The sequence below is a fragment of the Bradyrhizobium macuxiense genome (assembly GCF_007993935.1).
Lineage (GTDB): Bacteria > Pseudomonadota > Alphaproteobacteria > Rhizobiales > Xanthobacteraceae > Bradyrhizobium > Bradyrhizobium macuxiense_A.
Genome location: NZ_VITY01000012.1, coordinates 57672 through 113583, shown reverse-complemented (window position 1 = coordinate 113583; position 55912 = coordinate 57672). Strand labels below are relative to the sequence as shown.

The following is a 55912-nucleotide window of genomic DNA, read 5'->3' as shown; positions in this document are numbered from 1 at the left end:
GTGTGGCCGCCCGCTGCGCGACATGGTGGCAGGAATCGTCGTGACGGCCGTCATCGCCGGTCTCTATCTCGCCTGGGATGCGCTTGCACCGTCATCGGTGCCGTCGTCGCAAACGCTGATGCTGATCGGCTTCTTCCTCACTTTGTTCGGCGGACTGCCGATCGGCTTTGCCCTGGCGCTCGCGGCATTGATCTTCATCTGGGTCGAGGGCACGCTGCCCGGCGTGATCTTCGCGCAGCAGATGGCGCGCGGCATCGACAATTTCGTGCTGCTGGCGATCCCGTTTTTCATCCTGGTCGGCTACCTGATGGAAGCCAACGGCATGTCGGTGCGGCTGATCGAGCTGTTGCAGCGCGCGGTCGGGCGGATGCGCGGCGGGCTCAACGTCGTGATGGTGATGTCGATGGTGCTGTTCTCCGGCATCTCCGGCTCCAAGATGGCCGACGTCGCAGCGGTCGGCTCGGTGCTGATCCCGGCGGCGCGCCGCTCGCGGCAGAATCCAGGCGGCGCCGTGGCGCTGCTCGCCGCCTCTGCTGTCATGGCGGAAACCATTCCGCCCTGCATCAACCTGATCATTCTCGGCTTCGTCGCCAATCTGTCGATCGGCGGCCTGTTCGTCGCCGGAATGCTGCCGGCTGCGCTGATGGCGCTGGCGCTGATCGCGGTGTCGATCATCTTCGGCAAGCGCCCGGCCGCGAACGTGGAAGCCGAGCCGCGCGCCGCGGTCTCGGGCCTGTGGACCGGCGCGATCGCCTCGTTCGGGTTGATCTTCATGATCTTCTTCGGCTTCAAGAGCGGCTTCGCCACCGCAACCGAGATCTCGGCCTTTGCCGCGGTGTACGCGATTGCCGTCGGCAGCCTCTTGTTTCGCGAGCTCGGCGTGAAGAGCCTCGCGCACTGCTTCGTGCAATCGGCGGTTCGCTCGGGGCTGGTGCTGTTCATCGTCGCCGCCGCGCAATCGCTGGCCTTCATCCTGACGCTGCAGCAGGTGCCGCACGCGGTCGGCGAGCTCATGCTGGCGATCTCGGGCAGCCACGGCGTCTGGCTGTTCATGCTGCTGTCGATCCTGGTGCTGGTGGTGATGGGCTCGGTGCTGGAAGGTGCCGCGGCGCTGATCATCTTCGGCCCGTTGCTGCTGCCGGTCGCGGTCAAGCTCGGCATCGATCCCCTGCATTTCGGTGTTGTGCTGGTCATCGCGATGGGGCTCGGTCTCTTTGCACCACCGCTTGGTCTTGGGCTCTACGGCGCCTGCCTGATCGGCAATGTGCCGATCGAGCAGACCATCAAGCCGATCGCGGGGTATCTCGGCCTGCTGTTGTTGTGCCTGCTGGTGATCGCCTTCGTGCCGGCGATCAGCACGGCGCTGCCGCATGCGCTCGGCTATTAGGGGAGGCGATCGTGAAGGTGCTGCTCGCTCATACGCCGCAGATGCGCCGGGACTATTATGGCGAGCGCAGCCTGAACGGCCTGCGCGCGGTCGCCGACGTCAGGCTGCATGAAGGTGACGAGGCGCTCGACGCCTCGTCATTGATCGAGGCCGCGGCCGATGTCGACATCATCGTCGCCGATCGCATGACCCAAGGACCCGGCGAGATTTTTCCGCGGTTACCCAGGCTGCGTGCCTTCGTGCGCTGTGCGGTCGATATCCGCAATATCGACGTTGCGGCGGCATCTGCAGCCGGCGTGCTGGTGACGCAGGCGAGCGCCGGCTTCATTCAGTCGGTCGCCGAGCTCGCGCTCGGCTTCATGGTCGACCTGTCGCGCGGCGTCTCCCGCGCGACAGCCGACTATCACGCGGGCAGGGCGCCCGAGGTCGTGATGGGCCGGCAGCTTGCGGGCAGCACGATCGGCATCATCGGTTATGGCAGCATCGGGCGCTATCTGGCCGGCATCGCCAAGGCGCTCGGCATGAACGTGCTGGTCGCCGATCCCTTCGCAGCGATCGATGACGCGGCGATCGCGCATCTTTCGCTCGACGACCTGCTGGCGCGCGCCGATTACGTCGTCTGCCTCGCGATCGCCAACGCGCAGACCGAGAACCTGATCGGGCGGGCCGCATTGGCGCGGATGCAGAAGCATGCGTTCTTCATCAACCTGTCGCGTGGCAATCTCGTCGACGAGGCGGCGCTGGCGGAGGCGCTGCGTGACGGCCGCATCGCGGGGGCGGCGATGGATGTCGGCCGGGCGCCCGACCAGATGCCGACGCCGGAGCTTGCGAAGCTGCACAATGTGATCGCAACGCCGCACGTCGGCGGCCTGACGCCGCAGGCGATCGAGCATCAGTCCTCGGAGACCGTGCGCCAGGTGGCGAAGATCGTCGCCGGCGAGGTGCCTGTCGGCGCCGTCAATGCCGAGCACTGGACGCGGCGGCCGCGGCTATGAAAGTTCGACAAGGCGCAATGCCGTCCGCGGGGCTGGACAAGAGCTTCGCATGCAGCCCAAACTCGATTTTGCAAACCGCGGCCGCTGAGCGCGCGGTCAAGTAATCAACGGACGTCGCGCAACAAACGACGGGCGCCGAGAGGGAAACAGGGAGTGCATCACATGGCCATGTCTCGCCGTGACGTATTATTGGGCAGCGCCGGCGCACTGGGCGCCGCATCTTTCTCCTTCCCGGCCCCTGCGATCGCACAATCGGAACCGATCAAGATCGGCTGCCTCGCGGCGATCACCGGCCCGAGCTCGGCGCCGACCGTCGGCTTCAACCGCGGCGTCAACTTTGCCGTCGATGCCATCAACGGCGCCGGAGGGGGCAAGGGCCGCAAGATCGAGCTGGTCATGCGCGACACCCAGGGCGATCCGACCAAGGCGGTCAACGCCACCCAGGAGCTGATCAGCCAGGCCAAGGTTCACGCGATCTGGGGGCCGCTCAATTCGGGCGAGGCGCTGGCGACGACGCCGATCATGGCGCGTGCCAAGATGCCGGACCTGCACCCCTGCGTGGTCGAGACCCTGATCGATCCGGTGAAGTACCCCAACGCGTTCCGCATCGCGCCGTCGAACAACCAATGGGACGATGCGGTGCGCAATTATTGCCTCAAGATCCTCAAGGTGAAGAAGGTCGCGGTGATCGGCGACACCACCGGCTATGGCGTCACCGCGGTCGGCGCCTCGGTCGCGGCATTCAAGAAGGACGGCGCCGAGGTGGTCTATCAGGCCAATATCGACGCCACGCAGCCCGACATGACGCCGGACATGCTGCGCGCCAAGAACGCCGGCGCCGAGGCGATCGTGGTGTGGAGCGTCTCGACCGGCATGGAGGCGCGGATGTTCAACACCCGCGCCACGATGAACTGGGACGTTCCCTTCGTCGGCCACCCCTCGATGGCGTCGGGCGAGCTCGCAAGCCTGGTCGCCAAGCCGGAGAACTGGAAGAAGGTCTATGCGATCGGCTACAAGAGCTGCAGCTATGACAGCGCCGGCAAGCTGCCGCCGAAGAGCGAGGATCTGGTCGCGCGACTGACCAAGGCCAATGTCGCGCTGAACGATACGCTGCTGTGGTGGGTCGCGGGCGGCATCGATTGCATCGAGCTGATCGCCAAGGCGGTCGCGGAAAGCGGCTCGACCGACGGCGCCGGGATCATCAAGTACTGGAATTCGTTGTCGACCTATCCCGGCTATTTCGGCAATTACCGCTTCTCACCGACCGAGCATAACGGCTATCTGACCGAAGAGATCGTGATGTCGGAATCCTCGACCGCCAAGAACGGCACCTTCGCGCTGGCGCCGGGCTACACATAGCAGGGCGAGGGCGCAGCCGATGCTGGCCTCGATCCTTGCATCCGGTCTCGCGGCGGGCGCGATCTACGCGCTGGTCGGCGTCACCTACAACACGATGTTCTCGACCTCGCGGGTGATGAGCTTCACCGCCGGCCAGCTTGCGATGCTCGGCGGCGTGTTCGGCTCGATGTTTACGCTGAAGCTCGGCTTGCCGATCGCTGTCGGCTTCGTGCTGACGCTGCTCTGTTGCGCGGTGATCGGCATCATCACCGAATTCGTCGCGGTGCGGCCCGTGCTCAAAAGCCTCGACCAGCATCTCTACGTGCTCTCGACCTTGGCGGTCGCGTTGATGATCCAGCAAATCACGGCGATCAAATGGGGCACCGAGCCGCAGCCGTTCCCGCGCATCGCAGGATTCGGCGAGGGCGTGCTCGATGAGAAATTCTGGCTGCCGGTGGTGGCCTGCGCCATCACCATCATTGGCCTCGAATATCTCTACCGCCGCACCCTGGTCGGCCGCGCGTTCCTCGCGATCGCGGAGGACAATTTCGCGGCACGGGCGCTCGGCCTGCCGGAGCGCAATCTGCGCGTCGCGAGCTACGCGCTCGCCGGAATGGTCGGCGGCATCGCCGGATTTTCCGGCGGGCAGTTGCTGCTGGCCTTTTTCGCCAACGGCGCGTTGCTGAATTTCTACGGCTTCGTGCCGGTCGCGCTCGGCGGGCTCGGCAACAACCGGGGCGCGATCATCGGCGGGCTGGCGCTCGGCCTGTTCCAGCAGGCGGCGAACTTCCTGGTCGGCGGCATCTTCTCCTCGGTCGCGGTGTTCACGCTGTTCATCGTGGTGCTGCTCGCAGCTCCCCAGGGGCTGTTCGGCGCCTCGACCGCGCGGAGGGTGTGATGACCTCGGTCGCAGCCGCACCGCCCCGAACCGATAGCGGTGCATGGCGCACCGCGCTGCCGCACATCCTGCCGTTCCTCGGCATTCTCGTGCTGGCGGTGCTCTTGCCCTTCGTCAGCAATGATTACTGGGTGCTGATCTGCACTCGGATGGCGATCTACTGGGTGCTGGTGTCGGGTCTCAACCTTGTGGTCGGCTTTGCCGGTCACCTTGCGATCGGCTATGTCGCGCTGTTGACGCTCGGCGCCTACACGACCAGCGTGCTGGTCGCCGGCAATGTGATGCCGGCCATTCCGGTGTTTGCCGCTCTGCCGGTCGCAGGCCTGATCGGCGCGATTTTCGGCGTGATCGTCGGTCTGCCGGCCTTGCGCCTGCGCACCTTCTATTTCGCGATGTCGACCTTGGGCTTTGCGACCATCGTGACCCAGATCGCGCTGGCCTGGCAGAGCGTGACCGGCGGCGGCATCGGTATCGCCGGTCCGGAATTCCCGGCGCCGTTCAACACGCCGTGGGGCTTCTACGTCCTTTGCATCGCGTTTGCCGCGTTCACGACCTGGATGAGCGCCAATGTCGCGCGCAGCCGCTTCGGCCGCGCTTTGATCGCGGTGCGCGACGCCGAGGTCGCCGCTGAGGCCAGCGGCATCTCGAAGCCGAACATGCTGATCGCGATCTTCCTGTTTGCCGGTGCGCTGGCGGCGATCGCCGGCGGGTTGTTCGCGACGCTGCAGACCTACATCACGCCCGACGCCTTCACCTTCGATCTCTCGGTGCTGTTCTTCATCGCGATCCTGATCGGCGGCCGCGGTTCGATCCTCGGGCCGATGCTCGGCACCATCATCCTGACCATCCTGCCCGAGATCGCGGCGCCGCTGGCGGCGTGGTCGACCTTCCTCTACGCGGTGCTGCTGCTCCTGATCGTGCTGGTGATGCCCGGCGGCATCGCGGCGCTGCTCGATTTCCGCAACCGCCGTCCGCTCGCCAGCAACCGCGCCATCGTGCCGCGCCCGGCCGCGCTTGCCGACATCGTGCGCCGGCGCGACGGCGGCAAGACGCTGCAGCTGCGCGGCATCGCGCTCAGCTTCGGCAATGTGAAGGCGATCGACGGCCTCGACCTCGATGTCGCTCCAGGCCAGATCCACGGCCTGATCGGGCCGAACGGCAGCGGCAAGACCACCACGCTCAACGTGATCTCGGGCTATTACGCCGCCAAGGCCGGCTCCATGACCCTCGGCGACGAGATGTTGCCCGCGGGCCAGCCGGTCAAGCGCGCAGCCAGCGGCATCGCGCGCACCTTCCAGACGCCGCGCGTGATCGGCGAAGCCTCGGTGCTGGAGAATGTCATGATCGGCGGCTCGATCGAGGGCCGGGCCAACTTCGTCGAGGCAATGCTCGCGCTGCCGCGTAACGGTGCCGACGAGCGTATGTTGGCCGAGAAGGCTCGCGCGCTGCTCGGCGTCGTTGGCCTCGAGGCGCTCGCCGATGTGCGCGCCGACCGTCTGCAGCACAGCGAGCTGCGCTTCATCGAGATCGCACGCGCGCTGATGCTCGATCCGGATTTCCTGCTGCTCGACGAACCCGCGGCCGGTCTCTCCAATGATGAGATCGAGCGGCTCGCCACCCTGATCAAGGCGGTCTGCGGCCGCGGCACCGGCGTGCTGCTGGTCGAGCATCATGCCGATCTGATCTTCGACATCTGCCACCAGGTTACCGTGCTCAATCTCGGCCGCACGCTGGCGGCGGGGACGCCGGCGGAGATCCGCGTCCACAAGGAGGTCGTCAGTGCTTACCTCGGCGGCTGAACCTCTGCTCAAAGTGGGCGCGCTGGAGTCCGGCTACGGCAAGATCCGCGTGCTGCACGGCATCGACATCACGATCGCTGCCGGCGAGGTCGTCGCGCTGCTCGGTCCCAATGGGGCCGGCAAGACCACGCTGCTGCGCGCGATGTCGGGTCTGCTGCCGGTCAATGCCGGGCAGGTCCGGTTCGGCGGCCGCGAGATGACCAACGCCACGCCGCGCGATGCCGCGCGGGCCGGGCTCGTTCACGTGATCGAGGGCCATCGCGTGTTCACGCAGATCTCCGTGACCGACAATTTGCTGCTCGCCGGCTACGACCTGCCACGCGCGGAGCGCGCCGTGCGCGTCGAGGAGGCATTGTCATTCTTTCCCGAGATCGCCGAGAAGCGGCATGAGCGCGGCGGCGCGCTGTCGGGCGGGCAACAGCAAATGCTGACGGTGGCGCAGGGGCTGGTCCGCCGTCCGCGGCTGTTGATGCTCGACGAGCCCTCCGCGGGGCTGTCGCCGGTGCTGGTCGATCGCGTCCTCAACGTCATCGGACGGTTGCGCGAGCAGGGCACCTCGGTGCTGCTGGTCGAACAGCTGCTCGAGAAGGCGCTGGCGTGTGCGGATCGGGTCTACGCGCTGGTGCAGGGCGCGATCGCGCTGGAGGCTGTGACCGGCGAAAGCGATCTCGCCCACCGGCTCGAGCGCGCCTATTTCGGCCATGAAAGCCACGCGCTGAGCGGCTGATGGAAATCGCGGGCATCGACAGTTCAATTCAGGTCTGACACAAGGTGGTCATGCGGCTTCCCTTCTTCTACGGCTGGACCATCGTCGCGGTGACGTTCGTCACCATGGCGATCGGCGTCAACGCACGGACGGCATTCTCGCTGTTCTATCCGCCGATCATCTCGGAATTCGGCTGGGAGCGCGGCATCACCGCGGGCGCATTCTCGTTCGGGTTTGTCGCTTCCGCGATCGCAAGCCCGCTGATCGGCCGGCTGATGGACCGCGGCGGGCCGCGCGCGGTGATGGAGCTCGGTGTCCTGCTGATGAGCTCGGGCCTGCTGCTGGCGCCGCTGACCACGCAGCCCTGGCATCTCTATCTCACCATCGGCGTGCTGGTCGGCGCCGGCAGCGTCTGCCTCGGCTATTCCGGGCAATCGCTGTTCGTGCCGAACTGGTTCATCCGCCGCCGCGGGCTGGCGATCGGGCTCGCGTTTGCAGGCGTCGGGATCGGCTCGGTGACGCTGCTGCCATGGGTGCAGCACATGATCGAGCACACCGGCTGGCGCACCGCCTGCACCGCGATGGGGATCATGGTGCTGGTCGTGCTCGCGCCGATCAATCTGTTGCTGCACAAGCGGCCGGAGGACATCGGCCTGCAGCCGGACGGCGATGCCGCGCCGACCGCCACATCAGCGAAACCGGCATCGAACATCGTCGATCCGGTATGGGCCGGTACCGATTGGACACTGTCGCGCGCGTTGCGCACCGCGCGGTTCTGGTGGATCGCGATTGGTTACTTCTGCGGCCTGTACATCTGGTATGCGGTGCAGGTGCACCAGACCAAATTCCTGCTCGATATCGGCTTCAGCTCCAGTGTCGGCGTCTGGGCGCTCGGCGTCGTCAGCCTGCTCGGCATTCCCGGCCAGATCTGGCTCGGGCATTTGTCCGATCGCATCGGCCGCGAATGGGTGTGGGCGATCTCCTGCTTCGGCTTCGTGATCTGCTTTGCCGCGCTCGCCGCGCTGAAATACTGGCCGAGCATGGCGCTGATCTATCTCATGGTCTTCACGCAGGGCGCGCTCGGTTATGGCCTGACATCCGTGATGGGACCGGTGGTGCTCGAGATCTTCCAGGGCAAGCATTACGGCAGCATCTTCGGCACCGTGATGCTGGCCGCGCTCGCCGGCGGTGCCGCAGGCCCATGGATCACGGGACAGCTCTATGATCTCTCGGGCAGCTATACCAGCGCGTTCGTGCTCGGCATCGCCGTCAGCCTGCTGTCGGCGCTGGCGATCTGGCAGGCTTCGCCCCGCAAGGTCCGCGCCGTCGCCGGACAGATGCACAAGGTCGCAAGCGCGGCCTAAAGCATGATCCGGAAAAGTGCGAAGCGGTTTTCCGAAAAGATCATGCTTAGACAACGAGCTAAAGCGCGATGATGATCAATCCAATCTCATCGCGCTTTAAGAGATCAGGCGGATGAAACGCCGATCGCCCGCTGCAGGTCGGTGATCGCGCGCAGGCAACTGTCGGCGGGCGTGGTGTCCGGATCGATCAGGCGGTGCAGGCGGAAGCCATCTTCCAGCGCCAGCACGATCGCGCCGGTCCAGTCCGGATTGAGTCTGGCGTTCCTGCCGCTGTTCTTCTGCGCGGTCTCGACGATGTCGGCGATCAGCTTGCGCCGCGCGCGCAGCCGCTTGGCGAGTTCAGGGCGGCGCTTCTCGGCGCGCGCCACGAACAGGATCATCTCCATATGCAGGAGAGGCGAGCGCCCGAGCGGATCCTGCCGGCTGCGATCCACTGTGCGCAGTGCCTCCAGGAAGTCGGCGAGGTCGCTGTGCTTGGCGAGCAGATCGAGATTGCGCCGGATCGATTGCTCGACGTGATCCTCGAGCATCGCGAAGATCAACTCGTCCTTGCTCTTGAAGTTCGAATAGAAGGCGCCGCGGGTAAAGCCCGCCGCGGCCGCGATCGCCTCGATGCTGGCGCCGCCGATGCCCTGTTCCTCGAACACCCGCGCCGCTGCCTCGAACAGCTTCTCGCAGGTGTCGTCCCGTGTCGGTCTGGTTCGAACCCTTGACATCGGCGCATTTTAGGGCAGAATGCAACTCGATACAAGAGTGTATTGAATTGCAGAACCAGAACAGCCGCACATTTGTGGTGCGGTCTTGAGGATGACACCAAGGCGCACCACGCTACAGGCACTGGTGCAGCGAGCGAACGAGGTCACCATGAACGAGCAAGTTCAGCCGGCCAGCGGCGATCCGCTTTTCGATCCACTGGCACCCGAATTCATTCGCAATCCCTATCCGTATTATGAGCGGCTGCGCCGCCTCGATCCGATGCATGTCAACGCGCACGGCGCGTTCGTCGCCAGCCGCCACGCGGAGGCGAGCCTCGTGCTGCGCGACAAGCGGTTCGGCAAGGATTACGTCGAGCGCTCGATCCGTCGCTACGGTCCCAAGATCATGGACGAGCCGGTCATCCGCAGCATGAGCCACTGGATGCTGCAGCAGGATCCGCCGGATCACACCCGGCTGCGCGGCCTCGTCGTGAAAGCGTTCACTGCGCGCCGGGTCGAGGACATGCGCCCGCGCATCCAGCACGTTGTCGACGAGACGCTCGATCGCATCATTCCGCAGGGGAAGATGGACCTGATCGAGGATTTCGCGTTCCGCCTGCCGGTGACCATCATCTGCGACATGCTCGGCATCCCGGAGGAGCATCGCGAGGCCTTCTACAACGGCTCGCGCGACGGCGGACGCCTGCTCGAGCCGGTGCCGCTCTCGGCGGAGGAGATCAAGCAGGGCAACGCCGGCAATGCGATGGCCGCGATGTATTTCCATCAGCTGTTCGAGCTGCGCCGCAAGCAGCCCGGTGACGACCTCACCACCCAGCTGGTGCAGGCCGAGGAGAACGGCCAGAAGCTGACCAACGAGGAACTGACCGCCAACATCATCCTGCTGTTCGGCGCCGGCCACGAGACGACCGTGAACCTGATCGGCAACGGCCTGCTCGCGTTGTTCCGCAACCCGGACCAGCTCGCGCTGCTGAAGGCCAATCCGGGCCTGATCACCAACGCGATCGAGGAGTTCCTGCGCTACGATTCCTCGGTGCAGTTGACCGGCCGCGTCGCGCTGGAAGACATCGAGGATCTCGGCGGCAAGCGCATCCCGAAGGGGGAAAGCGTGCTGTGCCTGCTGGGCTCGGCCAATCACGACGAGGCGGTCTATCCCGACCATCCCGAAAAGCTCGACATCCAGCGGCCGAACGTGAAGCCGCTGTCGTTCGGCGGCGGCATCCATTTCTGCCTCGGCGCCCAGTTGGCGCGGATCGAGGCCGAGATCGCGATCTCGACGCTGCTGCGCCGGATCCCCGACCTGCGGCTCGATGACGCGGAAAATCCGGAGTGGCGGCCGACCTTCGTGCTGCGCGGGCTGAAGCGGCTCCCGGCGAGCTGGTGACATTCCGGATCGGCGGCAGGGCGGCGTTCCTGCCGCGACGGCCGGAGCGCACGCACGCTTGAACGGAAATCCACATTCCACCCGGCGTCACAGCGGTAAAGCCGCTGTGACTTCGCCATACTTGTCTCTATATTTGGGTTGCTCCGGCCAAGGGTTGGCAAAGGGTTCAGCATAAGGAGGCTGCCGCGGAGCGGGCTCAAAGGGAGACACCGTGCAGACGACGCTGCTCGGCCTGGCAATCGCCTTCATTCTGGCACTGGTCGCTGCGCTGGTCGGTCCGTATTTCGTAGACTGGAACCAGTTCAGGCCGCAGTTCGAGGCGGAGGCGTCCAAGATCATCGGCGCGCCGGTTCGCGTCGCCGGCAATCTGGACGCGCGTCTGCTGCCCGCTCCCTCGCTGCGGTTGAAAACCGTCACCGTCGGCGGCGCCAACGACATCGGCAAGGTCCGGGCCGCCAATCTCGACGTCGAGTTCAGCCTGAGCTCCCTGATGCGCGGCGAAGTGCGCGCGAACGAGCTCACCATCAACGGCCTGTCGCTCGATCTCGGGCTCGACCCGAAGGGGCGGATCGACTGGTCGCCCTCGAGCGGGACCTTCAATCTGGCGTCGCTGGCGATCGACCGTCTCAATCTGACCGGCCGCGTCGCGCTGCACGATGCCGCGAGCCGCAGCACGCTCGAGCTGAACGACATTGCCTTCAGCGGCGATGTCCGCTCGCTGGCCGGCGCGATCCGCGGCGACGGCAATTTCATGTTCGACGGCAACCGCTACCCGTTTCGGATCTCCTCGGGGCAAAGCGCTGATGGCAGCGGCACCCGCCTGCATTTCAACATCGATCCCGGTCAGCGGCCGGTGTCGGCCGACCTCGACGGCATCCTGACCTTCGACGCCCGCGCGCCGCGGTTCGAGGGCACCGTGACGCTGGCAGGCACGCCGGGCCAGCGCGGCGGCAGCGACATGCCGTCCTGGCGGATCGCAGCCAAGGTCAAGTCGGACTATTCGGCGGCGCGTCTCGACCAGGTCGAGGTGAGCTATGGCGCCGAGGACCGTGCGCTGAAGCTCGCGGGCAATGGCGATCTGCGGTTCGGCACATCGCCGCTGCTGCGTGCCTCGCTCTCGGCGCGGCAGCTCGATGGCGACAGGTTCTCCGCCAAAGATAACGCCAAGGACGGCGGCAACGGCAATGTCGAGCCGGTGCGCGTGCTGCCGGCCATGCGCGCGGTGTTGTCGGGTCTTCCGCAAAGCCCGATACCGGCGCAGGTCGAGTTCACGTCCGAGCAGGTCATGCTGGGCGGCCGCCCGTTGCAGGACATCTCGGCCGAGCTGCAATCGGATGCGAAATCATGGACGGTGCGCCGGCTGGAGTTTCGCGCGCCGGGCTCCACGCGGGTCTCGATGAGCGGCGCGAGCGCGCAAGCCGGGGTCGCGAACAGCTTCAAGACCGCGCTCAACATCGAATCGTCCGATCCCGATACGCTGATGACCTGGCTGCAGGGGCGGGGCGACATCGCCTATCGCAGCCAGAAGCCGCTCCGCTTGCGCGGCGACGTCACGGTGTCGCCATCGGGCTTTTCGATCGACGCCATGAAGGCGGAGATCGAGGGCGGCGCGCTCGAGGGCCGCATCGCGGTCGCGCATCGCGAGGCGACGAGCGGATCGAAGGTCGAGGCACAGTTGAAGGCGGAACGGCTCGATCTCGATGCGACCGCGACCTTCATCCGCTCGCTGGCCGGTCCGCAAGCCGAATGGCCTGACGAGGCGCAGCTCTCGCTCGACGTCGGTCGCGCAATCTCCTCGGGGCAGGAATTGCGACCGCTGCTGGCAAAGATCGCCTACAGCCCGAAGAGCATCGTGCTCGAGCGCGTGAAGATAGGTCAGCCCGACAATGTCACGCTGGACGGCAGCGGCAATTTCGACCGCGCCAATTCGACCGGCAGGCTCGCGGTTGACGCGACCGCCGCCTCGCTCGCCCGGCTGACGGCCGTCGTTCAGCCCTTCGCGCCGGCGCTTGCCGCGCGGCTCGGCGTGCTCCGCGCGGATGCCGGTCCGGTCCGCGCCAAGCTCGCACTCGACCTCGGTAAGGGCAAGGCCGCGGATCACGTCAGCGCGCGCGCGACGCTCGATCTCGACACGCCGCAGCTCAAGGGCAATACGCTGATCTCGGCGACGCCGCCGGTCGCCGCGATCCGCGCGCTGGATTTCGATGCAATTCGCCGCAGCGAGGTGACAGCCGAGGCGAAAGTCTCCGCCGCCGAGGGCAATGCGCTGCTGGCGCTGCTTGGGCTCGACCATGCGGTCGCAGCCGGCGCGGGCGCGACGCAGTTCGAAGGCACCGTGATCGGCGCGTGGCACGCGCCGCTCAGGCTCAAGGCCAGGCTCTGGGGCGCGGGGCTCGACGCTGATGCGGAAGGGACTGCCGAACCGTGGACCAAGGACGGCGCCAGCGAGAGCAAATCGAGTGTCAGCCTCCGCGTCCGCAGCGCCGACATCAGTCCGCTGCTCAATCTGAAATCATCCGATCCCGCCGCGAACGTCCGCCTGTCATCGAAGCTGACGCTCGCGGGCGACAAACTGACCTTCGACGATCTCGACAGCATCGTCGCGGGGTCGCGGCTGCGCGGCCGTCTGGCGCTGACGCTCGGCGATCAGAAGAGCATCGATGGTGAAGTCGGCCTCGATCAGATCTCGCTCGCGCCGATCTTCGTTGCGGCGATCGGCGCGGCTGGGCACGATGCGACGGAGCCGCTCGGCCTGGGGCTGACGAGCGCCTGGCGCGGCAGGGTCACGTTCGAAGCGCTGCACGGTCTGCTGCCGGGCGGCGCCGAGCTGCAGCCGGTCAGCGGCAGCATCAGGTCGGACGGGCAGTCGCTGACCTTCGACGGCATCAAGGGCAAGATCGGCGGCGGCGAGGCGAGCGCTTCCATCGATGCGCGACAGGGCGTTAATGGACTTGCCTTGAATGCAAATGTGCAGCTGTCGGGCGTCGACGCTTCGGCCTTGCGCTATCGCAGTCTCGCGATGCCCAAGGGACGTGCCGCAATGCAGATGACGTTGTTGACGCAGGGCCGCAGCGCTTCGGCGCTGATCGGCGCGTTGTCCGGCAGCGGCGCCGTGACGCTCGACGGGCTGAACCTTCCAGGCCTCGATCCGCGCGCGTTCGACGTTGCGATCCGCGCCAGCGATTCCGGGCAGGCGACCGACGATACGCGGTTGAGGCAGATCGTCGAACCGGCGCTCGCGGCAGGTCCGCTGTCGGTTGCTTCGGCGCAAATTCCCTTCAACATCCGCGACGGCCGCATCCGGGTTGGTGCCACCACGCTCGCGGCGAGCGGCGCCAATGTCATCCTGTCCGGCGGCTACGACATTCCGGCCGACCAGGCCGACATCCGCGCCGCGCTGGCATCGACGCAGGTCGGCACCACAAACAGCCGCCCGGAAATCCAGCTGCTTGCCGTGGGCACGCCCGACGGATTGTCGCGCAGCATCGACATTGCGGCGTTGTCGTCGTGGCTCGCGGTGCGCGCGATCGACCGGGAGACAAAACGGCTCGATGCGATCGAACGCGGCGAGCCCGCGCCGCCGCCGACCCCGGCGGCCCTTCCGCCCCCCGCCGCGCCGGCGCCTGATGGGTCCAACTCGAATTCGGCCGGAGTGCCTTCCGCCAACTTGCCGGCGCCCGGCCCCGATCCGCGCCGCGTGCCGCCGAAGCCGAAGATCGTTGCGCCGCGGCCGCCGGCAGTCCCGCCGGTCGCCGCCGCGCCCGTCATTGCGCCGCCTGCGCCGATCGTGAGCCAGCCGCAGCTGGCGCCGTTGCCGCCGCCGATCGAGATCAAGCCGGTGCCCGGCGCGGCCAGGTCGAGGCCGTTGCGACCGCCATTGTCGCTGACGCCACAGGTCGCCAATCCGCCGCCGCGACCGGCGATGCAGAACTAGAAACGCGATTTCAAGCGAAGCAGGCGCCGGTTCGCGTGAAGAAACGCGTCAAACGACGCGCCGGCTCACGATTGGTGCTGGAGAATATTGATCAGCCGGTCGAACGGATCGCGGACGAAGAAGCGCCGCACGCCCCAAGGCTCGTCCGCCGGACCGTACTCGATCGCGATGCCGGCAGCCTGCATCCGGTGCAGCGCTTCATCGAGGTCGTCGACCTCGATCGAGAGATCAGGCACCGGCGTGCCGGAGCCACCTTCGGAAGCGAAGCTGATTTGAACCTGCATCGTTTCGGATGAGCCGTAAGTCGCAACCCAACCGAAATCCATCAACGGCTCGAGGCCCAGGATATCGCGATAGAATGACTTCGCTGCCGCGATGTCAGATGCGGCAACGTTCGCGACAATACGATTGACCTTCATGCTGAAGTCCGCGCCGTGGAACGACCGTCTGCCGTAGCGACGGTCGGTGAGGGCCGTCAGGCCTGCTGGCGCGTGTCGACCTGCTGCGGCCTGACATCCGTCGGCACGGCCGGAGTGGCGCGCGAGCGGAAATAGTCGAGCACGAAAAGCCGGATAGCGGAGGACAAATTGCCTTGCTGACGGTTGCTGTCGATCTCGCCGACCAATTCCGACAGCGTCATGTTCCGCAGACCGGAAATCTCCTTCATGCCGTTCCAGAAGGCTTCCTCGAGGCTGACGCTGGTCTTGTGACCGGCAACGACGATCGAACGCTTGACGACGGGAGACTTCATGATGCGTCTCCACTGTCGATACGCTTCGGATCCAGGAGGTGCTGATCGAGCGCACGCGCGCTGCGCTCGCCGAGAAATTCGTCACGCGCTCGTTCAGATTTGGTGCGACCGAATAGCGCACGATTGGCTTCGGCCTGCTTCGCTGCTTGTTCGCGCTCACCGCGCTTCTTGAATCGTTTCAAGTTGACCACGTCGCCCATGCTCGTCGTCCTCATCGTCCCCAAAGCGGAATTGGTGATGCATCGTGACGAAAGCAAGAGCGATCGCGCTGCGCGCCCGGCTCGATACCCATCCCGAATCCCCGTTTGATGCTTGTGATAGCATCAAAGAATCCGTTTCGCTCTGCGAAAACTAGACGTCTGTACCATGCGCCAGCGCAGAGCTGATAGGCAAACAGCCTTAGTCTTTAGGCGTTATGGTCCATAATTATATCACGCGCGCTGACCGTAATTATCCGGACATTGCGCGTCGTCCGCTCAGCCGGGGTGTGTCATTTTGTCCGGCTGCACGAGGCGATCAAATTCATCCGCGGACACAAATCCGAGCCGCAAAGCCTCTTCCTTCAACGTCGTTCCGTGCGCATGCGCGGACTTCGCGACCTTCGCTGCGTTGTCGTACCCGATCTTCGGCGCGAGCGCGGTCACCAGCATCAGCGAGCGCTGCATCAGCTCGTTGATGCGCTTTTCGTCGGCGCGTATGCCGACAACGCAATGCTCAGTAAATGAGCGGACAACGTCAGACAGCAACTGAATGGAATTTATCATACAATATGCCAACACGGGCTTGTACACGTTCAGCTCGAAATGGCCCTGGCTGCCGGCGACGGTGATGGTGGTCTGATTGCCGAACACCTGGCAGCAGACCATGGTCATCGCTTCGCACTGGGTCGGATTGACCTTGCCCGGCATGATCGAGGAGCCCGGCTCGTTCTCGGGCAGGATCAATTCGCCGAGGCCCGAGCGCGGGCCCGAGCCGAGGAAGCGGATGTCGTTGGCGATCTTGAACAGGCCGGTCGCCACCGAATTGATCGCGCCATGCACCAGCACATAGGCGTCGTTGGAAGCGAGCGCCTCGAACTTGTTGGCGGCGCTGGTGAACGGCAGCTTGGTAATCGCGGCGACATGCCTTGCGAAGGCGCTCGCGAATTCCGGCTTCGAGTTGAGGCCGGTGCCAACAGCAGTGCCGCCCTGCGCGAGCGGAAACAGCTCCTTCACGGCGGTGTGCAGCCGCGCGATGCCGCTCTCGACCTGCGCGGCGTAACCGGAGAATTCCTGGCCGAGCGTCAGCGGTGTCGCGTCCTGGGTGTGCGTGCGTCCGATCTTCACGATCTTGGCGAACGCCTCCTGCTTCTGGTGCAACGCCTGATGCAACCCGGTGAGGGCAGGGATCAGGTCGGCGATGATGCGGTCCGCTGCTGCGATATGCATCGCGGTCGGAAACGAGTCGTTCGACGACTGACTCATGTTGACGTGATCATTCGGATGGACCGGCTGCTTGGCGCCGAGCTCGCCGCCGAGCATCTGGTTGGCGCGGTTGGCGATCACCTCGTTCACGTTCATGTTGGTCTGCGTGCCCGAGCCGGTCTGAAACACGACGAGGGGAAAATGATCGTCGAGCTTGCCGTCGATCACTTCCCTGGCGGCGCCGATGATGGCGTCGGCGCGGCGTGCATCGAGCTGGCCGAGTTCGCGGTTGGTCTCGGCCGCCGCGAGCTTGACGATGGCGAGTGCATGAATGATCGCGATCGGCATCCGGTCGTGGCCGATCTTGAAATTCTGCCGCGAGCGCTCGGTCTGCGCGCCCCAGTAGCGATCGGCGGCGACGTCGATCGGACCGAAGCTGTCGGTCTCGCTACGGGTGGCGGCGTTGGATGGTGTCGTCGACTGAGCCATGAATGCTCTCCGTTGCGTCATCAGCACGTGATCCGGCATGGCGCCGGCTCTCCGCCGCGGCAGCACGAAAGCGGCCGCGCGAAGACACGTTCATGCAGAAGATAGTCCGGGATGACGATCTGTCATCCCGCTCCTGCTCGCATCCTACAAGGTCGAGGATCGATCTGCGTTTAGATTATTTCTTGCGGAAGCGGTCCAGCCGCACCACCTCGGCGCCTTCGCTGGGCTTTGCAGGCTCCTGCTCGGTCTCGGCCGTCTCGGTCTCCACCGCCGCCCGAGCAGCCGGTGCGGGGAGGGGAGCGGCCGGTGCCGTCGCAGGAGGAGCTTCCTCGGACAGTGCGTCCGAGACGTCGAATCGCAGGTCGAACGGTGCCGACGGATCGAGGAAACGCGTCACCGCGGCAAACGGCACGTTGAGCCGCTCGGGAATCCCGCCGAACGACAGGCCAACCTCAAACCGATCTTCCGTCACCACCAGATCCCAGAACTGGTGCTGCAGGATGATGGTCATCTCCTCCGGATACTGCGCGAGCAGCCGCGGCGACAGCTTCACGCCGTCGCCGTGCGAGAGGAAAGTGATGTAGAAATGGTGCTCACCCGGCAGGCCATGTTCGGCCGCGTCCGACAGGACCCGGCGCAGCACCCCGCGCAGCGCATCGCGCGCCAGCACGTCATATCGGATGTGATCGGTCGCCATGGTGATCCTGTCGCTTCGCAAATAGCTGGTGAGGCTCGCCGGATGATCCGACTCGCCCCCTTTGGCCCCATGCTACCTCGCCGGGAGCCGGAAATCAGCAGGGCTGGCGGCTGAAATAGGGGCGGACGCCCATTCGAGAATAAGTGGAGGCTTCTGTTGCCAGGTGCCTCCGAACCCCGCCTAGCGGAGCTTAACCCGCTAGGACTTTAAGATGGTCTTTCAAACTGCGTTACGCAGCCTGAGCAACCGGAGCAAAGTTGTCGTTGGCAACTATTGCATTAGCCCGATAACGGCGGAACCATACCGAGAAAAAACACGCCCTTTACGCCCTCGTCGATCCTATTTCGCCCCCGCCAAAAGCCACCGAAGGGGGCTCAGATGGGTTTTGGTGGAGGCGCCGGGTACCGCCCCCGGGTCCGAATGGTTTATTGCGACGGTCATTTATTTCCATAGCCGGCGAACCGGCACCCCCAATATAGCGGCAAAGCGATAGAAAAACAGAGCCGATTCAGACCCTTTCCGCTGTGAAAACACGCCGATTTGGGTTGGCCGGCATCCTGACGCCGTTCTAGATTTTGCCCATGCTCCCGGAATCCCCGCCGGTTGCCACCCCGGCGCCGGATGCCCCCGCACCGTCTCCAGCCCTGCAGCCCGGCCTGCTCGAGCTGTTCCTAGCCTTTGCCAAGATGTCGCTGGCCGGCTTTGGCGGGGTCCTGGTCTGGGCCCGGCGGGCGATCGTTGAACAGCACCGCTGGATGACGGCGGAGGAGTTCAACGAGACCTTCGCGCTGTGCCATTTCCTGCCAGGTCCGAACATCGTCAACCTATCGGTCGTTTTCGGCTCGCGCTTCCGCGGCATCGCGGGCGGGCTGGCGGCCTTTGCCGGGCTGGTCGGGCCGCCGATGGTGATCGCGACCATCCTTGCCGCGCTCTACGCCCGCTACGGCGATATCGATATCCTGCGCCGGACACTCGCCGGCGTGGCCTGTGCCGCCGTCGGGCTGTTGTTCGCCGTCGTCCTCAAGATGATGATGCCGCTCCTGAAGCGGCGTGATGTCACAGGCCTCGTCATTCTATCAGCGGTTTTCGTCGCGATCGGACTGATCCGATGGCCGCTGCAGATCGTGCTGCTGGTGGCGATCCCGCTCAGCCTCGCGATCACGATCCTGACCCGCCGCAGGGTGCAGGCATGAGTCCGGAGTCCAACCCGATCGCGGCGCTGCTCTGGACCTTCGGCCTGATGTCGCTGTTTGCGGTCGGCGGCGCCAATTCGGCGATCCCCGAAATGCACCGCGCTGCCGTCGACGTGCATCACTGGCTGACCGACAAGCAGTTCGCCGACGTGTTCGCGATCTCGCAACTCTCGCCGGGACCGAACGTGCTGATTGTGACGCTGATAGGCTATTCTGTCGCAGGCGTTGCCGGAGCATTGGCTGCGACGGTTGCGATGTGCGGACCGACCGCGCTGCTTGCCTATTATGTCAGCCGTTTCCTCGATCGTTCGCGCGACGCGCGCTGGCCGGCGATCATCCAGGCGGCATTGGTTCCGCTGTCGATCGGCCTGATGGCCGCCTCAGGCCTGATCGTGGCACAGACATCAGACCAAAGTTGGATCGCGGTCCTGATCACCATTGTCGCAGCCGCGCTTGCTTTTGCGACGCGGATCAATCCTTTGTGGATGTTGCTTGCCGGAGGTCTCTTGGGTTTTGCTGGCGTTGTCTGACGAAAATCGCTAGCAAGGCTTTTGGTCAACGCACCGCAAGCCAAGCCATTCAATCAATACGGGCGGGACAGCCCTGACGGGGGGAAGCGAAGTCATGAGCGATACGCCGAGCGAGGCGCCGGTCAAATCGATCTTGCCGAAATGGGTGCGCGGCCCGCAGGACTTTATCGGCGGGCTCGCCATGATGGCGGTTGCGCTGTTTGCCTTGTGGGCCTCCAGCGATTTGCAGGGCATGCACGGATTTTCGTTCGGCGCCGGAACCGCGCCGCGGATGTTCGCCGTGCTGCTGCTGTTGCTCGGCGGCGCTGTCGCGCTGGTCGGAATTCTGAAGGACGGCCCGCACATCGCGCCGTATTCCTGGCGCGGCCCGCTGTTCGTATCGGCGGCAATCGTGTTCTTCGCATTGGCGATCCGCCCGCTCGGGCTCGTCGTCTCCGCCTTTGCCGCTTTCCTGATCGCGGCGATGGGCTCGCATGAGACGAAATGGATCGAAGCCATCATCGTCGGCGCCTGCCTGACAGTCGGCTGCGCGCTGCTTTTCCCCTATGTGCTGGGACTTCCGATGCCGATGTTCCCGCGTTTCCTGATCCAGTGAGGGCGTGATGGAACTGTTTGCCAATCTCGCCCACGGTTTCGTGGTTGCATTCTCGCCGATCAACCTTCTGATGTGCCTGATCGGTGCGCTGGTCGGCACGCTGGTCGGCGTGCTGCCGGGCATCGGCACGATCGCCACCGTCGCCATGCTGCTGCCGATCACCTTCGGCCTGCCGCCGGTCGGTGCGCTGATCATGCTCGCCGGCATCTATTACGGCGCGCAATATGGCGGGTCGACCACCTCGATCCTGGTCAATATTCCGGGCGAGGCGACCTCCGTGGTCACCGCGCTCGACGGCCACCAGATGGCCAAGCAGGGTCGCGCCGGTCCGGCGCTCGCGATCGCCGCGATCGGTTCGTTCTTCGCCGGCTGCGTCGCCACCGTGCTGATCGCCGTGCTCGGCGCGCCGCTGACCAAGCTCGCGCTGGCGTTCGGCCCGGCCGAATATTTCTCGCTGATGGTGCTCGGCCTGATCTTCGCGGTGGTGCTGGCCAAGGGCTCGGTGCTGAAGGCGATCGCGATGATCGTGTTCGGCCTGTTGCTGTCGATGGTCGGCTCCGACATCGAGACCGGCGCCTCGCGCATGGCCTTCAATATCCCCGAGCTCGCCGACGGCCTCGGCTTTGCCACCGTGGCGATGGGCGTGTTCGGCTTCGCCGAGATCATCCGCAACCTCGACCACGGCGCGGAGATGGATCGCAATTTGGTGCAGCAGAAGATCACCGGCCTGATGCCGACCAGGAAGGACCTAATCGACTCCTCGCCGGCGATCCTGCGCGGCACCGTGCTCGGCTCGATCCTCGGCATCCTGCCGGGCGGCGGCGCCGTGATCGCGTCGTTCGCGGCCTATACGCTGGAGAAGAAGCTGGCGAAGAATCCGTCGCGGTTCGGCCGCGGCGCGATCGAGGGCGTGGCGGCGCCGGAAAGCGCCAACAACGCCGCGGCGCAGACCTCGTTCATCCCGCTGCTCACGCTCGGCATCCCGCCGAATGCGGTGATGGCGCTGATGGTCGGGGCGATGACTATTCATGGCATCGTGCCGGGTCCGCAGGTGATGCAGAAGCAGCCCGACCTGGTCTGGGGCATGATCGCCTCGATGTGGATCGGCAATCTGATGCTGATTATCATCAACCTGCCGCTGGTCGGCATCTGGGTCCGTCTGCTGCGCGTGCCGTACCGGCTGATGTTCCCCTCGATCGTGGTGTTCTGCGCGATCGGCATCTACTCGGTGAACAACGCGCCGGTCGATGTCGTGCTCGCAGGTGCGTTCGGTCTGGTCGGCTACTGGCTGATCAAGCACGATTTCGAGCCGGCGCCGTTGCTGCTCGGCATGGTGCTGGGCCCGCTGATGGAAGAGAACCTGCGTCGCGCACTCTTGATCTCGCGCGGCGACTGGAGCGTATTCCTGTCGCGGCCGCTGTCGGCGGTGCTGCTGGCGATTGCGGCAGGTCTCCTGGTGCTTGCCGTGCTGCCGGCCTTGCGTGCGAAACGCGACGAAGTGTTCGTCGAGTCGGAGGGCTAGAGCATGATCCGGAAAAGTGTGAAGCGGTTTTCCGGATAGATCATGCTCAAACAAGGGAGCGTCAACCCTGCGTCGGCGCGCCGCAGGCGGAAGTCGAATCGACTCGCGCTGTCGTCTCATGAAATGAAAATGCCGGCCGATTTGGCCGGCATTTTTATTGGTCAAACGTTCCCGGGAGGAATTGAGATGATGTCCATTCGCTCGCTTGCGGGCGCATGCCTTTCGGCATTTGCAGCGCTCGGCGCATTCGCCGTGCCGGCATCAGCGCAAAACTATCCGACCCGCACCATCACCATGATCGTGCCGTTCGCAGCCGGCGGTCCGACCGACGTCATCTCGCGCATCGTCACCGCGCACATGGCGCAGACGCTCGGACAGAGCATCGTAATCGAGAACGTGGTCGGCGCCGGCGGCACCACGGCGACGACGCGTGCCGCGCGCGCCGCCAATGACGGCTATACGCTGATCACAGGGCACATGGGCACGCACGCCGCGTCCGTGCCGCTCTATCCGAAACTTGCCTATCATCCGGAGAAGGATTTCGAGCCCGTCGCGCTGCTCGCGGGCACGCCGATCCTGATCCTGGCCCGCAAGGATTTTCCGCCGAAGGATCTGAAGGAGTTCGTCGCCTACGTGAAGGCCAATGCCGAGAAGGTCAACGCCGCGCATGCCGGCATCGGTTCGGTCTCGCACGCCTCCTGCGAACTCTTGAATTCGATCCTCGACGTCAAGCCGGTCGGCGTGCCTTTCAACGGCACCGGCCCTGCCATGAATGCGCTGGTCGCCGGCCAGGTCGATTATATGTGCGACCAGATCGTCAATGCGGTGCCGCAGATCAAGGCCGGCACCATCAAGGCCTATGCGGTCGCGACGCCCGAGCGCAACCCGTCGCTGCCTGAGGTGCCGACCACGACGGAGGCCGGCCTGCCGGCCTTCCAGGCTCAGGCCTGGAACGCGGTGTTCGCGCCAAAGGGAGCCTCGCCCGCGATCATCGCGACGCTGAACGCGGCGGCGATCAAGGCGCTCGACGATGACAACGTCCGCAAGCGCCTGCTCGACCTCGGCAGCGTGATCCCGGCGCCCGCCAACCGCACCCCGGAGGCGCTGGCGACCCTCGTGAAGAACGAGATCGCGAAATGGACCCCGGTGCTCAAACCGGCAAGTTAATCCAGCGCGATCAAGCGGATAGAGCAAGGGCTGCAAAGGGCGGAACGCGAGTTCCGCCCTTGTCGTTTGCCGGGGGAGTGTTCATTTTTCAGGGTATAATCGGTGCGTTCAGCCGAATCGGCGTGTTGACCGGCGGTCCTGGCCGCTACATTCGCCGTTCTCTCGAAGCTCCGAAAAGACCGCCAAGAACCAGTCATGAACCAGTATCACGACCTGCTCGAACGCATCCTCGCCGACGGCGCCGAAAAGCACGACCGCACCGGCACCGGCACGCTTTCGATCTTCGGCCACCAGATGCGCTTCAACCTCTCGGCCGGCTTCCCGATGCTGACCACCAAGCGGCTGCCGCTGAAGGCGATCGTGCACGAGCTGCTCTGGTTCCTCGCCGGCGACACCAACATCAAATATCTCAACGACAACGGCGTCACGATCTGGGACGAATGGGCCGATGCCAATGGCGATCTTGGCCCGGTCTACGGCTCGCAGTGGCGCTCCTGGCCCGCGCCCGATGGCCGTAGCATCGACCAGATTTCGAACGTGATCGAGATGATCAAGCGCAATCCGGACTCGCGGCGGCTGATCGTCAGCGCCTGGAATCCGGCCGAGGTCGACAAGATGGCGCTGCCGCCGTGCCACTGCCTATTCCAGTTCTATGTCGCGAACGGCAAATTGTCCTGCCAGCTCTATCAGCGCTCCGGCGATGTCTTCCTCGGCGTGCCCTTCAACATCGCCTCCTACGCGCTCTTGACCATGATGGTCGCGCAGGTCACCGGCCTGAAGCCCGGCGATTTCGTGCACTCGCTCGGCGATGCGCATCTCTATTCGAACCATCTCGAGCAGGCGCGGCTGCAACTGACGCGGCCGACGCGGCCGTTGCCGACGATGGCGATCAATCCCGACGTGAAGGACATCTTCGCGTTCCGCTACGAGGATTTCAAACTCGAAGGCTACGACCCGCATCCGCATATCAAGGCCGAAGTCGCGGTCTGATGTCGCTGACCATCCGCCGCGCGCGGCCCGATGAGGCCGGACTGGTGTTCTCGCTGGTCCGCGAGCTCGCCGACTACGAAAAGCTGTTGCACGAGGTCCATGCCAGCGAGGCCGATATCGCCGAAGCGCTGTTCGGCGAAAGCCCGCGGTTGTTTTGCGACATCGCCGAATGGAACGGCGAGCCGGCCGGCTTCGCGGTCTGGTTCGTCAACTTCTCGACCTTCGCCGGCCGTCACGGCATCTACCTCGAAGACCTCTTCGTGCGCCCGGCGCTGCGCGGCAAGGGGATCGGCAAGGCGCTGCTGGTGCATCTGGCGAAGCACTGCCTCGACAATGGCTGGTCGCGCCTGCAATGGGCGGTGCTCGACTGGAACGCGCCGTCGATCGCATTCTACAAGTCGCTCGGCGGCGAGATGATGGACGAATGGACGATTTGCCGCGTCTCCGGCGCGGCGCTGTCGGCACTCGCGGAAGGAACGCGCTGATGGAGATCGTGCTCCTCGTTGCGGTCGCCGAGAACGGCGTGATCGGGAGCGGCAACGCAATTCCGTGGCGGCTGAAATCCGATCAGCAGCGCCTCAAGGCGATGACGCTGAACAAGCCCATCGTGATGGGGCGCAAGACGTTCGAGTCCCTGCGCCGGCCGCTGCCGGGGCGCACCAACATCGTGGTGACGCGCGATGCGAACTACCGTGCGCGCGGCGCTATCGTCACGACGTCGCTCGAAAACGCCCGCGCAATTGCGCTTGGTGACGCGCTGCGGCGTTTCGCCACTGAAATTGCAATCATCGGTGGTGCCGAGATCTACGCGCAGTGGATGGGCATCGCCGATCGCTTGGAGATCACCGAGGTCCACGCCCGGCCGGACGGCGATACGCGGTTCGAAAACATCGATGCGAAGGAGTGGGAGGAGGTCGCGCGCGTGCGAAATCCGGCAGGTCCGGACGACAACGTCGACTTCTCCTATGTGACATATCGTCGGCGCGGCCAACGTTAACCAATGTTTGCATTGACAATTATGGCCCGGCGCATAGCTCGTCCGCTCAGGAAGCTTGCGTTGTAAGGGCCCAAGCGGTCCCCTATAACCGGGCCGGACATTCGAGCCCGGGCGTCCCGTCCGGACTTGCCGAGGAGATGTTTGATGCCGTGGAAAAATCAAGGCGGGGGGCCATGGGGCTCGGGTCCGAAAGGACCATGGGGCACCGGTCCGCAGTCGGCCGGGCCAAGGCCGCCGGATCTTGAGGATCTGCTGCGGCGCGGCCAGGACCGGCTGCAGCAGTGGCTGCCCGGCGGGCATTTCAGCGGCATGGGCATCGCGCTGGTGCTGGTCGCCGCGCTCGCGATCTGGTTCGCGACCGGAATCTTCCGCGTCCAGTCCGAAGAGCTCGGCGTCGTTCTGCGCTTCGGCAAGTATGACCGCGACGCGCAGCCTGGCCTGCGCTATCACCTGCCATATCCGATCGAGACGGTGCTGCTGCCGAAGGCGCTGCGCGTGAACACGATCTCGATCGGCATGACCCTGATCGACGATCCCGCGCGGCGCGGCCGCTCGATGCGCGACGTGCCGGAAGAGAGCCTGATGCTGACCGGCGACGAAAACATCGTCGACGTCGACTTCACCGTGTTGTGGCGCATCAAGCCGGGCGGGGCCGGCGCCTATCTGTTCAACATCCAGAATCCCGAGGGCACCGTGAAGGCGGTCGCCGAAAGCGCGATGCGCGAGGTGATCGGCCGCTCGCAGATCCAGCCGATCCTGACCGGGGCGCGCAACGTCACCGAGCAGAACGTGCAGGAGCTGATGCAGAGGACGCTCGACACCTACAATGCGGGCATCCAGATCACCCAGGTGCAGATGCAGAAGGTCGATCCGCCGGCGCAGGTGATCGACGCGTTCCGCGACGTGCAGGCGGCGCGCGCCGACCTCGAGCGCAAGCAGAACGAGGCGCAGACCTACGCCAACAGCATCGTGCCGGGAGCACGCGGGCGTGCCGCGCAGATCCAGCAGGCCGCCGAGGGCTACAAGGAGCAGGCGGTCGCCGAGGCCAAGGGCCAGAGCGCGCGCTTCCTCAAGGTTTATGAAGAGTACAAGAAGGCACCCGACGTGACGCGCGAGCGCATCTATCTGGAGACCATGGAACGCGTGCTCGGCGGCTCCGAGAAGCTCGTTTTCGACGGCCAGGGCCAGAACATCGTGCCCTACCTTCCGCTCGGCGAACTGACGCCGCGGCGCCCGCCGACGGCAGCGCCGGCCACCACCGGCCAGCAGCAGGGAGCCACCCGATGAGGTCCCCTGTCACCGGCATTCTGTCCCTGATCGTTCTCTTCATCGTTCTTGCCGTCGGCTACAGCTCGGTGTTCACCGTGCAGCAGACCGAGCAGACCATCGTCCTGCGGTTCGGCGAGCCGGTCGACATCGTCACCGAGCCCGGTCTGCACTTCAAGGCGCCGTGGAATTCAGTGATCAATGTCGACAAGCGCATCCTCGATCTGGAGAACCCGTCGCAGGAAGTGATCGCTTCCGACCAGAAGCGGCTCGTGGTCGACGCCTTCGCGCGTTATCGCATCAAGAATGCGCTGCGCTACTACACCAGCGTCGGCTCGATCCAGGCGGCCAACTTGCAACTGACCACGCTGCTCAACGCGGCATTGCGCCGCGTGCTCGGCGAGGTCAACTTCATCACGGTGGTGCGTGACGATCGCGAGAAGCTGATGTCGCGGATTCGCGAGCAGCTCGACAAGGAGGCCGACGGCTACGGCATCGAGGTCGTCGACGTCAGGATCCGCCGCGCCGACCTGCCGGAGCAGAACAGCCAGGCGGTCTACAACCGGATGAAGACCGAACGCGAGCGCGAGGCGGCCGAGTTCCGTGCGCAGGGCGACCAGAAGGCGCTGGAGATCCGCTCCAAGGCCGATCGCGAAGCAACCGTGATCGTCGCCGAGGCGAACTCCGCCGCGGATCAGACCCGCGGTGCGGGCGACGCCGAGCGTAACCGCCTGTTCGCCGAAGCCTATGGCAAGGACAAGGATTTCTTCGCGTTCTACCGCTCGATGACGGCCTATGAGAACGGCCTCAAGTCCAGCGACACGCGTTTCCTGTTGCGGCCGGACTCGGAATTCTTCAAATACTTCGGCAGTGCAAGCGGCAAGCCGCCTGAGGCGGCGGCTGCGCCGAAACAGTAAATTCACGACACGGCGGCGCGGACAACGCGCCGCCGTCACTTGAAGAACAACAATCATCGAGCGGGAGGTTGCCATCCGATGAGGTCAATAGCGTTCGGCGACTTCCTCATCGGTCTGGGAATCCTGTTCGTGCTCGAGGGCATCCTGTTCGCGGCGAGCCCCGCCTGGATGCGCCGGGCAATGAAGAGCGCGCTGGCGACGCCCGACAACATCCTGCGCATCGTCGGCATCGGTTCGGCGGTCGCGGGGCTTGTCCTGATCTGGGCGGTGCGCCGCTGAGCTAGATTGTCGTTCCGGGGCATGCGAAGCATGAACCTCAGGTGCGCAATTGCGCACCGGGGAACCTCGAGATTCCGGGTCTGGTCCTTCGGACCATCCCGGAATGACAAACAAGACTGAACACAATCGTGAGCCTTCGCCAGCCGGTTTTTCGCCGAAATGCCCGGGTGAGATGCTTGCGCCAAATGCCCGTTCGGGCGCACTCTGCCACCACGGACGCTACCTGCGACCTCGGGCGCACACTGCGACCAAGCTAATTTGAACCCGTTTGCCTGGAGAAACTCCGACATGATCGCTGCCAGACCAGCCCTGAGCCGTCGCCTCCGCATGATGGGAGCTGCGATCTCGATCGGTGCTGCGAGCATGCTGAGCTCCGTGCCGGCGTTCGCGCGCGGCCCCGAGGGCATCGCCGACATCGCCGAGAAGGTGATCGACGCCGTCGTCAACATCTCGACCTCGCAGACGATCGAGGCCAACAAGGGCGGCGCCATGCCGCAGCTGCCGCCGGGTTCGCCGTTCGAGGAATTCTTCGACGACTTCTTCAAGAACCGCCGCGGGCCGGGCGGCAAGGGTGGTGAGAAGGGCGGCGAGTTCCAGCCGCGCAAGACCAACTCGCTCGGCTCGGGCTTCATCGTCGACACCGCGGGTATCGTCGTCACCAACAACCACGTCATCGCCGACGCCGACGAGATCAACGTCATCCTCAACGACGGCACCAAGATCAAGGCCGAGGTGGTCGGCGTCGACAAGAAGACCGACCTCGCGGTGTTGAAGTTCAAGCCGCCGAAGCCGCTCACCGCGGTCAAGTTCGGCGACAGCGACAAGATCCGCCTCGGCGACTGGGTGGTCGCGATCGGCAATCCGTTCAGCCTCGGCGGCACGGTGACCGCGGGCATCGTCTCGGCCAAGAACCGCGACATCAGCCAGGGCCCGTATGACAGCTACATCCAGACCGACGCCGCCATCAACCGCGGCAATTCCGGCGGTCCGCTGTTCAACCTCGATGGCGAGGTGATCGGCGTCAACACGCTGATCATCTCCCCGACCGGCGGCTCGATCGGCCTCGGTTTCGCCGTGCCGTCGAAGACGGTCGCCGGCGTCGTCGACCAGTTGCAGAAGTTCGGCGAGCTGCGCCGCGGCTGGCTCGGCGTGCGCATCCAGCAGGTCACCGACGAGATCGCCGACAGCCTCAACATCAAGCCGGCGCGCGGCGCTCTGGTTGCCGGCATCGACGACAAGGGCCCGGCCAAGCCGGCGGGCATCGAGCCCGGCGACGTCGTCGTCAAGTTCGACGGCAAGGACGTCAAGGACCCCAAGGATCTGTCGCGCATCGTCGCCGACACCGCGGTCGGCAAGGAAGTCGACGTCGTCATCATCCGCAAGGGCAATGAGGAGACCCGCAAGGTTACGCTCGGCCGGCTCGAGGACAATGACAAGGTTCAGCAGGCCAACGCCAAGCCCAAGGACGACACCGCCGAGAAGCCGGTGACCCAGAAGGCGCTCGGCCTTGACCTCGCGGCGCTGAGCAAGGATTTGCGCACCAAGTACAAGATCAAGGACAGCGTGAAGGGCGTCGTCGTCACCGGTGTCGACAACGCCTCCGATGCCGCCGAGAAGCGGCTGTCGGCCGGCGACGTCATCGTCGAGGTGGCGCAGGAGGCGGTGTCCAGCGCCGCCGACATCAAGAAGCGCGTCGACCAGCTCAAGAAGGACGGCAAGAAGTCCGTGCTGCTGCTGGTCTCCAACGGCGACGGCGAACTGCGGTTTGTGGCGCTCGGCGTGCAGTAGCAGCACGCTGACGCCTCATCCTCACTGGCATCATCCCCCGCGAAGCGGGCGCCGCCGCCGTGTTGCTTGACGTCTTGAATTGCGAACCATCCTCATCGTCGTCCCTGCGAACGCAGGGACCCATAACCACAGATGGTCATTGTTGCGCGATCGTCGAACGACGAGTCCCCGTGACCACATTCGCCACGGAGTATGGGTCCCCGCTTTCGCGGGGACGACAAGCGAGTTTATCCCGCCACGAACTCGTCCCGCCGATAACCCTGCGCGTACAACAGCGCGGTGAGGTCACCGTGGTCGATCCGGACCGCGGCTGCGGCTGCGACCGCTGGCTTGGCGTGATACGCAACCCCGAGACCTGCGGCCTGGATCATGCCGAGGTCGTTGGCGCCGTCGCCCACCACCAGCGTGTCGATGTCGTCGAGATCGAAGGACTCAGTCAGCTCGATCAGGGTGGCGAGCTTGGTGGCGCGGCCGAGGATCGGCTCGACAACTTCGCCGGTCAGCTTGCCGTTCTCGACCTGCAACTGGTTGGCGCGGTTCTCCTGGAAGCCGACCTTCTCGGCGACCACCTTGGTGAACAGGGTGAAGCCGCCCGAGATCAGGCAGGTATAGGCGCCCTGCGCGCGCATGGTCATGACCAGCTCGCGGCCGCCCGGCGTCAGCGTGATGCGCTTGTCCAGCACCTCGTCGACGACGCCGACCGGCAGGCCCTTGAGCAGCGCCACGCGTTCGCGCAGCGCAGACTCGAACTCGATCTCGCCGCGCATCGCGCGCTCGGTGATGGCGGCGACATGGGCCTTCAGCCCGGCGAAGTCGGCGAGTTCGTCGATGCACTCCTGGCCGATCATGGTCGAATCCATGTCGGCCAGAAAAAGCTTCTTGCGCCGGCCGATCCGAGGCTGCACGACGATGTCGATCGGCAGGTCGCCGCGGGCCTGGCGCAGGCGCTCTTCGATCGCCTTGATGTCATCCCTGCTGGCGTCCTGGCGTTCAAAGGGAATGTCGACGGCGACCTCGTTGAACAGCCACTGCGCCGGGCCGGGTGATGGCAGCACGGCCCGCGCGCCGTCGACGATGGTGGAGTCGAGCGCGGGGCTTGCAGGATTGCAGATCAGCGTGGCAACGAGGGACATGCAGGCGCATTCGGGATTGTTGGACAAGGCAGTGCTTATCGCAGGGCCGACCGCCAGCGGCAAGTCGGCGCTGGCGCTCGCGCTTGCGCAGCGCACCGGCGGGGTCGTGATCAACACCGATTCCATGCAGGTCTATCGCGACCTCCGGATCATCACTGCGCGGCCGACCGCCGCCGAGGAGGCGCTGGTTCCGCATCGGCTCTACGGCCATGTCGACGCCGGCGTGAATTTCTCCGCCGGCGCCTGGGTGACTGACGCGGCGAGGGTGCTCGGCGAGGCGCGTGCGCGGAGACAGTTGCCGATCTTCATCGGCGGCTCGGGCCTCTATTTCAAGGCACTGACGCGCGGCCTCTCGGCGGTGCCGCCGATCCCCCCTGATGTGCGCGACGCTGTCCGTGCAAGGCTGGAGCAGCGCGGCGTCGAGGCGCTGCATGCCGAACTGGCGCAGCGCGATCCGGTGTCGGCCGAGCGGCTGAAGCCGCGGGACCGCACCCGGATCGCGCGCGCGCTCGAGGTCGTCGAGGCCACTGGCCGCCCGCTGCCGGACTGGCATCGCGACGGCCTGCCGCCGCTGCTGCCTCGGAGCGAATTCCACGCGCTGTTTCTCGCGCCTGACCGGGAGAAACTCTATGCGCACATCGACGCCCGGTTCGGCGCGATGCTCGATGCCGGCGCGCTCGACGAGGTTGCCGCGCTGGCAACGCGCCGGCTCGATCCGCTGCTGCCGGCGATGAAGGCCCATGGCGTGCCGGTGCTGATCCGGCACCTCAAGGGGGAGATCAGCCGGGAGGAAGCCGCCGAGATCGGCCGCGCCGACACCCGCCATTATGCCAAGCGCCAGTTCACCTGGTTTCGCCACCAGCTTCCGGAATTCGAATGGGTCGAGCCGGAGGCGGCGAAGGGATGGCTGGAGAGCCGGATTCCGTAGTCCGGTAGCCCGGATGGAGCGCAGCGCAATCCGGGGACGTCAGCTCCGCGGAGACGCTGGCCCCGGATTTCGCTTCGCTCCATCCGGGCTACAGGAGGGTCTCCGGGTGCCGCACGCCCGTCAGCCATGCGCGTTCGCCTGCGCAAAAACACTCGCCGAACGAGCGGAACCCCGGTAGAGTACGGAAATCGCGAAAGTGCTTGCCTTGCCTTGACATTCAGGCTTTGGCCGCTATGTTCGCGCAACCTTTGGGAAGACTGGGTCGTCTCGTGCGCAACATTATTACCAAACTCCTTATCGCCGTCGTACCCAGGCACACCGCCGGGGATGGCTAGCGGCCATCCAAATTCGGGCGGTGTGCATGGGGCCTCTGGGGCCCCTTTTTATTGCCCGAAGCCGAACTGACGAGAACCGACAAAAGCCGCGCAAAAACAAGCGCATCCGGAGCGAACCATGACCGACAAGAGCCACGATCCCAATCAGATGACCGGCGCCGCGATGATCGTGCGCGCGCTCATCGATCACGGCGTGCAGCATGTCTTCGGCTATCCCGGCGGTGCGGTGCTTCCGATCTATGACGAGATTTTCCAGCAGAGCGAGGTCGAACACATCCTGGTCCGCCACGAGCAGGGCGCCGGCCATGCCGCGGAAGGCTATGCCCGCTCGACCGGCAAGCCCGGCGTGGTGCTGGTGACCTCGGGCCCGGGCGCCACCAACATGGTGACGCCGCTGACCGACGCGCTGATGGATTCGATCCCGCTGGTCTGCATCACCGGCCAGGTGCCGACCCATCTGATCGGCAACGACGCCTTCCAGGAATGCGACACCGTCGGCATCACGCGGCCCGCCACCAAGCACAACTGGCTGGTGCGTGACATCAACGACCTCGCCAAGGTGCTGCACGAGGCCTTCTATGTCGCCACCACCGGCCGCCCCGGTCCGGTGCTGGTCGACGTGCCGAAGGACGTGCAGTTCGCCACCGGCACCTATCATCCGCCGCGCAAGTCGGACGTTCACATCTCCTATACGCCGCGCGTCAAGGGCGATGCGACCCAGATCCGCAAGGCGGTGGCGATGCTCGCCAACGCGAAACGCCCGGTGATCTATTCCGGCGGCGGCGTGATCAATTCCGGCCCCGAGGCCTCGCAGCTGCTGCGCCAGCTGGTGGAGGCGACCGGCTTCCCGATCACCTCGACCCTGATGGGGCTGGGCGCCTATCCAGCGTCCGGTGCCAACTGGCTCGGCATGCTCGGCATGCACGGCACCTACGAGGCCAACATGACGATGCATGATTGCGACGTCATGTTGTGCGTCGGCGCGCGCTTCGACGACCGCATCACCGGCCGCACCGACGCGTTCTCGCCGGGCTCGAAGAAGATCCACATCGACATCGACCCGTCGTCGATCAACAAGAACATCCGCGTCGACGTGCCGATCATCGGCGACTGCGGCAACGTGCTCGGCGACCTCTTGCAGGTGTTCAAGGCGGAAGCCAAGAAGCCCGACATCAAGGCGTGGTGGCAGCAGATCGCGCAATGGCGTGCGCGCAACTCGCTGTCCTACCGCAAGAACAACGATATCATCCTGCCGCAATACGCGATCCAGCGCCTGTTCGAGCTGACCCGCGGCAAGGACACCTACATCACGACCGAAGTCGGTCAGCACCAGATGTGGGCGGCGCAGTTCTACGGCTTCGAGGAGCCGCATCGGTGGATGACCTCGGGCGGCCTCGGCACCATGGGCTACGGCCTGCCGGCCGCGGTCGGCGTGCAGGTGGCGCATCCGGACAGCCTGGTGATCGACATCGCAGGCGACGCCTCGGTGCAGATGACGATTCAGGAAATGTCGACCGCGGTTCAGTTCGAGCTGCCGATCAAGATCTTCATCCTGAACAACCAGTACATGGGCATGGTGCGGCAGTGGCAGCAGCTGCTGCACGGCAACCGCCTGTCGCATTCGTACTCCGAGGCGCTGCCGGACTTCGTCAAGCTCGCCGACGCCTACGGTTGTGTCGGCCTGCAGGCGACCAAGCCGTCCGATCTCGACGGCGCGATCAAGGAGATGATTGCGATCAAGCGCCCGGTGCTGTTCGACTGCCGCGTCGCCGCGCTGGAGAACTGCTTCCCGATGATTCCATCGGGCAAGGCGCACAACGAGATGCTGCTGCCGGAAGAAGCGACCGACGAGGCCACCGCGAAGGCCTTCTCCGGTGGCAAGGCGCTGGTGTGATGTGAAGGTGGATCATGTTTGATCTGAACGAACTCGAGCGCGCGCACAGGATCGTCGGCACCGCGGTGCCGGCGACGCCGGCGTATGCCTGGCCGTTGCTGGCTGAGCGGCTCGGTACCGAGGTCGTGGTCAAGCATGAGAACCACACGCCGACCGGCGCCTTCAAGGTGCGCGGCGGCCTCGTCTATCTCGAGCGGCTGAAGCGTGAGCGGCCCGATGTGCCCGGCATCATCTCGGCGACGCGCGGCAATCACGGCCAGAGCCTGGCGTTTGCCGCGGGGCGTCACGGCGTGCCGGCGGTGATCTATGTGCCGCGTGGCAATTCGGTCGAGAAGAACCGCGCGATGCATGCGTTCGGCGCCGAGCTTGTCGAGCACGGCGAGGACTTCCAGGCCGCGCGCGAAGAAGCCGAGCGCCGTGCCCAGTTCGCCGGCCTGCACATGGTGCCGTCGTTCCACACCGACCTGGTGCTGGGCGTTGCGACCTACGCGCTCGAGCTGTTCCGGTCAGCACTCGACCTCGACATTCTCTATGTGCCGATCGGGCAGGGCTCCGGCATCTCCGGCTGCATCATGGCGCGCGACCTGCTCGCCCTGAAGACCGAGATCGTCGGCGTGCAGTCGACCGAGGCGCCGTCCTACGCGTTGTCGTTCGCGGCCGGAAAGATCGTGACCACCGAGACCAGCAACACCCTGGCCGACGGCATGGCGACGCGGATTCCGGACGCGGACGCGTTCGCCCTGATCCGCAAGGGCGCGTCCCGTATCGTGCAGGTCACCGACGACGAGGTCGGCCAGGCGATCCGCGCCTATTGGACCGACACCCACAATCTCGCCGAGGGCGCCGGTGCCGCGGCGCTTGCGGCTGCGCTGCAGGAAAAGAGCAGGCTCGCCGGCAAGCGGGTCGGCTTGATCCTGAGCGGCGGCAATATCGATTTCGATCTGTTCCGGACCTGGATCGGGACGGATGCTGCGCCGGCCGCCCAGCGGGCGGTGGCGTGAACAGAATGTAAGGGGACGACCATGAACCAGCCCGCATCCGCCTACTTCCTCGAAGAGCGTCACGATCCGAACGAGACGCACACCCTGTCCGTGCTCGTGCAGAACGAGCCCGGCGTGCTCGCGCGCGTCATCGGCCTGTTCTCCGGCCGCGGTTACAACATCGAAAGTCTCACCGTCTCGGAGACCGAGAGCCAGAAACATCTCTCGCGGATCACGATCGTCACCACGGGCACGCCGATGGTGATCCAGCAGATCAAGCATCAGCTCGACCGCATGATCCCGGTCTATCGCGTCGTCGACATGACGCTGACCGGCAGCTCGATCGAGCGCGAGCTCGCGATGGTCAAGGTGCGGGGCGGTGGCGATCACCGCGTCGAGGCGCTGCGGCTGGCGGATGCATTCCGCGCCCGGGTGATCGACGCCACCACCGAGAGCTTCGTATTCGAGATCACGGGCAATTCGTCCAAGATCAGTCAGTTCATCGACCTGATGCGCCCCTTGGGCCTGGTCGAGGTGTCACGAACCGGGGTGGCCGCGATCACGCGTGGGCCGGAAGGGATGTGAGTCATGTTGGCGCGCGACTGGTACTACACGCAACGGCGGCAGGTCGGTCTCGATACCGCGGTTGCCTCGATCTATGACGTCAGCGAGGACAGCGATGTCCGTGCCCGCCAGGCGCTGACCATGCTCGGCGTCAAGCCGGGCTGGCGGATCGCCGATATCGGTTGCGGCAACGGCGTGCTGGCGACCGAGGCGGCGCTGATGGGCGCCGAGGTCGACGCGATCGACATCTCGCCGGCGATGATCGGGCTTGCCGAAATCTATGCGCGCGACCGCAAGGCCAAGATCCGGACCCAACCGGCCGGGCTCTTGTCCTTTGCCTATCAGCCGAATTCCTACGATCTCATCGTCAGCGAATTCACGCTGCACCATCTGCCGGACTTCTGGAAGGCGGTGGCGCTGTCGCGGATCTTCAACGCGCTGAAGCCCGGCGCGAATTTCTATCTGCGCGACATGGTGTTCGTCAGCATGCCCGACGGCGTCGATCGCGACGTCGAGGGCTGGGCCGATTTCTCGATCAAGAACCACGGTTTCGAGCGCGAAAGCGTGATGACCCATATGCGCGACGAATACTCGACCTTCGGCTGGGTGATGGAGCGCATGCTGACCGAGACCGGCTTCACGATGGTTGCTGCCGACTACCATGCGCCGCTGCACGGCACCTATCTGCTGCGCAAACCGAAGCCGGACGAACAGATCTAGAGCATGATCCAGAAATTTTCCGAACGGATCATGCTCAGATAAAGATCCACCGCCACAGCCAGAACGAAACCAAAGAAGAAAAACAATGAAGCCGGCCGATGTTGGCATCGCCGTCATGGTTGCGGTGATCTGGGGGCTTGCGTTCGTCGCAAGCAGGATCGCGCTCAATGAGTTCTCGCCCGAGCTCATGACGACGCTGCGCTTCGCCATCGCCGCGTTGCCCTGCCTGTTCCTGCGCAAGCCTGATGTCCCCTGGCCGCTATTGATCGCGATCAGCTCCACGCTGTTCCTCGGCCAGTTCCTCGCGCAGGCCTTCGCGATCGCGCACGGCGTCCCGGTCGGGCTTTCCAGCGTGGTGGTGCAGAGCCAGGCGTTGTTCACCATCGCGTTCGCCGCGATCGCCTTCGGCGAGATGCCGACGCGGCCACAGGTGATCGGCGTCGGGATCGCCGCGCTAGGCCTGTTGATGATCTGCGGCACGGTCGGCTATGACTTCAGCGTCGCCGCCTTCGCCATTCTGATGATCTGCCCGATCAGCTTTGCGATCGGCAATCTCCTGCTGCGGCAGGCGCACGCCGCGCCGATGTTCGACCTGTTCGCCTGGCTGTGCCTGTCGGCCGCGGTGCCGCTGGCGGTGCTGACCCTGATCAGCAACGGGCCGCAGCCGACCTGGCAGGCGCTGAGCCACATGTCGCTGACCGGGCTCGCCTGCGTGGTCTGCCTCGGCGGCGTCTCGACCAGCATCGCCTACTGGCTGTGGGGCCGGCTGCTCCGGGATTACCCGGCGGCGCAGGTGGTGCCGTTCGCGCTGCTGGTGCCGTTCGTCGGCTCCGCCGCCTCCAGCATCGTGTTCGGCGAGACATTCGGACCGCTGCGGCTCGCCGGAATGGTCACTGTGATCGGCGGGATCGCCGTGATGCTGCTGTCGAAGCGTCCAAAAGCGCTGCCGAAAGTCGCGTGAGGGCACCATGTCGAGCTCGCTGCTGTTCGCCTTTGTCGTGTTTGCCGTCGTGATGTTCTTCACCCCGGGCCCCAACAACATCATGCTGCTGTCGTCGGGGCTGACCTACGGCTTCCGCCGCACGGTGCCCCATATCGCCGGCATCACGGTCGGATTCGCCTTCATGGTGGGCGCGGTCGGCGTCGGCCTCGGGGCCGTCTTCATCGCCTATCCGGTGCTGCAGACGATTCTGAAATATGGCGGCGTCGCCTATCTGGTGTATCTCGCGGCGGTCATCGCCATGGCCGAGCCGCCCTCGGCGGACAAGGACGATGGGCCCGGCCGCGGCCCGATGACCTTCTGGGCCGCGGCCATGTTCCAATGGATCAATGCCAAGGGCTGGGTGATGGTGATCGGCACCATCACGGCCTATGCGGCGATTGCCGCCTTCCCCTGGAACATCGCGATCCAGGTCGGCCTCAGCCTGATCCTGGGGACGGTGTCCTGCATCGTCTGGGCGCTGTTCGGCACCGCGCTGCGGGCGGTCCTGACCTCGCCCCGGGCGATTCGTGCCTTCAACGTGGTGATGGCCATCCTGCTCTTGGCCTCGCTCTACCCGGTCTTCATGGACGCATGATGCCGCACCGCGCCATGCGAGATGAGGGTTTCCCCTGAGCGGGAAAATGCTCTAGACAACGCCGGAAATTCGCGGGCGCCCGGCGGTTCTGACCTTCCGAAAGCCTGATTCATCGGCCGATTTTGGCCCCCTTCAAACGAGGAAACCACGATGCGAGTTTACTACGATCGCGATGCCGACCTGAACCTGATCAAGGGCAAAAAGGTCGCCATCGTCGGCTACGGCAGCCAGGGCCACGCCCATGCACTCAACCTGAAGGATTCCGGCGTCAAGGACGTGGCGATCGCGCTGCGCAAGGGTTCGGCCTCGGCCAAGAAGGCGGAAGCTGCCGGCTTCAAGGTGCTTGAGGTCGCCGAGGCCGCCAAATGGGCCGACCTGGTCATGATGCTGACCCCGGACGAGCTGCAGGGCGACATCTATCGCGAGCACCTGCACGACAACATGAAGAAGGGCGCGGCGCTCGTGTTCGCCCACGGCCTCAACGTGCACTTCAACCTGCTCGATCCCCGCGCCGACCTCGACGTGCTGATGATCGCGCCGAAGGGCCCCGGCCACACCGTGCGTTCGGAATATCAGCGCGGCGGCGGCGTGCCCTGCCTGATCGCGATCGCCAAGGATTCGTCGGGCAACGCCCATGACCTCGGCCTCAGCTATGCCTCGGCGATCGGCGGTGGCCGCGCCGGCATCATCGAGACCACCTTCAAGGAAGAGTGCGAGACCGACCTGTTCGGCGAGCAGGTCGTGCTCTGCGGCGGCCTGGTCGAGCTGATCAAGGGCGGCTACGAGACGCTGGTCGAGGCCGGCTACGCGCCCGAGATGGCCTATTTCGAGTGCCTGCACGAAGTGAAGCTGATCGTCGACCTGATCTATGAAGGCGGCATCGCCAACATGAACTACTCGATCTCCAACACCGCCGAATACGGCGAGTACGTCACCGGTCCGCGCATCGTCACTGCCGAGACCAAGGCGGAGATGAAGCGCGTGCTCGCCGACATCCAGGGCGGCAAGTTCGCCCGCGACTGGATGCTGGAGAACAAGGTCAACCAGACCTCGTTCAAGGCGACCCGCGCCAAGCTCGCCCAGCACCCGATCGAGGAAGTCGGCGCCAAGCTGCGCGACATGATGCCCTGGATCAAGAAGGGCGCGCTGGTCGACAAGAGCAAGAACTAAACCGCGGCTTTGTAGGGTGGGTTAGCGAAGCGTAACCCACCATTGTCTCCGCGGTGACGAAGTTGGTGGGTTACGCCTTCGGCTAACCCACCCTACGCACCTACGAAAAAGGGTGGGCAATTGCGTTGCCCACCCTTTTTCTTTGCTGCGAAAACGCCGGCGGCGATTAACCCGCCGCCATCGGCTGCTTCTCGATCCGGTTGTGCAACTGCCAGAACCGCACGGTGCGCTGTGCGGTTTCCAGCGACAGCCGCCTGTAATCGCGCTGCGCGATTTCGAGCGTTGCGTGGTCGATGGCATGCGGCAGCGGCCGCTTGCGCAGGATGGCTTCGACCGTCGGCCAGTTCAGCTTTGCCGAGCGGCACGGGATCAGCAGCAGGTCGGAGCGCAGCCCGAGTACCAGGCGTTCGATCATCGCGATCGGCATGTCGTTGAGCACGGCGAGCGCGACCGTGACCTCGTCGAACTTGCCTTGCTCGGCGAACTTGTAGACCGCTACATCATCGAGCTCGTTGAGCTGCTTCATCAGCTTCACCAGCTCTTCGGCGATGCCGTAGTTGCGGCGTGGGGCCTCGGCCTCTTCCTGGGCGATGTCGTTCAGCACCTGGCTGATCTCCTCGCGCGCCCGGGGCGAGGCGATCGCGAGCAGGCGGGCGCGCACGGTATCCTTGGCGCGCTGCAGCAGGTCGCGCAGCAGCTTGGCCGGAATGTCGATGCGCAGGCCGAGGATCTCGACCAGTTCGTCGTCGCCTTCGGCGCGCGCGACGATCGTGGAATAGCCATTGTCGGAGAACTCAGCGCCGGCGTTCTTGGCGAGGCGCCGGATCACCCGGTCCTCGCCGCGGTCGATGATCACGTCGGTGACGAATGCGGGCAGGTTCTCCCGCGCCGAGATCGCGAACAGATGGTCCTGGCCCTTGCTGCTGGCAATCTCGCGCAGTGCGGCGTTTGAGAGGCGGCTGGAGTGGGTCAGCACCTCGCCGGCGACGCCGATATCGTCGTCCCAGGCAAGATGGTGAATCACGTCAAACGGCGCATAGTCGAGCGGGGCGAGCCGCTTGCTGAGCTCGGCCCGTGCACGCGTCTCGACGCGCGCGACGAGCAGGCAGAGCACATCGTCGAACACCTTGACCTGTTCATCGTTGAGGCGGTCGCCGTCGTTCAGGAACAGATCGGTGACCTGCCGCAGCGTCTGCACGCGCTTGGCTGACGTCCCGTCCCGGACCGCATCCTCGAGTTCGGCAATTATCGATTGTGACGCCTGTTGCGCCATCGATGGGCAACCTTGTTTTTGTTGAATGACACCTGTCCGGGCACCATGCAGGGCGCGGTCTTACACCTGCGTTAAGGTGGAACCCGGTGCAAATACGGTGTGCGTCGCATCCTTAACAGGCTGCGACCGGACTTGATTCAATTCGCGCTTTCCACGCGGCGGAGGCCTGGGCGAATGCGCCTTAACAGATTGTTTAGGACGATGCACGCCGCGCGACGGCGAAGGTTTCGATCGCTGCGGCGCGCCCGCGCAACTGCGTCGAGCCGAGCGGCTCGATGGCGAAATTCGGTTGCGACGGCAGCAGGCGAAGCAGCTCGCCCGATACCAGCAGCGGCCGGCCGGCTTCCTTGCAATGCGCCTGCAGCCTGGCCGTGACGTTCACGGTGTCGCCGAAATAGGCGATCTGCCGCCGCGAGTCCCCGCATTCGGCGATGACGACGGGACCGGCGTGCATCCCGGCTCGAAATGCGGGCACCACGCCGAACTCCTTGCGATAGTGATCGGCCCGCTTGGCAAGATGGTCCTCGATCGCGAACACGCAGTCGAGATAGCGCCGCGACGGCTCGCCGGCATTGGCCGGCCAGGTCACGATCACCTCGTCGCCGACATAGGCGTGGACTTCGCCGCCGTGCGACACGATCGCATCGTCGATGTCGAAGAAGAAGCGCGTCAGCAGCTCCTGCACGCGCAGCTCGCCCATCGCTTCCGCCAGCATCGTTGAACCGACCAGGTCGAGGAACAGCAGCACACGCTCCTCGCGCACCGGCTGGCGATAGCGTCCAAGCACGATGCTGAGCAATGTACGTCCACCGATCATCCGGATGAGCTCGTAGATCGTCGTGACCGGGATCGACAGCAGCAGGCCGACGCCGATGATCTTCAGAAAAGTGTCGCCGATCCACTTGGCCTCGAGTCCATGCCCGTAGAGCACGATCTCCAGCACAACCGCAGCCACCGCAACGATGACGGCGAGCATCACCGAGCGAACAATCAGCTCGAAAACGAGCGGCCGCTGCCGCAGCCAGCCGCCACGTGCCGCCAGGTACAGATGTGTTGCCCAGACGATGAGGGTGATCGCGGCGCCCTCGAAGGCACTGCGCACATAGTTCGCGACGGAAGCCTCGTTGGACTCGTCGAAGGCATAGCGAAACAGCCCGCCGACGAGCAGGCCGAACACGGCCAGAACTATCATAGGCGTCAAAGTGCGCCGCATGGTCCCTCCACGCATATGAAATATCCCGCGCGGATCGGGAAGGCCAGCCGCGGCGCGGCCTGGCGTGAACGGGATGCATTGCGGCCACACTCATGTATGGTCCGACTGCAGGATCAATCGGTGAAGGAAGGCGGCATGAAACTGGCTCTCGCGACAGGCCTATGCAGGCCTGGGGTCCTGGTTGCAACCGTCGTCATCGCGTTCACTGCGCCGGTTGCCCATGCCGGCGATCAGGGCGATCCCGCGCAGTCCTGCGACGGCAGCACCTACCAGATGGTCGAGTGCCTCAAGGCCAAGACCGCGCGGTGGGACAAGCGGATGAACGCCGCCTATCAGCAGGCGTTCAAGGATGCCGCCGGCGACAAGCAGCGCGAGCAGCTGCGCACCGCGCAGCGGCTATGGATCCAGTACCGTGACGCCAACTGCCTGTATTACGACCTCGGCGAGGGCACCATTGCCCGGCTCGATGCCGGCGAATGCATGCGCAGCATGACGGAAGCGCGCGCCAAGGAACTGGAGAATCTCGGCCATCAGTGAGCCATCTTCCGGAGTCAGGACCGCGGTCATGACCGACGGAAAGAGCCAGGACGAATTGACCCAGCTTGCGGAGGAGGCGCTGCGCGCCCAGCCCGGCTGCGAGACCGCGCGCGTGCCGGCAGTCGCCGCGCTCCCTGATGCGCAGATCGGGCGCAACTGGGAGATTCCGAACGTCGTCCTCGGCGACAGCCTGATCAGCGACGTCGATCGCGCAGTGCTGTCGGTTCACCGCCGGCTTGGCCGCAAGTTTCATTTGGTGTGAGCTGGCCTGATCTCAGCCCGCCTGCGCCTCGCGTGGTGCGGGCCGCGCCGCCATGCTGATCATCCTGAGCGCGAACACCGCGGCGAGCGGCACGAGAAACAGCGCGTAGAGCGGCATCTCCGGAATCCGCTTGCCGAACGAGACCATGAACTGCAGCAGCAGATAGTAGCCGCCGATCAGATGCAGCCTGCGCCCGGCGCGCGCTCCGAGCAGCGCAGCCGTGCGGTCGAACGACGTCGCGGCCAGCGCGATGATGACGAGATAGCCGATGCCGCCGAAGATGTAGGAGACGAGTGAGGTCGCGGCCGCGAAGCCGGCCGGATCGAGCATCGCGAACGCGCTGATCGCGACCGCATGGATGGCGTGCGACGCGGCGAAGGTGACGCCGAGATAACGGCGATTGCGGCGCTGCCAGTGCGTCCAGGCGCTCGGCCGGAGCCGCGCCAGCGCTGCGGCGGAGAAGGCGAGGCAGAACAACAGCAGCGAGGTCCGCGCCGTGAAACGGATCACCATCCGCACGCCCTCGACCTCGAACTGGCGCATCGCGGCGATCCATATCGAAAGCCCGATCAGGGTCAGCGTGAGCAGGCCGAACAGCCGCCAGCCCTCGAACCAGTTTCGCCGCGTCATGTCCTGCCTCCCGATGTTGATGTAATCACCAGTTACATTTCGCAATCGCGCCCAGTCAATCGTTGTAATCGGTGCTTACATTCACAAGCGGGTGATGCTAGAGCATGATCCGGAAAAGTGCGCAGCGGTTTTCCGAGAAGATGATGCTCAAACAAAGAGCCAAAGCGAGATGCGCCGCCCCGCCAAAAGCCCGCCTGCCGGACGCCGTTCCGCGAAGCCGCATCCCGCGCGGGCGCCGGCGGCCAAGCCCTACCACCATGGTGACCTCCGCCGCGTCCTGATCGATGCCGCCATGCAGTTGGTCGGCGAGGGCGGGCCGGAGGCGGTCAGCGTGCGCGAGGCCGCCCGCCGCGCCGGGGTTTCGCCGGGGGCGCCGTTCCGGCACTTCCCGAGCAGGGATGCTCTGATGAATGCGGTGGCCGAGGAGGCGCAGCGCCGCTTCCGCGCCGAGATCGAGGCGGCGTTGGCCGACGCGCCGGCAGGCGATCCGCTCGGCCGCTTCCGCTGCCTCGGGATCGCCTATCTGCGCTGGGCCATGAAGAACCCGACCCATTTCGAGATCATCTCCAGCCGCCGCTTCTTCGACCACGACCGCTCGGCCGGGGTTTCCAGCGATAATGCCGAGTTGATCGGCCTGACCGAACGGATACTGGCGGAGGCATTTTCGGCTGGCCAGCTCGGGGCGTGCAACCTGAAGCAGGTCCAGATCGCCGGCCGCGCACTGGTCTATGGTTTTGCGCGGATGCACATCGACGGCCATATGCCGCGCTGGGGCGTCGGCGAAGCGGAGGTCGAGCAGACGGCGGCCGATGTCGTCGACCTCTTCATCGCGGGCATCGCCGGCCGCGCCGCGCCTTCGGCCAAGGTCTGAGGCGTGCTGCGCCGGTGGGGCGGGCAAATTCATTGCGCGTTCATGACGATTCAATTACGATTTTATGACACGGCGCAGACACCGGCTGTGCCGTGTGCCTCCTGGCCATTGCCAGTCAAGGCCGTGGCATTGCGCCGGGTTGTATTGCGTCCCGCCCATGGCGCCCGCGCCTCAGCAAAACTCTTCCATTGCCGCACTGGCCGGCGGTCTTGCCGCGATCGGCGTCTGGCGGTTGATGGCGGTCGCCGGACCGCATCTCGGCGCGTTGATCCTGATGTTGCGGACCGAGACCGATTTCGGCTCGCGGCTCTGCTTCCTGCTGACCTGGGGAATTCTGAACTTCCTGTTCATCGCATTGCTGCGCCGGCCGGCGCTGTCGGGCGCGCTGTCGCTGACGCTGGTCGTGGTGCTGGTGCTGCTGTCGCGGTTCAAGCACGACGTGGTGCAGATGACCGCGAACTTCGTCGACCTGATGGTGATCGATCGCGACACCGCGGCGTTCCTGCTCACGATCTTTCCGAACCTGCGCTGGTCGATCATCGGTGCCGGCCTGGTCACGCTGCCCTTGATGTACGCGCTGTGGTGGCTCGATCCGTTCCGTATCCGCCGCCTGCCGGCCGCGGCCGCCTGCCTTGCCTGCACCGCCGCGCTCTCGGGCTATGCCTTCGCCTGGCCGGATGAAGCCTGGCGCGGCTACTACGACGACGGCTATCTCTCGAAGTTCGCGCGCTCCGGCGTCACGGCGGTGTCGGACTTCGTCACCTATGGCTTCATGGAGTCGGATCCCTCGGCGAGCGATCAGCTCAAGATGCCGCTGGTCGAAGCCTGCCATCCCGCCGGGCGGCGGCCGAACATCATCATGATCCACGATGAATCGAGCTTCGACATCCGTACCGCACCGGGCGTCAAGGTGCCGCCCGGCTATGGCCTCCAGTTCAAATCCTATGACGGCGTCGAGCGCAAATTCCTCGCCGAGAGCAATGGCGGGCCGAGCTGGTTCACCGAGTACAACGTGCTCGCGGGATTGTCGTCGCGTTCGTTCGGCCGGTTCGCCTATTTCGTCACCCGCATCGCATCGGGCCGGGTCGAGCGCGGCCTGCCGCTGGCGCTGCGCCGCTGCGGCTACGACACGCTGTCGCTGTATCCGGCGTTCGGCGCCTTCATGAGTGCGCGCAGCTTTCAGACCACGACCGGCATCCAGCATTTCTACGACGCGCATGATCTGCATGCGAAGGACGTCGAGCCCGACAGCTTCTTCTACGACAAGGCGCTGAAGCTGATGGCCGAGCAGAAGACGCTCAGTGCGCCGCTGTTCACCTTCGTCTATCTCGCCGCCAATCATTTCCCGTGGGAGACGAAATTCCGTCCCGAGCTGCTGCCGGCATGGAAGCGGCCCGGCAACACGCCGTCGATCGACGAATATCTGCGCCGGCAGACGATGAGCGCCAACGACTATGCCGGCTTTGTCGCGGCGCTGAAGAAGAAGTTCCCGGCGCAGCCGTTCCTGATCGTGCGCTACGGCGATCACCAGCCGGAGTTCTCGCCGCAGCTGCTCGACCCCGAGCTCGACGAGGCCGGCATCGGCAAGAAGCTGATGGACTACGATCCGCGTTACTACGCGACATATTACGCGATCGACGCCGTCAACTTCGAGCCGGTGAAGAGCCCGACGGTGATGGACACGATCGACGCCGCCTATCTGCCGCTGGTGATTCAGGAAGCCGCGGGCATTCCGCTCGATCCCTCGTTCGAGGAGCAGAAGGCGATCATGCTTCGCTGCAACGGCGCGTTCTATTCCTGCAGGGAAGGCGCGGAGGCGCGCCGCTTCAACCGCCTGTTGATCGACGCGGGGATCATCAAGGGACTTTGAACATGTTTCGCGCCGCAACGTTCGGGCCGCGGCACGCACAGTCGCAACGACTGATCCGCACATCAAGGCGATCGCGTCACGAACTAGACTAACGTCGGTAGACGAAGGTTGCCTGCGCGAAACCGCGTGCATTACTCATTTGTAATTGCCTCGCCGAGATTTCGTCACGATTGGCTCGATGATCGGTCGCGCCGTTGCCACGATGTTCATCGGCGCGCAGCGTCAAATCAACCAATCCCGCCCTTCTTGCAGGAGTGTTTGCCCATGCGAGCGCTCGATGTTGCGCGCCTTGTCGTCGCCTTCGGACTTGCTGTTCCCCTTGCTGGTTCTCTTGCCATTCCATCAGCCTCTGCCGCAGAGCCGCCTCACGACATCAAGGGGCTCTACATGATGACGGACTATCCGGCCGTCACCATCCGGCCCGGCACCACCTCCAACATCTCGCTGCGTCTGCAGAACTACGATCTCGGTCCGCAGCGCTACAAGCTTTCGGTCGAGGGCGTGCCGAGCGGCTGGACCGCGACGCTGCTCGGCGGCGGCCAGCCGGTTGCGGCCGCGATGCCCGCACCCGACTCCAGCGTGCCGTTGCAGCTTCGGCTCGACGTGCCCGCCAACGCTTCGCTCGCCGAGCAGACCTTGACGGTGAAGGCCGAAGGGCAGGGCAGTGAGGCAACGCTGCCGATCGTGATCGCGCTCGCCAAGGAGCTGCCGGCCAAGCTGACGGTGTCGTCGAAGCTTCCCGAATTGCGCGGCAGCCCGAAATCGAATTTCGAGTACACGCTGACCATCAAGAACGACAGCGGCCGCAACCTGGTCGCAAGCTTCGCCGCGGCGGCGCCGCAGAACTTCGAGACCTCGTTCACCGAGGCCTATGGCACCCAGGAACTGTCTTCGATCCCGATCGATGCCGGGCAGTCCAAGGACATCAAGCTCAAGGTGCGGCCGCCGAGCGCGATCGATGCCGGGCATTTCCCGGTCAAGGTCACGGTCAACGCCGAGGACGCGACTGCGCAGACCGAGGTGGCGCTCGACGTCGCCGGTCAGCCGCAGCTTCAGCTCTCCGGCCGTGACGGGCTGCTCAGCGCGCGCGCGGTCGCCGCCGAGCAGAGCACGATCCCGGTCGTCGTCACCAACAGCGGCACCGCGCCCGCCGAGAATATCGAGCTCGCCGCGACGGCGCCGAGCGGCTGGAAGGTCACGTTTCAGCCGGCCAAGATCGAACGGCTGGTGCCCGGCAAGGACACCGAGGTGCAGGCGCTGGTGACGCCGAGCGACAAGTCGCTCGCCGGTGACTACCAGGTCGGGATGCGCGCCACCTCGCGCGGCGAAACGGCGTCGAGCCAGTTCCGCGTCACCGTGAGCACATCCACCGTCTGGGGCATGGCCGGGGCCGGCGTGATCGGCGTCGCGCTGCTGTTGATGCTGGGCGCCGTTGCGAGGTTCGGACGGCGATGAGCGAGCAGCAGCACACCAGCACTGCGTCACGGCCGGAGGCCGTGATCGCAGCGCGCGATCTCACCAAGCGCTACGGCAAGACCAGTGTCGTCGACGCCATCAACTTCGACATCGCCAAGGGCGAGGTGTTCGGGCTGCTCGGCCCGAACGGCGCCGGCAAGACCACGACCATCCTGATGATGCTCGGGCTCACCGAGATATCGGCCGGCAGGGTCGGCGTGCTCGGCTTCGACCCGGCGCGGCAGCCGTTGCAGGTCAAGCGGCGGGTCGGCTATCTGCCCGACGCCGTCGGCTTCTACGACCATCTGACCGCGGTGGAGAACCTGGCCTACGCCGCCAAGCTGATGGGGCTCGGAATGGCCGAGCGGTCGCGGCGGATCGCGGCGGCGCTGACTCGCGTTCGTCTCGTCGACGTCGCCGACAAGCGTGTTGCGACCTTCTCGCGCGGCATGCGGCAGCGCCTCGGGCTTGCCGAGATTATCGTCAAGCGCGCCGAGATCGCGATCCTCGACGAGCCGACCTCGGGCCTCGACCCGCAGGCGACGATCGAATTCCTCGACCTGATCAGGGAGTTGAAGGCCGAGGGCGTCACCGTGCTGCTGTCCTCGCACATGCTCGACCAGGTCCAGCGTGTCTGCGACCGTGTCGCGCTGTTCCGCGCCGGGAAGATCGCGATGATGGGTTCGGTGGCCGAGCTCTCGGTCCAGGTGCTGGGCGCGGGCTTCGTCGTCGAGGTCGAGGCCGACGGCGCCGGGATCGCGCGGCGGCTTGCCGCGATCCCGGGCGTCGGCAATGTCGAGACGCTCGCCGATGACCGTTTCCGTATGACCGCCGACCGCGACGTCCGGGCCGACGCCGCGCGCGCGGTGGTCGCGGCCAACGGCGCGCTGCGGCGGCTCTCGGTCGACGAGCCGAGCCTAGAGGCGATCTACGCCCATTATTTCCAGGCCACCCCGTCAGGAGGCGTGCGCGATGCGGCGTGAAGGTTCAGCATTCCAGGGCGTCGGGGCCGTCTTCGTCAAGGAGCTGTCCGACAACATCTCGAGCGTCCGCATGCTGATGCTCGAGCTTCTGATCGTGGTCACGGCGATGGCGGCGCTCTACGAGGCGATCGCCGCGCTGCGCCAGAACACCGCGGAGGATCCGTTCCTGCTGCTACGGCTGTTCACGGTGAGCCAGGCGCCGCTGCCGTCCTTTGTCGCCATCCTCGGCTTCCTGATCCCGCTGATGGCGATCGGGCTCGGCTTCGACCTGATCAACAGCGAGCACAACCGCCGCACGCTGTCGCGGATCCTGGCGCAGCCGATCTATCGCGATGCGCTGCTGCTCGGCAAATATCTCGCCGGGCTCGCGACCATCGCGATCAGCCTGACCGCGCTGTGGCTGTTGGTGATCGGGCTCGGCCTGATCTTCCTCGGCGTGCCGCCGGGCGGCGAGGAGATCGCCCGCTCGCTCGCTTTCCTGGTGATCGCGATCTTCTATGCCGGGGTCTGGCTGTCGCTCGCGATGCTGCTCTCGATCGTGTTCCGCTCGCCGGCGACCGCGGCATTGGTAGCGCTCGGCATCTGGCTGTTCCTGACCGTGCTGTGGCCGATGCTGGCACCGGCGATCGCGCAAGCCATCGTGCCGCCGGATCCGCGCTTTGCCGCGCTCGGTCTCGATACGCCGGGCACCGCGATCTGGACCCAGCTGCTGCAGCGCTTCTCGCCAAATGATCTGTTCGGCGAGGCGATGCTGGCGGTGCTGTCGCCGACCACGCGCACGCTCGGCCCGGTGTTCCTCGACCAGATCCGCGGTGCGGTGATGGGTGCCCCGCTGCCGTTCGGCCAGAGCGTGATGATCGCCTGGCCGCAGACGGTCGGCCTGATCGCCTGCACCATCGTGCTGTTCGTCGCGGGTTACGTGCTGTTCCAGCGCCAGGAGGTGAGGGCGTAGGGCCGTTTCAGCGCGGCCCGACCTTCTCCCACAGCCAGCGCGCCACGGCGTCGGGCGATGATGATGCATCATTGCCCGACGCGCGCAGGTTGGCCTCGCGCATCGCGGCGATATCGATCTTGCCGAGCAGCGGCCGCAGCGCCGCCTTGAGCGCTTCGTCATCGCGCCGCTTCGGCGACAGCAGCACGATGGCGTCATAGGGCGGGATCGCGTGCCTGTCGTCCGCGAGCGTGACAAGGTTGTATTTCGCGATCAGCCCGTCGCTGGTATAGCCCGCGATGACGTCGACCTCGCCGGAGGCGACCGCGGCATACATGAAGTCGGGCTGCATCGTGCGCTGGGCGCGGAACGACAGCCCATAGGCCTTCTGGATGCCGGCCCATTCCGGCCGCGAGAAGAATTCATAGTCGCCGGCGATCGACATCGTCGCGGCGTGCGAGGCGAGGTCGGCGATCGAATGGATGCCGAGCTGATCGGCGCGCGTCTTCGGCATGACAAGCGCATAGGCATTCTCGAAGCCGAGCTCGCCGAACAAAGTGATGTCCTGCTTCGCCAGCGTCGTCTTCAGCTCGCTCAGCAGTTCGGCGCGGGGCCTGATGTCGCTGTGGTAGAACTGGTTGGCCCACAGCGTGCCGGAATAGTCGACATAGACGTCGATATCGCCGGCTGCGAGCGCATCGAAGATCACGTTGGAGCCGAGGCCGGCGCGGGTCGTCGTCGGCAGACCGGCCGCTTGCAGTCGCTGCGCCATCAGCGCCGACAGCACATATTGCTCGGTGAACGTCTTGGCGCCCACCACGTAGCGCGCGTGCGGACGTGCGAGCGCCGGAACCAGCGTCGCCGCGATCAGCGCGGCAATGCCGAGCCCGCCGAGCGCGGCTCGGATCCGGCTGCGATTGCGCAAGCCGTTCTCGATCAGCGCCAGCAGCTGGTCGACGACCAGCGCGAGCACCGCGGCAGCGAAGCAGCCGAACAGCACGAACACCCAGTTCTGAGTCTGCAGCCCCGCGAAGATGTAATTGCCGAGGCTGGTCTGGCCGATCGGCGTCGACAGCGTCGCGGTGCCGATCACCCACACCGCGGCGGTGCGGATCCCCGCCATCATGACAGGCAGCGCCAGCGGCAGCTCGACCATGGTGAGCGATTGCCGCGGCGTCATACCGACGCCCTCGGCGGCCTCCAGCACCGCCGGATCGACGCCCGACAGGCCGGTGATGGTGTTGCGCAACACCGGCAGCATCGAATAGAGCGCGAGCGCCAGCACGGCCGGCAGGAAGCCGAAGGCGGAGAAGCTGAAGCCGAGCCAGGCCGCAGTCACGGCGGCGAGCGCCAGCAGCAGCGGATAGAACAGCGCGAGCAAAGCGAGACCGGGCACGGTCTGCACGATGCTGGCAAGCCCGAGCAGCGCGCCGCGCAGCACCGGCCGGTTGCGGGCGATGATCGCAAGCGGCAGGCTGATCAGAAGCCCGAGCGCCAGCGCGGCGACGCTGACCCGGACATGATTGCCGAGATAGTCGGGCAGATGCGCAAGCGCCTCGCTCCAGCGTGGATCGCTCATGCCGTGCCGTCCCGCGGCAGCAATGCGCCGAGGCGCTCGGCCTGCCGCCGCGGCGTGCGCAGGAGTTCGCCGACATAGCCGTCGGTGTTGCGCGCAAGCTCCGCGGCGCTGCCCAAGGCGAGCAACCTGCCGCCGCGCATCACAGCGACGCGATCGGCCAGCAGCAGCGCCTCGGTCATGTCGTGGGTGATCATGACCGTGGTCAGGCCGAGCTCGCGGTGCAGCGTGCGATAGTCGTCACCGAGGGCGTCGCGGGTCAGCGGATCGAGCGCACCGAACGGCTCGTCCATCAGCACGATGCGCGGCTTCGCGGCCAGCGCACGCGCGACGCCGACGCGTTGGCGCTGGCCGCCGGAGAGCTCGTGCGGCAGGCGGTCGCGGTGCTGGGCGCGGTCGAGCCGCACGAGGTCGAGCAGTTCGTCGACCCGCGCGGAGATCTCCGCCTGCGGCCAGCCGAGCAGTCTTGGCGTGATGCCGATATTGCCGGCGACCGTGAGATGCGGAAACAGCCCGCCGCTCTGGAAGACATAGCCGATGCGGCGCCGCAGCAGGATCGGATCGACGCGGCTGACGTCTTCGCCCTCGACGGCGATCTGGCCGCGGTCGGCTTCGATCAGGCGGTTGGCCAGCCTGAGCAGCGTCGTCTTGCCGGAGCCCGAGCCGCCGACAACAGCCAGGAATTCACCCTCGGCGACGTCAAGCGAGACGTCGTCGACCGCCACCACGCGACCATTGTCAAAACTCTTGCCGACATGCGCGTAGGCGATCAGCGGCGTTGCGGGCATTCTCTGGCCATTCCTGGGCGACCTCACCATCGTGAACGACAGTGATAGCCCATAAAATGGACTTTGACTTGAGCTGCACGCGCCTGCATCACGCGGTTTCGCAGGCCGTCCCAGTTGGGCAGACGAAGCGGGTCAGCCCCTTCGGGGGCTGTGAGCACACATCACACTTCGTTCTTGGGTACGTATTTGCCCATGATGCACTTATAGCTTTGCAAGCGCCAATCGTGATACGGCCCCTTGGCGAGCCAGTCGGCGATGCCGATTTGGGCACTCACGGCGCAGGCGCCCATGGTGATGCCGGATTGGTCGCTGTTGGTGACGACCTTTTCCATGCAGAGCTGAGCATTGCAGAGGATGGCGACGAGCGTAACGAGCATGATGGTGTTTATCCGTAGGATTAACCCGGTCTGAACCGAATCATGCACGGTTCATGCCATTATCAGCGACTTTGGTGTCACAGCCGGCAAGACCGGGATAGTACGGCTGAACGAATCGCACGCCCGCCAGCGCGTAGCCGCACGCCCGTAGATACGCTATAATTGCTCCCCAACTACGACGAGAGATCGGGGCGAGTGAGGAACGTTGCGCGGTCGGGGGCTGCATCGATGATGACGTTACCTGAGTTGGCGGCAGGTGCTTTGGAGAAGTTTCTCGCCACCCATGTCAGCCGCACTTTCGGGGCCTCGCAGGCCCGGTTCGGCGAACTGTTGCCGGCTGCCGCACGCATCGCGCTGGAATGCATCGGCAACAGCGATGCGCTCTACCACAATGTCGAGCACACGATGCTGGTCACGCTGGCCGGGCATGACATCATCCGTGGCCGCGCGCTGCACACCCATGTCACCGCGGAGGATTACACCCACACCATCATCGCCTGCCTGACGCACGACATCGGCTATGTGCGCGGCCTGCTGAAGGGCGATGGACCGGATGGCTACGTCATCGATGCTTCCGGCAAGAAGGTCGTGCTGCCGCGCGGCTCGTCGGATGCCGGCCTGATGCCGTATCACGTCGACCGCTCGAAGCTCTATGTGCTGGACAGGCTCGAGGCGGTGCTGCCGCTCGATCGCGAGCGCGTCGCGCGCAACATCGAGGGCACGCGGTTTCCGTCCCCCGAAGGCCAGCAATATGACGACGAGGCGGCGATCGTGCGGGCGGCCGATTTCATCGGGCAACTCGGCGATCCCAACTACATCAGGAAAGCCAACGCGCTCTATCACGAGTTCGAGGAGGTCGGCATCAACCGCCAGCTCGGCTATGAATCGCCGGCGGATATCGTCGACCGCTATCCGCAATTCTACTGGAATATGGTTGCGCCGCACATCCAGGGCGCCATCAACTGCCTGAACATGACGGCAAGCGGCCGTCAGTGGATTGCGAACCTCTACAGCAACGTGTTCCGTGCGGAGCGCGAGGTCACTCTGTCCGGCCCGCAAATCTGACGCAAGGCGCGAGGGCCGCGGCCTTTCGGCACGGCTTGCCCTGCGTCCCCCGGTCGATTGCGGTGCTTCCACATTTAGGCCTGCTTCTTCGTTGCACAGTCCGTGGAAATCGGCGACCTTGCGCCATGGACCTCTCCAACGACCGTGTTCTCGACCGTTTCAGCATGATCTCCCGTTTCGCTCAATTGACTGCGGTTGCCGTCGTCTGCTGGCCTGCGCTCGCGGTGGCCGCCGGCCCGGTCTACGACGTCGACCTGTATGCATTGATGTCCGGCACCTGCCGCAACGTCACCGTCGCCGGCCGCAACTATAGCTGCAAGGCGGTGGCCTATTTCCACACCCTGCGCGGCCGTTCCGAATTCACCGTGGTGCTCGACGATCCCGCCGACAAGAGCCACATCGTCTCGTTCTCCGGCGAGAGCACCGAGCGCACCCAGGACAATCTGTTCGAGCTTGCGGTCGACCGCATGTTGCTGAAGTCGAGCGACCGTCCGCGGGTCGACGGACTGCCGGTGCCGCTGGTCGAGATGTCGACAGGCTCCTGCCGCCAGGTCGGAAGCTTCGTCACGCGGCAGGTGTCGACCATCACCTGCGCTGCCACCGACCAGAACGGCAGGAAATACGATCTCAGCTTCGAGTCGGACGGCTCGCCGATGACCCTGCGCCGGTTGCGGCAATCGACGCTGCCGTCGGAGCGGCAGCGGGCGCGTCAGATCGCGCAGCTCGAATGCCGGCTCAAGGCGCGTGCCGCGCAGGTCCTGCCGCGGGACACGACGGCGTTCATGATCCGCTGTCTGGGTGAAGACGACGGCAAGCCGGCCGGCGAACAGCGATAGCCGGGCCCGCGCGGTCCGCACCAAGCTGGAGGAGCACGCGATGCGCTTGAAACTCACCATGCTCGCCGCCATCGGCGTTGGCATCGCCGGGCCCGCCGCCGCGCAAATGTACGATCCGAATTATCCGGTGTGCATGGAAGTCTATGGCGGCCGGCTGACGCCCGAATACATCGATTGCAGCTTCACGTCGCTCCCGCAATGCCAGGCAACGGCCTCGGGACGATCGGCGACATGCTCGGTCAATCCCTTCTACAAGGGCCCGAGAACGCAGCCGAGGGAGCGGGGCAAGCGACACCGCCAACCGACCAACTAGCACGCTCGCGCATCGGCGGGTCGTCAGCGTATAATGGTCTGCAGGGCCGGCGCGCCGCCCGTGATGTTGACTAACTCCGGCAGTTGTGAGGAACCTCCCGCCACGACAAGGAGAGACCGATGCGCCTGAAACTGTTCGCGATCGCCACAGCAGCGGTCGCCCTGGCCGGGCCTGCCGCCGGGCAGGCCTACGATCCGAACTATCCGGTGTGCATTCACGTCTATCAGGGCAAATACGGCGGGAGCTACATCGATTGCAGTTTTACCTCGATCCCGCAGTGCCAGGCCTCCGCTTCAGGCCGCGGCGCGGTCTGCTCGGAGAATCCCTTTTTCGCGCCGCCGCCGCCCGCGCAACGCCGGGCGCACCGCGGCCGGCATCACGCGCGCTGACACGGCGCCGCCCCGCACATCGAACGCCAGCCGCAAGGCCTGCGCCTCGGGGAAGCTGCACCCGGCCGCGATCCCCGGCCGCGGGCGCGGTATCAGGCAGACATTAACGAATCTTCACGATAATGCGGGTTCCCTTGGTTGACGGCCGCGTTCGGCAAGATCGACACACGCCTCGAATTCGGCGACAACTAACGCGATAGTTACATATTTCATTGCTGGATTCGTCTCGACGGGACGCATGCACCCTCGCCAGGATCGGCCTGGTCGGCAGCAATCAGATCGCGTCAAGACTTGCGAAGGAATTCCATGACTGCAAGCTGGGTCTATTCCCTGGTCGACAGCGGCATCAAGTCCGACATGCTCAACTTTGCTGCGGACGGGGTTTTCACTTACGCCGAAGCCTACGACGTGCTGGCCGATGTCGCCAATCGCGGCAGCGTGACCGCGAATGAGTTGAACTCGCTGCAGGTGATTGCGGCCAATCTGAACAGCGGTCTTTCCACATCGGACTATGTCTCCCATCTTTTCCTCCAGCTCGTTGACGGCAATCCGGCGAACGCCACCTGGACGGGGGGGAGCACGGTACATGTCACGTTGGGCAATCTGCAGGTCGGCACGACGTCGACGCAGATGTCCGAGCTGATCGGAAAGTGGTTCTTGGGAACCGATCTTCCGGATCCGACCTTGCCGCCGGATGCGAACGGCTGGAAATTGCAGGGCTACAGCACGGTTGTCGGGCCGCTGTATTCTTCGGCGGGCGCAGCCACCGTCAATGACATCTGTCAGGGAGCGGACGGCGATTGCGAGCTGATGTCGGGATTGATCGACGTCGTCGTCTTTCATCCTCAGGTCATGAGCTCGATGTTCGTCGACAATGGAAACGGCACCTATGGCGTGCGCTTCTATGTCGGTGGGCAGGAGACCTGGGAAACCGTCAACGACGTGTTTCCGACAGTCAATGGGACCGAACTCGACTATGGCCACAACTACAATGAGCAGCCTACTGCAATGTGGGTTGCCTTGGTGGAGAAGGCGTACGCACAGCTCAGCGCAACGGGGCAGATCGGGCACCCCGCGGTCAACAGCTACAACAACATCTCCGCGGATCCTCCGACCAACGTCCTGGAGAACCTGACCGACGCGACGAGCGTCACCTATTACATGAGTAGCGCGTCCAATTGGTATAGCAACAAGTCTGTCTATATCGCGGCGCTCTCGAGCGGCGACGATGTCATCCTCGAAATCCCGTCAACGTCTCCCTACACGTATGACAGCGCCGGAAATATCCAGCTGGTCCCGGATCACGCTTTCGGGGTCGTCGGCTACGACAGCGCCACCGGCAATTTCATCGTTCGCAATCCATGGGGCAACAGCTATCCCGGCCAAAACTGGGATGTGCAATTCGAAGTATCGCTTACCCAGATCGCCAGCGAGGGCGGCGACTTCGTGATCGACAATTCCGCCGCCGTCGACGTCGCGCCGACGGTGGTCGTATCCAACATCACCGGCCGCGTGCAAACCTCGCTTGCAGCATCGTCCATCTTCTATGTGACGAGCGGCACCCTGCCGGTGACCGAGTATGCGCTCTGGGACTCCACCGGAAACGGCCACTTCACCGTGGGCGGTGTGGCGCAGGCGAACGGGGTCGAGATCGACGTCGCGGCCTCACAGTGGTCCAACATTGCCTATCAGTTCGGTCCCGCGAGCGACCAGCTGTGGGTGCGGGCGTTCAATGGGGTACTCTGGAGCGCATGGAGCCAATTCACGGCAACTCCGGAAGGGCCCGTCGAGACGGTCGCAAACATGACGGCATCGCACGGCCAGAGCTTTGCCGTGTCGTCGATGTTCACCTACTACGACCCGTTCGGCCTCGCAGCCACCCAATACGATGTCTGGGACGCCGGCACCGGCGGTGGTCACTTCGTTCTGAACGGGGTGGCGCTTGCCGCCAACCAGGACAACTACATCACGGCCGCGCAGCTGTCGTCGTTGACCTATCAATCGGGCTCGGGCGCAGACACGCTCTGGATCAGGGCCAACGACTCGACGGTGTGGGGGCAGTGGTCGAACGCCTTTACCGTCACTGCTCCGGTCGACAGCGGTCCCGTCGCGATGGTGTCGAACATCGTCGCGGCTCACG

55 protein-coding genes and 1 other RNA gene (2 of these 56 only partly in view) are annotated in these 55912 nt (G+C 65.2%); 41 read left to right on the top strand and 15 right to left on the bottom strand.

All coding sequences use genetic code 11. The features are described from left to right. The 7 genes from FBZ93_RS28600 to FBZ93_RS28570 all read left to right on the top strand — a co-directional run. Positions 1-1387, top strand: partial view of a TRAP transporter large permease gene (locus tag FBZ93_RS28600; protein ID WP_146990574.1) — the 3' portion only. Its footprint begins 470 nt before the window's first position; only the last 1387 of its 1857 coding nucleotides appear in the window; its start codon lies off the left edge, out of view; it ends in the stop codon at positions 1385-1387. 11 nt (positions 1388-1398) lie between these two features. Further along, entirely contained in the window at positions 1399-2382 is a 984-nt protein-coding gene (locus tag FBZ93_RS28595) for an NAD(P)-dependent oxidoreductase (RefSeq protein ID WP_146990573.1), read from the top strand. 162 nt (positions 2383-2544) lie between these two features. After that, entirely contained in the window at positions 2545-3741 is a 1197-nt protein-coding gene (locus FBZ93_RS28590) for an ABC transporter substrate-binding protein (protein WP_246667688.1), read from the top strand. Positions 3742-3760: 19 nt separating this feature from the next. Further along, positions 3761-4618 (top strand): branched-chain amino acid ABC transporter permease, encoded by an 858-nt coding sequence (locus tag FBZ93_RS28585; protein WP_146990571.1) that lies wholly within the window; start codon positions 3761-3763, stop codon positions 4616-4618. Continuing rightward, entirely contained in the window at positions 4618-6417 is a 1800-nt protein-coding gene (locus tag FBZ93_RS28580; RefSeq protein WP_146990569.1) for a branched-chain amino acid ABC transporter ATP-binding protein/permease, read from the top strand. Before FBZ93_RS28585 ends, FBZ93_RS28580 begins: the two co-directional genes overlap by 1 nt. After that, complete coding sequence (locus tag FBZ93_RS28575; RefSeq protein ID WP_167529253.1) at positions 6398-7144, top strand: ABC transporter ATP-binding protein; 747 nt, start codon at positions 6398-6400, stop codon at positions 7142-7144. The genes FBZ93_RS28580 and FBZ93_RS28575 overlap by 20 nt, the downstream gene beginning before the upstream one ends. A gap of 50 nt (positions 7145-7194) precedes the next feature. Further along, positions 7195-8487 (top strand): MFS transporter, encoded by a 1293-nt coding sequence (locus FBZ93_RS28570; RefSeq protein WP_146990566.1) that lies wholly within the window; start codon positions 7195-7197, stop codon positions 8485-8487. Positions 8488-8591: 104 nt separating this feature from the next. Here the strand turns inward: FBZ93_RS28570 and FBZ93_RS28565 are convergent, their stop codons facing one another. Then, positions 8592-9203, bottom strand: a complete 612-nt coding sequence (locus tag FBZ93_RS28565) for a TetR/AcrR family transcriptional regulator (protein WP_146990564.1) — start codon at positions 9201-9203, stop codon at positions 8592-8594. Positions 9204-9351: 148 nt separating this feature from the next. Here FBZ93_RS28565 and FBZ93_RS28560 point away from each other — a divergent pair, with 148 nt between their 5' ends. Both FBZ93_RS28560 and FBZ93_RS28555 read left to right on the top strand, forming a co-directional pair. Next, a complete protein-coding gene (locus FBZ93_RS28560) occupies positions 9352-10584 on the top strand; it encodes a cytochrome P450 (protein WP_167529252.1) in 1233 nt (410 codons plus the stop codon). A gap of 211 nt (positions 10585-10795) precedes the next feature. Then, the gene (locus FBZ93_RS28555) at positions 10796-14518 is read left to right on the top strand and encodes an AsmA family protein (RefSeq protein ID WP_146990560.1); all 3723 of its coding nucleotides are present in this window, start codon (positions 10796-10798) and stop codon (positions 14516-14518) included. A gap of 65 nt (positions 14519-14583) precedes the next feature. Here the strand turns inward: FBZ93_RS28555 and FBZ93_RS28550 are convergent, their stop codons facing one another. The 6 genes from FBZ93_RS28550 to ssrA all read right to left on the bottom strand — a co-directional run bounded on the left by FBZ93_RS28550 (position 14584) and on the right by ssrA (position 18363). Then, entirely contained in the window at positions 14584-14937 is a 354-nt protein-coding gene (locus FBZ93_RS28550; protein WP_146990558.1) for a VOC family protein, read from the bottom strand. Between the two features lie 56 nt (positions 14938-14993). Then, positions 14994-15269, bottom strand: coding sequence for a ribbon-helix-helix domain-containing protein (locus tag FBZ93_RS28545; RefSeq protein ID WP_021077181.1), 276 nt, complete (start codon positions 15267-15269; stop codon positions 14994-14996). After that, the gene (locus FBZ93_RS28540) at positions 15266-15469 is read right to left on the bottom strand and encodes a DUF4169 family protein (RefSeq protein WP_074128041.1); all 204 of its coding nucleotides are present in this window, start codon (positions 15467-15469) and stop codon (positions 15266-15268) included. Before FBZ93_RS28540 ends, FBZ93_RS28545 begins: the two co-directional genes overlap by 4 nt. 276 nt (positions 15470-15745) lie before the next feature. After that, positions 15746-17161 carry a class II fumarate hydratase gene (gene fumC / locus FBZ93_RS28535; protein WP_146990556.1) on the bottom strand — a complete coding sequence of 472 codons (1416 nt, stop codon included), beginning with the start codon at positions 17159-17161 and terminating at the stop codon, positions 15746-15748. Positions 17162-17336: 175 nt separating this feature from the next. Next, positions 17337-17858, bottom strand: a complete 522-nt coding sequence (locus FBZ93_RS28530) for an SspB family protein (RefSeq protein WP_050421036.1) — start codon at positions 17856-17858, stop codon at positions 17337-17339. Positions 17859-18000: 142 nt separating this feature from the next. After that, positions 18001-18363, bottom strand: a transfer-messenger RNA (tmRNA) gene (ssrA, locus tag FBZ93_RS28525). Between the two features lie 76 nt (positions 18364-18439). Here ssrA and FBZ93_RS28520 point away from each other — a divergent pair. The 12 genes from FBZ93_RS28520 to FBZ93_RS28465 all read left to right on the top strand — a co-directional run bounded on the left by FBZ93_RS28520 (position 18440) and on the right by FBZ93_RS28465 (position 29102). Continuing rightward, on the top strand, positions 18440-19051 hold the full coding sequence (locus FBZ93_RS28520; RefSeq protein WP_208764076.1) for a chromate transporter: 612 nt from the start codon (positions 18440-18442) through the stop codon (positions 19049-19051). Further along, positions 19048-19581, top strand: a complete 534-nt coding sequence (locus tag FBZ93_RS28515; RefSeq protein WP_146990554.1) for a chromate transporter — start codon at positions 19048-19050, stop codon at positions 19579-19581. Before FBZ93_RS28520 ends, FBZ93_RS28515 begins: the two co-directional genes overlap by 4 nt. A 94-nt stretch (positions 19582-19675) precedes the next feature. After that, the gene (locus tag FBZ93_RS28510) at positions 19676-20176 is read left to right on the top strand and encodes a tripartite tricarboxylate transporter TctB family protein (protein ID WP_146990552.1); all 501 of its coding nucleotides are present in this window, start codon (positions 19676-19678) and stop codon (positions 20174-20176) included. A 7-nt stretch (positions 20177-20183) separates the two neighbouring features. Continuing rightward, complete coding sequence (locus tag FBZ93_RS28505; RefSeq protein ID WP_167529251.1) at positions 20184-21698, top strand: tripartite tricarboxylate transporter permease; 1515 nt, start codon at positions 20184-20186, stop codon at positions 21696-21698. A gap of 186 nt (positions 21699-21884) precedes the next feature. After that, the gene (locus FBZ93_RS28500) at positions 21885-22865 is read left to right on the top strand and encodes a tripartite tricarboxylate transporter substrate-binding protein (protein WP_146990548.1); all 981 of its coding nucleotides are present in this window, start codon (positions 21885-21887) and stop codon (positions 22863-22865) included. A gap of 195 nt (positions 22866-23060) precedes the next feature. Further along, complete coding sequence (locus tag FBZ93_RS28495; protein ID WP_050628412.1) at positions 23061-23855, top strand: thymidylate synthase; 795 nt, start codon at positions 23061-23063, stop codon at positions 23853-23855. Beyond that, complete coding sequence (locus FBZ93_RS28490; RefSeq protein WP_146990547.1) at positions 23855-24340, top strand: GNAT family N-acetyltransferase; 486 nt, start codon at positions 23855-23857, stop codon at positions 24338-24340. Before FBZ93_RS28495 ends, FBZ93_RS28490 begins: the two co-directional genes overlap by 1 nt. Next, on the top strand, positions 24340-24852 hold the full coding sequence (locus tag FBZ93_RS28485) for a dihydrofolate reductase (RefSeq protein WP_146990545.1): 513 nt from the start codon (positions 24340-24342) through the stop codon (positions 24850-24852). The genes FBZ93_RS28490 and FBZ93_RS28485 overlap by 1 nt, the downstream gene beginning before the upstream one ends. 144 nt (positions 24853-24996) lie before the next feature. After that, on the top strand, positions 24997-26139 hold the full coding sequence (gene hflK, locus FBZ93_RS28480) for an FtsH protease activity modulator HflK (protein WP_146990543.1): 1143 nt from the start codon (positions 24997-24999) through the stop codon (positions 26137-26139). Next, the gene (gene hflC, locus FBZ93_RS28475; protein ID WP_146990541.1) at positions 26136-27035 is read left to right on the top strand and encodes a protease modulator HflC; all 900 of its coding nucleotides are present in this window, start codon (positions 26136-26138) and stop codon (positions 27033-27035) included. The genes hflK and hflC overlap by 4 nt, the downstream gene beginning before the upstream one ends. A gap of 78 nt (positions 27036-27113) precedes the next feature. Continuing rightward, on the top strand, positions 27114-27314 hold the full coding sequence (locus tag FBZ93_RS28470; protein WP_050421088.1) for a DUF2065 domain-containing protein: 201 nt from the start codon (positions 27114-27116) through the stop codon (positions 27312-27314). A gap of 288 nt (positions 27315-27602) precedes the next feature. Beyond that, the gene (locus FBZ93_RS28465; RefSeq protein WP_208764075.1) at positions 27603-29102 is read left to right on the top strand and encodes a Do family serine endopeptidase; all 1500 of its coding nucleotides are present in this window, start codon (positions 27603-27605) and stop codon (positions 29100-29102) included. 227 nt (positions 29103-29329) lie between these two features. Here FBZ93_RS28465 and serB read toward each other — a convergent pair whose 3' ends face one another. Beyond that, positions 29330-30235, bottom strand: coding sequence for a phosphoserine phosphatase SerB (gene serB / locus FBZ93_RS28460; RefSeq protein WP_146990538.1), 906 nt, complete (start codon positions 30233-30235; stop codon positions 29330-29332). Between serB and miaA the strand changes: the two genes are divergently transcribed. From miaA to ilvC, 8 genes are all read left to right on the top strand, one after another. Beyond that, positions 30234-31163, top strand: a complete 930-nt coding sequence (gene miaA, locus FBZ93_RS28455; protein ID WP_146990883.1) for a tRNA (adenosine(37)-N6)-dimethylallyltransferase MiaA — start codon at positions 30234-30236, stop codon at positions 31161-31163. The two genes, serB and miaA, sit on opposite strands and share 2 nt — an antisense overlap. Before the next feature lie 453 nt (positions 31164-31616). Continuing rightward, complete coding sequence (locus FBZ93_RS28450; protein WP_146990537.1) at positions 31617-33392, top strand: acetolactate synthase 3 large subunit; 1776 nt, start codon at positions 31617-31619, stop codon at positions 33390-33392. A 14-nt stretch (positions 33393-33406) separates the two neighbouring features. Then, a complete protein-coding gene (locus FBZ93_RS28445) occupies positions 33407-34393 on the top strand; it encodes a threonine dehydratase (RefSeq protein WP_146990535.1) in 987 nt (328 codons plus the stop codon). Positions 34394-34414: 21 nt separating this feature from the next. Then, a complete protein-coding gene (gene ilvN, locus FBZ93_RS28440) occupies positions 34415-34957 on the top strand; it encodes an acetolactate synthase small subunit (RefSeq protein ID WP_016841057.1) in 543 nt (180 codons plus the stop codon). Positions 34958-34960: 3 nt separating this feature from the next. Next, a complete protein-coding gene (locus FBZ93_RS28435; protein WP_050421094.1) occupies positions 34961-35656 on the top strand; it encodes a class I SAM-dependent methyltransferase in 696 nt (231 codons plus the stop codon). 85 nt (positions 35657-35741) lie between these two features. Beyond that, positions 35742-36617, top strand: a complete 876-nt coding sequence (locus FBZ93_RS28430) for an EamA family transporter (RefSeq protein WP_146990533.1) — start codon at positions 35742-35744, stop codon at positions 36615-36617. Positions 36618-36624: 7 nt separating this feature from the next. Beyond that, a complete protein-coding gene (locus tag FBZ93_RS28425) occupies positions 36625-37233 on the top strand; it encodes a LysE family translocator (protein WP_146990532.1) in 609 nt (202 codons plus the stop codon). A gap of 150 nt (positions 37234-37383) precedes the next feature. Then, positions 37384-38403, top strand: a complete 1020-nt coding sequence (ilvC, locus tag FBZ93_RS28420; protein ID WP_146990530.1) for a ketol-acid reductoisomerase — start codon at positions 37384-37386, stop codon at positions 38401-38403. 166 nt (positions 38404-38569) lie between these two features. Here the strand turns inward: ilvC and FBZ93_RS28415 are convergent, their stop codons facing one another. Further along, on the bottom strand, positions 38570-39676 hold the full coding sequence (locus tag FBZ93_RS28415) for a DUF2336 domain-containing protein (protein ID WP_146990528.1): 1107 nt from the start codon (positions 39674-39676) through the stop codon (positions 38570-38572). A 193-nt stretch (positions 39677-39869) separates the two neighbouring features. Beyond that, positions 39870-40889: an adenylate/guanylate cyclase domain-containing protein gene (locus FBZ93_RS28410; RefSeq protein ID WP_146990526.1), complete on the bottom strand. Its 1020-nt coding sequence runs from the start codon at positions 40887-40889 to the stop codon at positions 39870-39872. Positions 40890-41024: 135 nt separating this feature from the next. Here FBZ93_RS28410 and FBZ93_RS28405 point away from each other — a divergent pair, with 135 nt between their 5' ends. Continuing rightward, positions 41025-41426: a lysozyme inhibitor LprI family protein gene (locus FBZ93_RS28405; RefSeq protein ID WP_246667687.1), complete on the top strand. Its 402-nt coding sequence runs from the start codon at positions 41025-41027 to the stop codon at positions 41424-41426. Between the two features lie 28 nt (positions 41427-41454). Continuing rightward, positions 41455-41688, top strand: a complete 234-nt coding sequence (locus FBZ93_RS28400; protein ID WP_050401946.1) for a hypothetical protein — start codon at positions 41455-41457, stop codon at positions 41686-41688. Between the two features lie 12 nt (positions 41689-41700). On the opposite strand, the gene FBZ93_RS28395 is transcribed toward FBZ93_RS28400, so the two are convergent. After that, on the bottom strand, positions 41701-42318 hold the full coding sequence (locus tag FBZ93_RS28395) for a hypothetical protein (protein ID WP_146990524.1): 618 nt from the start codon (positions 42316-42318) through the stop codon (positions 41701-41703). A gap of 169 nt (positions 42319-42487) precedes the next feature. Here FBZ93_RS28395 and FBZ93_RS28390 point away from each other — a divergent pair, with 169 nt between their 5' ends. Then, positions 42488-43189: a TetR/AcrR family transcriptional regulator gene (locus tag FBZ93_RS28390; protein WP_146990522.1), complete on the top strand. Its 702-nt coding sequence runs from the start codon at positions 42488-42490 to the stop codon at positions 43187-43189. Positions 43190-43346: 157 nt separating this feature from the next. After that, positions 43347-45059: a sulfatase-like hydrolase/transferase gene (locus tag FBZ93_RS28385; protein ID WP_146990520.1), complete on the top strand. Its 1713-nt coding sequence runs from the start codon at positions 43347-43349 to the stop codon at positions 45057-45059. An 88-nt stretch (positions 45060-45147) separates the two neighbouring features. Here FBZ93_RS28385 and FBZ93_RS40800 read toward each other — a convergent pair whose 3' ends face one another. Further along, positions 45148-45294, bottom strand: coding sequence for a hypothetical protein (locus FBZ93_RS40800; protein WP_167529250.1), 147 nt, complete (start codon positions 45292-45294; stop codon positions 45148-45150). A gap of 29 nt (positions 45295-45323) precedes the next feature. Here FBZ93_RS40800 and FBZ93_RS28380 point away from each other — a divergent pair, with 29 nt between their 5' ends. The 3 genes from FBZ93_RS28380 to FBZ93_RS28370 are packed head-to-tail and all read left to right on the top strand — an operon-like array spanning position 45324 to position 48449. Further along, positions 45324-46514 (top strand): COG1470 family protein, encoded by a 1191-nt coding sequence (locus FBZ93_RS28380; RefSeq protein WP_146990518.1) that lies wholly within the window; start codon positions 45324-45326, stop codon positions 46512-46514. Next, complete coding sequence (locus tag FBZ93_RS28375; protein ID WP_146990517.1) at positions 46511-47497, top strand: ABC transporter ATP-binding protein; 987 nt, start codon at positions 46511-46513, stop codon at positions 47495-47497. The genes FBZ93_RS28380 and FBZ93_RS28375 overlap by 4 nt, the downstream gene beginning before the upstream one ends. Continuing rightward, complete coding sequence (locus FBZ93_RS28370; RefSeq protein ID WP_146990515.1) at positions 47487-48449, top strand: ABC transporter permease; 963 nt, start codon at positions 47487-47489, stop codon at positions 48447-48449. The genes FBZ93_RS28375 and FBZ93_RS28370 overlap by 11 nt, the downstream gene beginning before the upstream one ends. A gap of 7 nt (positions 48450-48456) precedes the next feature. Here the strand turns inward: FBZ93_RS28370 and FBZ93_RS28365 are convergent, their stop codons facing one another. From FBZ93_RS28365 to FBZ93_RS28355, 3 genes are all read right to left on the bottom strand, one after another. Continuing rightward, positions 48457-50007, bottom strand: coding sequence for an ABC transporter permease/substrate-binding protein (locus FBZ93_RS28365; RefSeq protein ID WP_146990514.1), 1551 nt, complete (start codon positions 50005-50007; stop codon positions 48457-48459). Further along, positions 50004-50792, bottom strand: a complete 789-nt coding sequence (locus FBZ93_RS28360; protein ID WP_146990512.1) for an ATP-binding cassette domain-containing protein — start codon at positions 50790-50792, stop codon at positions 50004-50006. The genes FBZ93_RS28365 and FBZ93_RS28360 overlap by 4 nt, the downstream gene beginning before the upstream one ends. Positions 50793-50953: 161 nt before the next feature. Further along, on the bottom strand, positions 50954-51169 hold the full coding sequence (locus FBZ93_RS28355; protein ID WP_074131807.1) for a hypothetical protein: 216 nt from the start codon (positions 51167-51169) through the stop codon (positions 50954-50956). Between the two features lie 228 nt (positions 51170-51397). Between FBZ93_RS28355 and FBZ93_RS28350 the strand changes: the two genes are divergently transcribed. From FBZ93_RS28350 to FBZ93_RS28330, 5 genes are all read left to right on the top strand, one after another. Continuing rightward, on the top strand, positions 51398-52234 hold the full coding sequence (locus FBZ93_RS28350; protein ID WP_146990510.1) for a metal-dependent phosphohydrolase: 837 nt from the start codon (positions 51398-51400) through the stop codon (positions 52232-52234). A gap of 125 nt (positions 52235-52359) precedes the next feature. Continuing rightward, entirely contained in the window at positions 52360-53070 is a 711-nt protein-coding gene (locus FBZ93_RS28345) for a hypothetical protein (RefSeq protein ID WP_246667686.1), read from the top strand. Positions 53071-53110: 40 nt separating this feature from the next. Continuing rightward, positions 53111-53383 carry a DUF3551 domain-containing protein gene (locus FBZ93_RS28340; RefSeq protein ID WP_146990508.1) on the top strand — a complete coding sequence of 91 codons (273 nt, stop codon included), beginning with the start codon at positions 53111-53113 and terminating at the stop codon, positions 53381-53383. A 119-nt stretch (positions 53384-53502) separates the two neighbouring features. Further along, complete coding sequence (locus tag FBZ93_RS28335; protein WP_146990506.1) at positions 53503-53772, top strand: DUF3551 domain-containing protein; 270 nt, start codon at positions 53503-53505, stop codon at positions 53770-53772. A 306-nt stretch (positions 53773-54078) separates the two neighbouring features. Next, on the top strand, positions 54079-55912 hold the beginning of the coding sequence (locus FBZ93_RS28330) for a C2 family cysteine protease (RefSeq protein ID WP_146990504.1). Its footprint extends 1934 nt past the window's final position; 1834 of the gene's 3768 nt are visible here — the first part of the coding sequence; the start codon lies at positions 54079-54081; the stop codon falls past the right edge of the window.

Bases quoted from the DNA above. Each gene is read 5' to 3' on its own strand.
- FBZ93_RS28560 (WP_167529252.1), top strand. From the start codon at position 9,352: ATGAACGAGCAAGTTCAGCCGGCCAGCGGCGATCCGCTTTTCGATCCA.
- FBZ93_RS28580 (WP_146990569.1), top strand. From the start codon at position 4,618: ATGACCTCGGTCGCAGCCGCACCGCCCCGAACCGATAGCGGTGCATGG.
- FBZ93_RS28445 (WP_146990535.1), top strand. From the start codon at position 33,407: ATGTTTGATCTGAACGAACTCGAGCGCGCGCACAGGATCGTCGGCACC.
- FBZ93_RS28375 (WP_146990517.1), top strand. From the start codon at position 46,511: ATGAGCGAGCAGCAGCACACCAGCACTGCGTCACGGCCGGAGGCCGTG.
- FBZ93_RS28570 (WP_146990566.1), top strand. From the start codon at position 7,195: ATGCGGCTTCCCTTCTTCTACGGCTGGACCATCGTCGCGGTGACGTTC.
- FBZ93_RS28345 (WP_246667686.1), top strand. From the start codon at position 52,360: ATGGACCTCTCCAACGACCGTGTTCTCGACCGTTTCAGCATGATCTCC.
- FBZ93_RS28400 (WP_050401946.1), top strand. From the start codon at position 41,455: ATGACCGACGGAAAGAGCCAGGACGAATTGACCCAGCTTGCGGAGGAG.
- hflC (WP_146990541.1), top strand. From the start codon at position 26,136: ATGAGGTCCCCTGTCACCGGCATTCTGTCCCTGATCGTTCTCTTCATC.
- FBZ93_RS28515 (WP_146990554.1), top strand. From the start codon at position 19,048: ATGAGTCCGGAGTCCAACCCGATCGCGGCGCTGCTCTGGACCTTCGGC.
- FBZ93_RS28490 (WP_146990547.1), top strand. From the start codon at position 23,855: ATGTCGCTGACCATCCGCCGCGCGCGGCCCGATGAGGCCGGACTGGTG.
- FBZ93_RS28550 (WP_146990558.1), bottom strand. From the start codon at position 14,937: ATGAAGGTCAATCGTATTGTCGCGAACGTTGCCGCATCTGACATCGCG.
- FBZ93_RS28380 (WP_146990518.1), top strand. From the start codon at position 45,324: ATGCGAGCGCTCGATGTTGCGCGCCTTGTCGTCGCCTTCGGACTTGCT.
- FBZ93_RS28465 (WP_208764075.1), top strand. From the start codon at position 27,603: ATGATCGCTGCCAGACCAGCCCTGAGCCGTCGCCTCCGCATGATGGGA.
- serB (WP_146990538.1), bottom strand. From the start codon at position 30,235: ATGTCCCTCGTTGCCACGCTGATCTGCAATCCTGCAAGCCCCGCGCTC.
- FBZ93_RS28590 (WP_246667688.1), top strand. From the start codon at position 2,545: ATGGCCATGTCTCGCCGTGACGTATTATTGGGCAGCGCCGGCGCACTG.
- FBZ93_RS28485 (WP_146990545.1), top strand. From the start codon at position 24,340: ATGGAGATCGTGCTCCTCGTTGCGGTCGCCGAGAACGGCGTGATCGGG.
- FBZ93_RS28385 (WP_146990520.1), top strand. From the start codon at position 43,347: ATGGCGCCCGCGCCTCAGCAAAACTCTTCCATTGCCGCACTGGCCGGC.
- miaA (WP_146990883.1), top strand. From the start codon at position 30,234: ATGCAGGCGCATTCGGGATTGTTGGACAAGGCAGTGCTTATCGCAGGG.
- FBZ93_RS28520 (WP_208764076.1), top strand. From the start codon at position 18,440: ATGCTCCCGGAATCCCCGCCGGTTGCCACCCCGGCGCCGGATGCCCCC.
- FBZ93_RS28370 (WP_146990515.1), top strand. From the start codon at position 47,487: ATGCGGCGTGAAGGTTCAGCATTCCAGGGCGTCGGGGCCGTCTTCGTC.
- FBZ93_RS28365 (WP_146990514.1), bottom strand. From the start codon at position 50,007: ATGAGCGATCCACGCTGGAGCGAGGCGCTTGCGCATCTGCCCGACTAT.
- FBZ93_RS28495 (WP_050628412.1), top strand. From the start codon at position 23,061: ATGAACCAGTATCACGACCTGCTCGAACGCATCCTCGCCGACGGCGCC.
- hflK (WP_146990543.1), top strand. From the start codon at position 24,997: ATGCCGTGGAAAAATCAAGGCGGGGGGCCATGGGGCTCGGGTCCGAAA.
- ilvC (WP_146990530.1), top strand. From the start codon at position 37,384: ATGCGAGTTTACTACGATCGCGATGCCGACCTGAACCTGATCAAGGGC.
- FBZ93_RS28355 (WP_074131807.1), bottom strand. From the start codon at position 51,169: ATGCTCGTTACGCTCGTCGCCATCCTCTGCAATGCTCAGCTCTGCATG.
- FBZ93_RS28450 (WP_146990537.1), top strand. From the start codon at position 31,617: ATGACCGACAAGAGCCACGATCCCAATCAGATGACCGGCGCCGCGATG.
- FBZ93_RS28360 (WP_146990512.1), bottom strand. From the start codon at position 50,792: ATGCCCGCAACGCCGCTGATCGCCTACGCGCATGTCGGCAAGAGTTTT.
- FBZ93_RS28350 (WP_146990510.1), top strand. From the start codon at position 51,398: ATGATGACGTTACCTGAGTTGGCGGCAGGTGCTTTGGAGAAGTTTCTC.
- FBZ93_RS28540 (WP_074128041.1), bottom strand. From the start codon at position 15,469: ATGGGCGACGTGGTCAACTTGAAACGATTCAAGAAGCGCGGTGAGCGC.
- FBZ93_RS28500 (WP_146990548.1), top strand. From the start codon at position 21,885: ATGATGTCCATTCGCTCGCTTGCGGGCGCATGCCTTTCGGCATTTGCA.
- FBZ93_RS28405 (WP_246667687.1), top strand. From the start codon at position 41,025: ATGAAACTGGCTCTCGCGACAGGCCTATGCAGGCCTGGGGTCCTGGTT.
- FBZ93_RS28340 (WP_146990508.1), top strand. From the start codon at position 53,111: ATGCGCTTGAAACTCACCATGCTCGCCGCCATCGGCGTTGGCATCGCC.
- FBZ93_RS28505 (WP_167529251.1), top strand. From the start codon at position 20,184: ATGGAACTGTTTGCCAATCTCGCCCACGGTTTCGTGGTTGCATTCTCG.
- FBZ93_RS28425 (WP_146990532.1), top strand. From the start codon at position 36,625: ATGTCGAGCTCGCTGCTGTTCGCCTTTGTCGTGTTTGCCGTCGTGATG.
- FBZ93_RS28565 (WP_146990564.1), bottom strand. From the start codon at position 9,203: ATGTCAAGGGTTCGAACCAGACCGACACGGGACGACACCTGCGAGAAG.
- FBZ93_RS28435 (WP_050421094.1), top strand. From the start codon at position 34,961: ATGTTGGCGCGCGACTGGTACTACACGCAACGGCGGCAGGTCGGTCTC.
- FBZ93_RS28410 (WP_146990526.1), bottom strand. From the start codon at position 40,889: ATGCGGCGCACTTTGACGCCTATGATAGTTCTGGCCGTGTTCGGCCTG.
- fumC (WP_146990556.1), bottom strand. From the start codon at position 17,161: ATGGCTCAGTCGACGACACCATCCAACGCCGCCACCCGTAGCGAGACC.
- FBZ93_RS28470 (WP_050421088.1), top strand. From the start codon at position 27,114: ATGAGGTCAATAGCGTTCGGCGACTTCCTCATCGGTCTGGGAATCCTG.
- FBZ93_RS28415 (WP_146990528.1), bottom strand. From the start codon at position 39,676: ATGGCGCAACAGGCGTCACAATCGATAATTGCCGAACTCGAGGATGCG.
- FBZ93_RS28585 (WP_146990571.1), top strand. From the start codon at position 3,761: ATGCTGGCCTCGATCCTTGCATCCGGTCTCGCGGCGGGCGCGATCTAC.
- ilvN (WP_016841057.1), top strand. From the start codon at position 34,415: ATGAACCAGCCCGCATCCGCCTACTTCCTCGAAGAGCGTCACGATCCG.
- FBZ93_RS28545 (WP_021077181.1), bottom strand. From the start codon at position 15,269: ATGAAGTCTCCCGTCGTCAAGCGTTCGATCGTCGTTGCCGGTCACAAG.
- FBZ93_RS28395 (WP_146990524.1), bottom strand. From the start codon at position 42,318: ATGACGCGGCGAAACTGGTTCGAGGGCTGGCGGCTGTTCGGCCTGCTC.
- FBZ93_RS28430 (WP_146990533.1), top strand. From the start codon at position 35,742: ATGAAGCCGGCCGATGTTGGCATCGCCGTCATGGTTGCGGTGATCTGG.
- FBZ93_RS28510 (WP_146990552.1), top strand. From the start codon at position 19,676: ATGAGCGATACGCCGAGCGAGGCGCCGGTCAAATCGATCTTGCCGAAA.
- FBZ93_RS28390 (WP_146990522.1), top strand. From the start codon at position 42,488: ATGCGCCGCCCCGCCAAAAGCCCGCCTGCCGGACGCCGTTCCGCGAAG.
- FBZ93_RS28335 (WP_146990506.1), top strand. From the start codon at position 53,503: ATGCGCCTGAAACTGTTCGCGATCGCCACAGCAGCGGTCGCCCTGGCC.
- FBZ93_RS28530 (WP_050421036.1), bottom strand. From the start codon at position 17,858: ATGGCGACCGATCACATCCGATATGACGTGCTGGCGCGCGATGCGCTG.